The sequence below is a fragment of the Paraburkholderia bengalensis genome (genome assembly GCF_037126505.1).
Lineage (GTDB): Bacteria > Pseudomonadota > Gammaproteobacteria > Burkholderiales > Burkholderiaceae > Paraburkholderia > Paraburkholderia bengalensis.
Map to the genome: position 1 here is coordinate 57,672 of NZ_JACFYJ010000015.1, position 57,671 is coordinate 115,342.

A 57,671-nucleotide genomic window follows, 5' to 3' on the forward strand; every position below is an offset into this window, starting at 1 on the left:
TTCGGCTCACCGGCCACCGTCGTCATTGCGAACCCGAACGGCATTACGACGCGCGGCACGGGCTTCACGAACACGATCGGTGTGACGCTGTCGACGGGCACGCCGCAGTTTCTCAGCGACCTGAACGGCACGCCCACAGACTTCAGTCACGCGACAGCCGTCGGCTACAACGTCACGGGCGGGCACATCCAGATCGAAGGCAATGCGGGTGCGAACGGGCCGGGTGCGGGCATCGAAGGCACCGTCGGCACCATCGATCTGATTGCCGAGACGATCGGCGTCAATGCGCCGCTGTATGCGGGCAACCGTATCAACGCGATTGTCGGACGTCAGTTCGTTGCGCCGAATGCCGTGTCCGACGCGGGTACGACGTATGGCACGTCGTCGAATGACAGCGTGAATACGGCGGCAGCCATCAACGGCGCGAACGGTAACGCGAACAATGGCCTTGCCATCGACGCCACCGCTTTCGGCGCGATGACAGCGGGACAGATTCAGGTGATCAGCACGGCGGCGGGGATGGGCGTGCGCAGCGATGCGCAACTGGCCGCCAATGCGGGCGATCTGCTGCTGTCCGCGAACGGCGATGTGTCGGTTGCAGGCACGGCCGCGCAGAAGCAGGCGACGCTTCAGTCAGCCGGCAATGTATCGATGACGGGCGCGCATATCGGCGTCGGCGGTTACTCGATCAGTGCCAACGGCGACGTGACGTCGACGGGTACGTTGCAGTCCGGCGCGAAACTCGATGTGACAGCGGGCGGCAATATCAATCTTGCGAGCACGCAGGCGAATGGCGATATCGCGATGTCGGCAGGTGCGAACGTCACGCTGGGCGATGTGCAGGGTGGCGGCGCGGCGAGCGTATCGGCGGCTGGACACGACGGCGCGGGCGACGTCAATCTCAACGGCACGTCTGTCGTCAGCGGCGCGACGACGTTGCAGGCCGCGCGCGATATCAACGTCGCCGGGCAGACGAACAGCGCCACCTTGGAGGCGACGGCGCAGCGCAACGTCAATGTGGCGGCAGCGGTACAAACAGCCAGCGACGCGACGGTGACAGCCACGCAAGGCAACATCAACGCGACTGCGAACATCGCGAGTGGCGGCAATCTGGCGCTCTCGTCCGGCCAGGACTCGGTCGTTGCGGCTCAGGCGAGGGCACAGCAGGCGGTAACGGCAGCAGCCGGGCGCGATCTTTCCATCACTGGCTCACTCGCGAGCGGCACGACGTTCAATTCGACCTCGGGCCGCGATACTTCGGTCTCAGGTTCGCTGCTGGTCGGCACCGATGCGCAGGTGTCGGCAGGACGCAATCTCGATGTGTCGGGGGTATCGATTGTCCAGCACAATGGCGCGTTCGATGCGCAGAACGATATTACCGGCAGCGGATCGCTCGCGTTCGGCCAGAGCGGCACGCTGAACGCCGCACACGATGTCTCGCTGACGGGCAAACTGCTCGCGAACGATCTCACTGTCACCGGCGCGAACAACGTCAGTCTTGCAGCGGTGCAGGCGGGCGGCGCGTTTGCCGTCACCGCGAACGGCAACGCGGGCGGCGGCGACGTCACGTTCAACGGCAATGCAGCGAGCGTCGGCGCGACGAAGGTGCAGGCGGCGCGCGATGTCGCGATCAACGGCACGCTGGCGGGCGGCGCACAAACCACGCTCACTGCGCAGCGCGATGTGAACGTCGCGAACGCGGCGACAGTGCAGTCCGTCGGCGATCTGCTGATGACGGCGACGACAGGAAGCGTGACGTCTACGGGAACGATCAACGGCGCGTCCGCGCTGACGGTGAACGCGGCGCAGGACGTCTCGCTGACGGGCGACACGAGCGCGGTCAACGACGTCACCGTCAATGCGGGCCACGATCTGACGATCGGTGGGTCGCTTGCCGGACAGGCGAAAGCGGCCTTGACGGCAGGGCATGACATTGTCGCAGGCGGCAACAGCGGGTTTGCGAGCGATGTGACGGCCACGGCAGGCAACAACCTGTCGGTGATGGGCACGCTTCAGGGCAACGCAGTCAACTTCACGGCGGCGAACTCGATCTCGCTGAACAACGTCGTGTCGAACGCGGCGTTGCAGGTCACGACGAATGCGGGCGATATCGCGATCGGCGGCACGGTTACGTCGCTCTCGACGGCGACGCTCAATGCCGCACGCGATGTGAGCGTGAATGCGAACGGCACGCTGCAAAGCGCGAACGCGTTGACTGTGACGAGCGGCCGCGATACGACCAACGCGGGCACCGTGCAGTCGAATGGCGACGTCACGCTAACGAATGCATCGGGCAACCTGACGAGCACGGCCAACATCCAGTCGGGCGGCAATCTCAACATCCGTGCCGCGCAATCGGTCGATCTCGGGACGCAGGGCACGTCGTCGCTCGGCGATATCAACGTGACGGCAGGCCAGAACCTGACGATGAACGGTTCTGTCGTTGCACAGGGCAACGGGGCGTTCAACGCGGGCAATGCGATTGGCAGCAGCGCAGCCATCGCGCTTGGCCTGAACGCGAACGTGACATCGGGCGGCGATACGAACCTCACGGGTTCGCTGCGTGCAGGCACGGTGCAAACCAGCGCTGGCGGCTCCGCGTCGCTGCACGACGTGCAGGCGGCATCGACGCTCTCGCTCAATGCAACGAACGATCTGGACATCACGGGCGCCGTGGTCGGTGGTTCGACGGTCGTGCTCAATGCCGGCCAGAATATCGGCGTCAGCGGTTCGGTGCAGTCGTCCAGCGACATGCTGCTGAACGCGACGGCAGGGAGCATCGGATCGACGGGTGTCATCAACAGCAACGGCGCATTCACGGCGCTTGCAGGCACCGATATCAATCTGGGCGGCACGACGACGGCTGCCTCGGATGCGACGCTCAACGCCGCGCGCGATGTGAATGTCAGCGGGATGCTCGCCGGGCAGGGACAGGGCGTCGTCACGGCGGGGCGCGATATCGGCGGTGCCGGTACGTTGACCTTCACGCGGGCGGCGACGCTCGTGGCGGGCCGCGACATCGTGCAGGGCGGGCTCGTCCAGGGACAGTCGGTCGATATCACGGCGGCGGGCAATGCGACCGTCAACAATGCCGAATCCGCGAGCACGATCGCGGTACGCGCCAACGGCACGAACAGCGCCAATGGCGCGGGCAACGTCACGGTGACGGGCGCTGCGGCAGCAGCGGGCGCGGTGACGGTCAATGCGAACAACGACGTCTCGGTAACGTCGACCGGCAAGATCGCCAGCGGCACGACGACGTCTGTCACGGCGCAGCATGACATCCATGTCGATGGTGCAATCGAATCGGTCGGTGACGCGACGCTCAATGCGCAGACAGGTAGCCTGCTCGCGACGGGCGGCATCAACAGCGGCGGCAAGCTCGATATCACGACGGGGCTCGATCTGTCGCTCGGCACCAGCACGAGTGCCGTCAATGACATCACGCTGACGGCGGGCCGCGATGCGGTGCTGAACGGCACGATGGTCGGCGGATCGAACGCGACGGTCACGGCGGCGCGCGATATCACAGGCGGCGGCACGCAGAAAATCACGGAGACGGCGAGCTACACCGCACAGCACGATATCGCGCTGACGGGCGGCGTGCAGGCGAATGTCGTCACGGCAACGGGCGGTAACAACGCCGCGCTGCATGACGTGATATCGGCGACAACGCTCGATGTCACGGCCAATGGCAACGCAGGTGCAGGCGACGCCGCGATCACGGGCACGGCGACGGCGCCGGGCGCGATCCATCTGACGGGAGCCCGCGATGCGCTGGTGAGCGGCGCGCTCGCAAGCGGCGACGCGTTGACGCTGACAGGCCAACGCAACGTCACGGTGACGGGCAGCGTCGAATCGACGAATGACCTCAATGCGTCGGCGGTAACCGGCAGCGCATCGTTCACGGGAACGGCGGCGACAGCGGGCGCGTTCAATGTCGCATCGGCGCTCGATACGCAGCTTGGCGGGCAGATCGCGGCCGCGAAACAGATCAACGTGCAGGCGGGGCGCGATATTGCATTGACGGGCGCCGTCGCGGGACAGATGGACGGCGTGCTCAATGCGGGCCACGACATCAACGGTGCGGGTTCGGCGGCATTCGCGCAGGCCGCGACGCTGACGGCTTCGCATGATCTTGCGCTGACGGGCGCGCTGCAGGGCTCGACCGTGTCGGTGACGGGCGCCAACAATGCTGGCGTCGGCAGCGTGCAGGCGGTGACGGGCAACCTGAGCGTGACGGCCAACGGCAACGCGGGCGGCGGCGATGTCACGTTTGGTGGCAGCGCAACCGCTTTGGGCGCGATGCTTCTCGCCGCATCACGCGACGTCACGGCGGCCGGTGCGATCAATACGGGAGGCACGACAACCGTCAACGCGGCCCGCAACTTCGCGCTGGGTGAGGTGAATTCGGCGGGAGACCTCACGCTCACGGCGACGAACGGGAATGGCTCGGCGGCCAACGTCACGACGCAAGGCCAGTTCAACGCGAACACCGCGCAGGCGCTGAGCTTCTCCGGCACGACGACAGTTGGCGGAGACGCGCATCTGACGTCCGGCGGCGACATGACGTTAGCGGGCGGCATCGGCGCGCAGAACACGGGCACGCTGACAGCAGGCGGAAACATCAACGCAGGTTCGGTCGCTTTCGGCCAGCAGGCGATCGCGAACGCAGGCGGCAGCGTCAACGTGACAGGTGTGGTCGGCACGAATGGCAGCCTCGCTGTGACGGCTGGCAACGATATGTCGCTGGGCTCGGCGCAGGCGGGCGGTACGCTGCAGTTGCAGGCGCAAGGGCATAACGGTGCAGGCGATGTTTACGTCACGAATGACGTGGCGTCTGGCGCGACGGTCACCGTGAATGCCGCACGCGATGCTGTTATCGGCGGTTCCGTCTCCAGTACCGACAAGCTCACGATCAGCGGCGGCAGAGATGTGCTGATTGGCGGTTCGGCAGGTTCGAACGCCGACATCGGGTTGACTGCCACGAGTGGCAACCTTGGAGTTGGCGGTGGCCTGACCACGCAGGGCAACTTCACGGCGAGCGCAGCCGGCAATCTGGCGCTGCTGTCCGGCGGACTGGTCAACGGCGATACGAATGTCACGTCGGGCGGCGCGATGACGCTCGGCGGCAACCTGTTGGGACTCGGTGTTGCGAACATCAATGCCGGTGGCTCGATCAACGGCGGTGGCGCACTGACCTTCGGCAAGGACATCACGGTCAAAGCGGGCGGCGGTGTCGCGCTCGGCGAAGTCCAGGGCGCGGGCAAGTTCACGGCGACCTCGAACGGCGATATGTCGTTCGGCGCGGCGACGGCCGTAGGCGACATCGTCGCGACGTCGCATGCCGGCAGTGTCGCTTTTAATGGACAGGTGCAAACGGGCGGCAACGCAACGATCAACGCCGCCAATAGTGCATCGGCAACGGGCGGCATCTCGTCGATGGGTGCCGTCAATGTGACGGGCACGAATGGCAATGTCACGGTTGGCGGCGTGTCGTCGAATGGCGATGCGAACCTGCATGCCGGACAGACCTTGACGCTCTCCGGTAACAGCGTCGTCGCGGGCGAACTGGCGCTGTCTGGCGCAAACGTCACGATGAGCGGGACGGCGAGCGGATCGAAGGATATCTCGATCAATGCGTCGGGCACCGTCGACGCGGGACAGTCTTCGATCGTTTCTTCGAAGAACCTGCAGGTCGCGGGCGCGAACGTGACGCTTGGCAACGCGATCGTCGGCGGGACGCTCGATGCACGCGCGTCGAACCAGCTCTCGCTGGTGGGAAGCCAGCTCGATGTGGTCGGCGCGGCGACGATCGTGTCGCAGAACGCCTTCTATAACGCGAGCAACGTGCTGTCGGGTGGCACGCTGACCGTGACCGCGCCGAACCTGACGAACGCTGCGACGGGTTCGCTCGCATCGACGGGCACGACGAATATCACAGCGACGAACTTCACGAATGCCGGGCTGGCGAATGGCGCGACCACGAACATCAATGTGGCGGGCGCGCTGGACAACGTCGGCGGCTCGTTGATGGCCGTCAACAGCCTGAACATCAATACGGGGACCCTGAATAACCAGAACGGACTGATTTTTGCGGGCAATCCGAATACGCCGGGTGGGCCGGTGACGGGCGATGTGTCTCTGACGATTAATGGAGGCGGCGGCGCGTTTTATAACGTTGGCGGACAGCTGCTTGCGCAGCGGAATATGGGTGTGAGCGCCGTCAATGCGACGATCGATCCATCGCAGGGCACGATCAGTTATGGCGGGCAGCTTTCGCTGACGGCTGGGTTCATCAGTAATAGCGGCACGTGGAATTTTGGTGGCGAGGGCGCGACGGTTGTCGGAGTGAATGGAATCAACAACTACGGAACGATCACGGGCACGTCGCCGCTGTCGCTGACTACGTACGGGACGTTCAGCAACTTCGGTCAGCTGACGGGCAATGACGTAACCTTCAATGGCGCCCTGAGCAATGCGGCGGGCGCGGTCATGCATGCCGATGACGTGCTGACGCTAAACGGCAACACGACGAATCGTGGAACCGTGGAAGCTGGCCATGTCCTCAATGTCAGCGGTGGCAACTACGACAACCAGGGCGCAACGACGCAGTCGCGGGGCGACGCCAACTTCAACCTGGGTGGCACGCTGCTCAATACGGGCGGCTCCATCTTTGCGGGCAATAACGTCAACATCAATGCCGGCGCGGTAATCAACGACCAGACGGCACCCAGCGGCTCGGCAACATCGACGTCTGTCGTCACAGATCCTGCGTTGCTCTGGTCGGCTGTCGCGGGAACCCTGACGACGTGGTCAATCGAGACCTACGGAGCTGAGAATGGCTTCACGCAGACCGTGTCTGACACGTCTGCGGCTACCCTTGGCGACATTCTTTCACCGACGGGAGTTCAGGCAACGGGGGCCAACGCGTCGGCGCCCTACGCCTCGCAGCCTGTGACGGGTTCGGGAACTGTCACGTTCAACGAATACAGCGTTCAGGTCGGCTCGAGTTCTTCGGGGGACAGCAGCGTTCCGACCTATCAGAACCTCTGGTACGTCGGGACTGGCCCCGACCCAACGGCGCTTGCGTCGGTGACACTAGCACTCCCCACCATCTACCAGACGACGGTGACGCAGCAGGCGGGCACTTCCGGTGTCATCTCGGCAGGCAACTCGATTTCGCTGACTGCGGGCTCACTCTCGAACCGGGGTGGTCAGATTGCAGCGCAGGGCAATATCGCCCTGAACGTCCAGTCGCTGGGTAACGGAGCGGTTGCACCCGCGTCATTGGACCAGTCGACCCGGACGATTGACCAATCGCAGTACTCAGCACTGTTTGCGCAACTCGCCTCGCTCGGCACCATCGCGGTCTACGGCTCGGCAGACGCGTCGAATCTGCCGCCCAGCGAATTTAGCATTGCACCTGGTGCGGCGCCGACGGCTACGGGCTACACGACGACGGCGTTCCCGACGGGTATGATTGCGGCCGGCGTCAACATGACGGTAAGCGGTGGCGCGTTGACGAACGAAGGTTTGCTGTTCGCGGGCAATAACATCTTCGTGAATGCCGCCTCCCTGACCAACCAGGGCGGCAACCAGCAAAACTTTTCGACGCAGGTTGGCTGCGCATCGGGCGTGCCCAGTGCCGCATGCGGATCAGGCGGATGGACGCGCGGCTCGAATCCGACCACGACGACCTTTGGCTACAGTCAGAACGACGCAACGATCTATGCTGGCAATGATTTGGTGATTGCCGCTGGACAGATCAATAACACGTTCGGAAACCTGCTCGCTGGCCACGACATTGTGATTGGTGGCGTCGGCACGACTGCGACTTCGACGACACCCGCTCAAAGCCTGAACAACACCTCGGGCAACATCATTGCGGGCAATAACATCACGCTCAATGTATCGGGCGCAATTACCAACAATCTGCCCCCGCCAGTGCCGGTTCACGAGAACTACGGTTTCAAGGAACAGTATTCGGGCTGTATGACGGCTGGCGGATATAAGGAAAGTTATTGCGAAGGTTATGTTGACCAGCAGTCAGGCAGCTCCTCAGTCATCAGTGCAGGTAACAACCTGCAGGTCAATGCTGGCAGCCTGACTAACATCGGCAGCCTGATTGCGGCAGGCAACAGCGCGACGATTTCGGTTGCGGGTCCGGTTGTTAATGAAGCGCAGACGCTGAACGCCTACTGGCACTCGCACTGGGTGCAGGAAACCGGTATGTTCAGCTCGGACAAGCGCCACGATATCTGGGCGTGCGGTAGCCCAGAAGAGTGCACGGCGCTGTACGGCAGTGCCTACACGAAGACGGGGGGCACGATTGATCCGCCGACGCCGGTCGGCAATATCGCTGCGACGATCGAAGCACCCAACCTGTCCATCACGTCGAACGGCGTGATCCAGAACGTCGGCAATGTCATCGGCACGTCGGTGACGTTGACCGGCCAGAAGCTCATCAACGGCATCACGAGCGCGAACACCTATACACCGCGCGTGAATGCACCGTCGCAGGTGATTTCGCTGAGCCCGGTGAACCTGCCGGGTCTGAATCTGTCGACGCCGCGTCAGGTTGGTGCCGCTATTCCGACGCCGGTGGCCGGCCACGCGTCATACGTCGACCAGTCACTGGGCGCGTCGGCGGTGGGCAGTCTCAGTCCACAGGCGCTGCTCGACAATTTGCCTGCAAACCTGCAGCCCGGTTCGACGTTGTTCTATTACAACCCGCAGGAAGAAGACCTGATGTTGCAGCAGGCAGCGCTGCAGCAGACGGGCAAGGCCAGCTTCATCGATGGTCTGAGCTACGACAGCAAGACGGGCACATCGGTGACGGAACAGGAGAAGGCTTACCTGTATCAGAACGCGCTCGATTACGCGAAGGCGAACAACCTGCAACTGGGCGATGCACTGACGCAGACGCAGGTCAGCGAGCTCGACAAGCCGATGCTGTGGTACGTCGAACAGACCGTGCCTGATCCGTCTTGCACGGCTGTGGGCCACGTGACCTGCCCGACCATCACCGCGCTGATGCCGCAGGTGTATCTGCCGAGCGATACGAGCGCGATGTCGGCGGGCGGCAACATCCGGGGCACGAATGTCACGCTCACTTTCAACCAGGACGGTAACGGCAGCATCCTGAACACCGGAAGCATCACCGCTTCCGACACCCTGACGGTTAATACGAACACGCTGACCAACCAGGCGAACCAGGTCGACATTGGCCAGATCTGGAGCAAGGTCAAGGGCGGATACATCGACGAAACGGGGACGACGGTCCAGCCGGGCGGCTTCATGAGCGCGGCGAACATGGATCTGAACGTCCAGACGCTCAACCAGATCGGCGGCGCGCTGCAGCAGCTCAATGCAGACGGCACGGTAGACCAGGCCGGCACGCAGGCGCTGCTCGCGCAGTTGCAGGTGCAACTCGGCACGAATTTCACGCAGACCACGGTTAGCGACAACATCCATACCGACTTCGTGAAAGATGGTGGAGGGCTACCGACCTTTGTGGTCGCGGCGATTGCGATTGCTGCGTCGATTGTGACGGCCGGTGCCGCCGCTGCGGCAATGGGCGTCGCACTGGCTAGCATGACGCTTGGCGAATCAATGGTTGTCGGCGCCCTGTCTGCCATGGCGGGAAGTGCTGCAAGCCAATTGGCCTCGGGCCAAGGTTTGAATTTTGGTTCGATCCTGGAGGCGGGGGCCGTCGGCGCGCTCACTGCCGGTATCACGAATGGCATCACCTACAACAGCGCGACTGGTGAGTTCGGGCTCAATGACTTGGGCCAAAGCCTGAACTCGCTACCGGAGGGCGTGAGTACCCTGGGTCAACTGGCAGGCATCAGCAATATCGGTAATTCACTAGGCCAAGTCACGCAAGCGGGATCCGTCGCAGCTACCAATCTGCCTGGGCAACTTGCAGCACTGGGGGCGACGGCTACGATCAATGCGGGTGTCGAAACCGCGATTGAAGGTGGTAGCTTCCTCAGCAATTTGCAAAGCAGCGCAGTAAGTGACTTGTCCGCAGCAGGTGCATACGCGATTGGTGATCTGAATAACGCGAATTTCTTCGGGACTGGCACGTCCGGGGAGTTGGCTTACATTGCTGCGCACGCGGCATTGGGGTGTGCAAGCTCAGCGGCGCTTGGCACGGGCTGTGGTGGCGGTGCGCTTGGTGGGGCTGCTAGCGCTGCTCTGAGTCCCGACTTTATCAAAGCGATTGATCCGAACGGTGCCGCGCTCGATTCAGGGCAACTGGCGGTATTGGCTGCGTTCGGCACCTTGGCCGGGGGCGGACTCGCAGGACTGGCCGGTCAAAATGCGATGGGAGGGGCGATTGCTGGACAGAATGAGGCGCTCAATAACGACGGTGGTGACCCTTCGCACACGAAAGCGGCTGCGACCAACGGTGGATTAGGAAGCTCGCTTGCCGCTGGAATTTACTCACTCGCGCCTTGGCTGCCAGGCAACCCCTTGACGCAAAACGTTGGAAGTGGATTGCAGGTGACAATGGCCGGGGTGCTTGCGAAAATTCAGGCAAATTATGGTGGCCAAAACCCGCCGGCGCCTGCAGATAAGCTTGACCTCACAGATCGCAACGACAACAATACTCCAAACACTGGAATGTCGCCCGTGACACCGATAGTTGTTCCTTGTCCGGTTCCCGGGCCGGCGTGCGCGCCGACTATTATTCCGGGTGGCGGCGGAGCACCGTCTGGATATTCGCCAGGCAACGCGACATATTCGAGCGGGAATAGCGGAGACAATGGCGGCGACGGAGGTGCCGTCACTGGCAAGGGCAGCAATTCGACGGCAGACAGTGGAAGCATTGGTATCGACGATTCGAGGGCGGGACATATATTTCGTGATTCCGAAGGCCATATAAATGATACGCCGGCGAATCGCCAGCTCCTTGAGGCCGTTGCCAACGACCCTTCGGCAATCTTGGGGACGGACAAGTACGGTACAACGTGGGCTGCGAAGCTAAATTCGGACGGTAGCCAGACTTGGGTGGGGATTCGTAACGGTAAGGTTAGTTACGGTGGCATCAACTTGACACCGAAAGCGTTCAACCCGCAAACAGGGCTGGCATCACTCACAAAACCTGGTAAATGAAGATGAAGGGTATGCTGACTGTTGAAGAGGCATTTCGCGCGATGCTCATTTTCTTAGATCACTATTACGAGAGAGGTGGATCGCAAAGCGAGGATCTTGCGGCCTTGTTGAGCGGACTATCTCAGACCCTGTGGTCGGACGGAAGCACTAACGACCCAGCTCAATGGCATGATTGGCTCGAAGCTATCGATGCAGTAAGAGGAACGACGAAGTAATTCACGTCGTTCTTGATTCAAGCAACTTTTAGAAAATAGCGAGATCGAGGGTTTGCCAAATAAACGGTGGTACGTGACAACTTCACTGCTCGCAAGTGGTGATGAACTATGCCGCATTATCGAAGAGGTAACTGAACTTGAATGGAGAAAATTTCAGGCGAGAGAAGTTGAAGTTCTCTTAAAGTCTGGTGAAATTTATCGAGAAGATAATTCGCGGCTCCCGCCGTGTACGTCCTTCCGCTTCAAACGTGAAAGCGCTGAGCAGATCGCGCTAATCGAATCCGCTGTGGTCGGGTATGTAGGGAAGATCGCATGGCAGATGTCCTGTCATATTTGTTAGGGTTGGCGAAATACGTTCGCAAGGCTCTAGTGAAATAGAGACGAAGACGTACGGCTCGCTTGACAAAGTGTCTTCCACAGTAACCCGTTTCAACGGTCAACGATGCGTGGAGCACAGCGCAGCAGACTGGAATTCAAGCGATCACAAGCGGTGGCACCGATTTCTATGTTGTATATTGCATGGAAAGAATCGAGTCACCACAGCATTTCCAGGCAATGATGACCTGCCACCGGCGAACAAGGCGATCCGGAGCTTAGCAGAGCTCGTTTCTGAATGGCCCGGGCTTTTCAGCGCCAACGCCCTCTCTCGACTGCCGTTTAGGCGTAGGCGACCCTGTAGGTATTGCTCGGACTTTTCGTTGAGATTTTTATGCTGTTTTAGGCGCGGTGGGGATCACCCCGTGCGATGAATCGTGTGTCCACTATATGACGAGGAAGGAATTTATGACCAGCCAGCTCGAGCGGTCAGAGAAAATCTTAGACCGTGTTATGAACTTTGAAGTACTGGCACTGCATGCACGAGCATGAGCATGGCGAAGACCACGAAATGAAGCACTGCAAGAGTTTCAGGTAATCCCTCATAGTCCCGCGCGAGGCGGCGAAAGCGGTTAAGCCAGCCAAAGCTGCGCTCGACCACCCATCGTCGGGGGATTACCAAACTAAGCAAGCCAGAAACGCGGACAGACTTTCTCACAGCCGGCATCAAAAAAGACCGTCAATGAATCTTGCCTAGTTCAAAGTGTGTTTCTTCGCGTTATCCATCGGCGTCTGTTCGGTATCACCGACAACTTTGAGTGGGACTTGACCGATTGCCATGGCGCGTTCAATGAGAAGGTTGTTGCCTTGCTCGGCAACCAGCTGCTGGAGCTTCGAAAACTCTCCGCACCAGAGCGTCTCAACGTCCTTGTCGCGACTGCTATCACGGTCATTCGTGAGCGCAACGGCGCGAACCTGCAGCCGGCTTGATTCGGCCTGACCACCTACCTCGACTCCATATCCCGGTAACGACGGCTTACGAAGAACGACGCGCCCGTCCGTGGCCCATGCAGTGGCCATACCCTCGTGCACTTCGTAGCCGAGGCGTGCGAGCCCGTGAAGGATGACTTCCCGTCTCGATTGGGCGGCCTTCTTTTGCATATCCTGGTCGAGGAAAGATTGACAATCTCCCACGAGTGCCTCAATTGTCTCGCCGTCGGTTGCTTCGTTGCATGCTGCAACTCGTTGTTGAAAAGCTTTCGCGTCTTCGGAAACGATGGGCGGCATTTGTGCCGCCAGCTCGGCCAGATGATGCAATGCTGCTCGTCTTGTCCGCTCCGACTCGATGTTTCCCGCCAGATCGATGATCAAACTATCGAGAAGGAGCTTGCGACGCACGTCGCTAGATTCGACCTCTGCAGCGTGCAAGCGCGAAAGATACATGGCCGTTTGTACCTGACCAACAAGCGTTTGGGCTTCGGCAATCTTGGCGTCAACTCGCTCGAGCATGCCGTCGACGGGGGAGGTCGACTTTTGAGCGGCTTTCCAGGCATCGAAGGTTTGCGTTTCAACGGAACTCGACAGCTTGGCTGCGAGCTCACGTTGCGCGTCGGTCAAGCCGGGCCTGTCAGTCGGCGCAAGGAGTGCGAACCCTCGAGCAAGGATTGACTCAATCCGGTCAGAAGCTTCGCCTTTTGCGACAGACTCGAGTTGCATCTTGAGGTCGGTTGGAAGTTGCTTCCCGCGTGCTGCCAAAGCGCTCAGGAGCGTCGTCGCATTTTCGCGTCCCTGACGTGCACGCTTACGTGCCGACGCGGCCTTCTCAATGGCATGCTGTTCGCGGCGAAGCGCGTCAGCCCTTAAAAACGCGATCTCATCGGGGACCCTTTTCTGCAAATCCATGAACGCGTCCGCTTTAAGGAGTTCAACAAGCTGGCGTTGTCGTTCACGGGTCGCAGCTATTTCCTGATCAGACAGCTCATCATTCCTTTTTCCTTCGGCGATCCACTGATTGATTGCCTGTTCCAGTCGGCGGAGATACCCTTCGCAAATGGCGAGGATCTCTTCGCGCGTCACGATGCGAACGACTTTCGGACCACTCATGCCATCACCTCCGTTTGCAGCGCTGCTTCAATGGCAGACCTGAGGCGTGCGCGCTCTTCTTCGTTGTTGTGGTACCAGGCTTGAGAAGAGACGCGGTGCAGACGCGGAATCGCGCGTCGCAATACAGACGGGCGCCAGATTTCCCGTGCACGTGCGCGTTGCAAGAGCGGGTGCCGAGGAGCATCGCATTCGATACCAATCGCATACAGCCCAGTTTCGAGGTCGGCAACGGCGAAGTCCATCCCAAAGGCGTCACCTTCCTGTGCCGGCACCGGGTTGAAGCCGCACGAACGAATGAAGCTCAGAACATCGTCCGCGAAACCATCGGCGACCGGACGATCTTCGAATCGATTTTGTGCGCGCTCGCTGGTCATCCGGGCCAGTAGCGCCCGTCCACTTGGAAGTTCGCCGTTCGACATCGCACGCGCGTACTCCATATAACCCTGGAGGTAGTCCCGGGGAATCGCCGGCTTGCGATGCGTGTTGAGCATGTCCGAGATATCGCGTATTGGCATTGAAGTGACGAGCACTACCTTTTGTCGAGCACGGGTAACCGCGACGTTCAAACGTCGCTCGCCACCTTTCTGTCCCAGCACTCCAAAATTACGCCGGAAGGTGCCTTGGCCATTTCGTCCGAAGGTGGTCGAAAAGACGATGACATCACGTTCATCGCCCTGAACGTTCTCGACGTTCTTGACGAAGACTGCCATGTCTTCACCGCTTTCGACGCGGTCGCTTTCCTCACGATAGGCATTGCGGAATTCCTCGTCGTCTTCCGCGCGCAACTCCAGCTTCTCCTCGATCAGATCTGCCTGTTTGCGATTGAAGGTGACAACACCGACGGAAGGCCGTTCGGCGAACGGCTGACGCCAGAGTTCGGAGAGATACGCGACAACGCGGTCTGCTTCAGCCTCATTGGTTTGTTGCTCGTACAGGCCGTTCACCTGAATGAGTTCGACTGGCTTCACCTGTCGAACGGTCTCATCCGGATGCCGGACTGGGATGCTCAGGTTATTCTCGTAAAACGCAGCGTTCGAGTACCCAATCAGTTCTCGATACGCAGAGCGATAGTGAATCTGGAGCGTAGACGTCGGTAGGGCCGTTCGAGCCAGTTGCAGCAGATCGGGGCAATCCTTGATTTCACGCCGATTCCAGGTGTCCTCGAAAGTCTCCCGCTCCTCTTCCGTGGCATCCTCGTCAGGTTGCTCTCCGTCGTAGAGTTCCGCTTCGTCGCTTTCTGTCCGGCTAGAGAAGAAGGTCGTAGGGGGCATCTGCTTCTCGTCGCCGCTGACAACTGAGACACCGCCGCGAAAGAGGGTGGGCAACGCGAATTCGACTGGCATCTGGGACGCCTCGTCGTAGACGACTGTGTCGAACAGGTTTGACTTCAACGGCAATACGCGACTCGCGACGTCCGGATTCATGAGCCAGACGGGGCGAAGGGTCATTAGTCCGAGGCCGGTCCCGAGCTCAATGAACTCGCGCAATCGGCGCGAGCGGCGGCCTGTCAGGCGGGTGACATCCTCCCAGTCCCGGGCTGACCGCAGTTTGCTCCGGTCAATGCCTTCGCGAAGCACGTCCCGGTTCAGGCGGCGCATCTGCCCGTCAGCCGTTGCAAGGGCCTCAACCTTCGCTGCTGTTTCGCTCTGGTCGAGGAGAAGCTCCGGATTTTCCTGTTCCATCCTGCGCTTCCAGCCCAGACGGGCTTCGCGGTTGATCAATCGGCGAACCTCCCGATCCAGATCTTCGGGGCGCAATTGCGCCAGAGACGCCTCGTGCGTGCGCATTACCGCAAAAATCTCGAGAGCGGGTTCGCCCAGATGTCTCGCACGGGTTCGAAATTGCTGGTACGCACCCAACGTAGGCAGACTGTCATGGAGCCGGTTAAGCGGAGCCTGGTAGCTGATGTTCTGCGTAATCGCCTTGTTGCAGGCTTCGAACAGTTCGGCGGAAAACCAGTCCGCCAGCAGCGAGAGAGACTGTATGCTGTGCTCGCGTGCGTTGTGACGTACAAACGCCGTCTCAAAGCCATCCAGGAGTTGTTCGACGGGTGCACGGTCGCCTGTCATGACAGCTGAATCGAACTCGTCGCCGCGCGGGGCGATCGCAAGGTGCTGGGCAAGCTCGCGGATTTCCTCAAGCTGTCGCAGCCGGGTCAGACATTCATCGGATAGCGTTGGACCACACTCAGGAGCAACTACCTCGAGATGCAATGATTGGCTGGTCGCGTTCAGGCCGTCTCGCAGCGGTCGCCATGCCAGCTCAAGTCTGGCAGCTCCGAGCAGACGATCCAACGTCTCGCTCGACGCGGGGGCGCCGTGCGCCGCCGCAAACTTCAAGAGCCCTCGGCGTCGAGCATAGGACGCGGGGTTGAGTCGGCTGAAAAAGGTCGGCGGACGCGTTGCCAAGGCGGCACGGGCTTCGATGTATGCGAGTTCCGAGGCGGGCAGACGCGCAAGAGCAGGAGAGAGCGCTGTATCAAAAGCAGCGCTGTCTGTCCGGACGAGCTCACCGTGCAATCGCTTAAGCGTTGCGTAGTGGGTATGCCCCTGCGAGTCGAACTTGTCCGAAGGGCGAAACAGCGGCAGCCATTGAGCGAGTCGTTTGCGTTGCACGTCGTCCAGATCGAAAAGGCGGCGTGCATTGGCGTCGAGCCATGCACGATACGGCGCCGGGTCGTCGATATCGAAGCGTGCGGGATATGCTGCAAGCGTATCAATTCGAAGCTGTTCCGCCTCGCAGAAGGCGGCGAAGATCGACTTGAATTCGTTGATCGTTGCCGGGTCTGTGGCGAACGGCTTCAGTTGCGCCAGTGCGCTGCCCTCGAACCGGGCGGGCAACCAGTATCTCGCGAGCGGTGCGATCTGTTCTTCCAGCGTTGTCAGCGTCGAGATGTCCATCGTGGATAACCTCGATCGCAACTGCGGCGCGTCGATCGGTGCATCACCGGATTCAAGCCGTATCAGCTCGCCAAGAAGAATGCGGTAACTAAGTCCCGTAGATTCATCAACTGCGTGGATGGCTTGGTGATGGCGATCCAGTTCGCCCTCGAGCGCTTCTATGCGTGCGGCCATGCGCTCTCGCTGCCGGATCCAGCCATTGTCGAAGGCCGAACCCTTGTGAATCGCCTCGAGCTGTTCGCGTACTGCTCGGATCGTTGGCTCCCGGTCCTTGTTGACATCGTTGACCATAATGATCCGATCTCCGAGGCCTTCGGCCACCAGGCGCTTATGTACAACCTCGAGCGCGGCGTGTTTCTGGCAGACGATCAGGAGGCTTTTGCCGCGCCCGATGGCGTCCGCGACCATGTTGACGATAGTCTGGCTCTTGCCGGTTCCCGGTGGGCCTTCGACCAGTAGGCCGGGATTTTGCCGCGCCTGCATTACGGCGGATTCCTGCGACGGATCGCTGGCGACGGTCAGGAATCGGTCGATCTCTGTATCGCCCCCTGACACCGGCTCTGTGGCGCTCTTTTCCTTCAGCCGCAACATGTTTTCCAGCGCGGTACCAGACGGAGATAGCGACTTCAGCTGTCGTAGATCCTCCCCGATCGCCTGACCCATGAACGTGACATGAAAGAGGACAGCCGAACAGGCCAACTGAGGCTCGCCAGCGCGGACAGCAACGCTCGACAAGGGGAGGCCAGTAATCTGCCGGCGCTCAGCTGTCGCGAGCATGCCAAACGCGTCCATGACGTCGGCGACCTTCAGGGCAGAACGGCCGAGCACTTCATCGGCGGCTGCTCTCCAGGCCTTGGTGGCCTCACGGCCAAGCAGTCCTTCCAGTGCCGGGTTGAGTCGAACTTCTTCACGCTCGCTGTCGAAGGCGAGCGCTACCTGACCTCGTGCGCCCAACTCCATGAGCAGCTTGACTGGCCACAGGAGGACCGGGGCGATGCGTGGCTTTGTGTTGCTACGCGTGTCTTTGTTAAGAAGGAATGGGAAGCCCAGGTAGAGGCCGTCGATGCCAGTGTCGCGCTTATACAAGGACGTTTGTCGATACAACGTGGCGAGGCGGTTTTCCAGCGTGGTCGTTGCACCAAAAATAGCCGGATCAATCGCGACGGTCTGTGCGTTTCGCTGAATCAGATGTTCGAGAACAGCTGAGCTGGCGTGTCTGTCGCTATTCAGTTCGTGAATGTCGACCCGGCCGGTGGTCTTGCCAATGGTCATCCGTACAAGAGGGCCACGCATGACGGCTGTTGAGACCTTTTTCTCGAAGAAGTCGAGAATTTGCGAGACGTACTGCTGCTTTTGGGGCTCAAGCCATTGTTCGGCCGGTACGGCCAACAGCACGATTGCTTCGTGAAGCGCTAGCCGGCGCTCCAGGCGGAACTGTTCGGCCCAGTCATCGACCGTCCTCTTTCCCGTCCTCGCAAAACCGGCGATGCGATCATTCACCTTCCGGAAGAGTTCTTGTCGCGGCAACGCCAGGTCGACGCGCGCTGTCTCAGCGTCGAACGCCAGAATCTCTTCCTTTGCTGCGATCTGGGTGGCCTGCTCGAGGATCGCGTCAACTGAACGGAATTGGCTGATTGACGCCCCAAGAAGGACAATGAGGTCCTCCTCACTAATGACACGTCGCTCAGACAGGGACAGCAATCCCGGATGATCCGAATCCGGCAGGAGAAGGCGACGCTCCTCCCAGATGGCTGCGAGCCGCGCCCGCGACGTCGAAAGGAGGTGAATGCGTACGGTGTCTTCGTCGAGTTCAATGTTATGGCCGTGCGCGCGATTGCGGACTTGCTCGGCGCGAAGCCTCAGGCGTGAAAGCCATGTCTCAGTCTCAAGACGTTCGAGAAAAGCCGGAATGGGCCCGGTGATCAGGTCATACCCTTCGAGCGGATTTTTCAGCAGCCAACCCGGGGTAACGATGTCGCCACGCAGGATCAGCGGCATCTCGGGATTTAGAAGCTTGAGCGCGATCATGAGTCGTGAGTCGTCGTCGATTCCGTCTAACTGCATGACCTGCCGCAGGCCCGCCAGAACCTTCGGCGAAAGTCCAGCGGTTTCTGCCCATGTAACGAGCACGCCGCGCTGCAGACGATCGAGCGCTTCGGGCCAGTTGTCGCATTCGGCGGCAGCCAGCGCAAACACCGTTGGTCGGTGGTAGCGCTTCGTTCCGAGCGTGATACTTGCACCTTCCTCGCTGTCGGCTTCTGCTGTGTTTGCCGCAGGAGCATCGACTTCTTTCCCCTCAAGCCAGGCCTTGACCTGAGGCCATTGCCATCTTTGATGCCGGTCGCGGGCAAGCAGTCCGCGTAGCAGGAGGTGCAGAGACGGATCAAGGTCATCCGGCAAGGTGACGCCATTCGCCAGCACATGAATCAGGAACGCGTGTGGGTTGACTCCCTCAAAGCATGCTCCTTGGGTCAATTGCTCGAGCAGGATCATCCCGAGACTCCACCAGTCAGACGCGGCCGCTACACCACCGGCGATGGCTTCGGGAGCCATGTAGCGTGTTGTTTCAAGTGGCGAAACGATGTCGAGGTCGAAGTCGGAAAGTCGTGCCGACCCGAAACCGCTAATGACAAGGTCGATCGGATCCCTGCTCCGTACGAGCAGAGTACCCGGCCGGAGATCCCGATGACGCAGACCCGCCTCTGAAAATGAGTGAAGTGCCTGGCCCAGCTCATCGACGACATGACGGATGGCTGGCATATCGAGCAGGGCAATGCCAATATCGGCAAGCGTTCCGCCGCTAAGCTCCTCGGCTACCTCATATGCGCGGCCATTCCAGCGACCTGTCGTGATAATTTCCGGGACATGCTCCCGAGGAAGTCGTCGTACGACTTCGTAAACAGACGGATCGGGTTCGGCACCGTCGCGATACAAGGTCAGCACCGCTTGCCAGTTGTCGTCCCGGTGTTGTGCGATGTAGCGCTCACGCGTGCTGTCGCTACTTGAAATCTGTCGCAGGAGGCGCCAGCCGTCGATCTGCGTTTCTTCGGGAGGACGGGGTTCTGCCTCTAGGTCACGGACTTCACGGTTGGGTGCGGACGTACCGGCAGGGTCGGCGCCACAGGTCAGGCACATCAGGTCTCCCTCATTCATTGGGTGACCATTCGTGCAAAGCAGTGATGTGCCCGAGGCAGGGGGCTCAGTGTCGCCCGCCAGGCGTTGCGTCGCTTCTGAGGTGACGACCTCCGCCGGTCTCCAGCCAGTCTCGCGTATCGGCAGTGCGGACAAATCCCACTGGCAGGGTGCTTCGGAAACGGTTCCTTCGCAATACCACTCCTGCACAGACCGTTCAGTCTTGCAATTCGGGCAAAAACGCATCATCGCTGACATTTCCTGTCTTATCGGCTTCGCGCCTTGTCGGCGCTGATCTGGACCACATGGCCCTCGTCGTTCAATAGGTCTCTCAGGCGCTGAAAATCGCCGCGACTGGGGATTCCGGCAAACCAGACGCTGCCATCTTCGTCAAACATAACGTCCAGTGACTTGTCCCGCGCGGTCAATGGCCGTTCAAACTGGGTAAATCGCTCACGGCCCAATTCCGTGAGCAGATGCATTCGCTGATTATCGCTCCCTCGGAGCGGCTTCGAATGAGCGGAATGCAGTTCAAATGGGTCGGTGATCAACGCATCGATCAATCCGTCGGATTTCACAAGCGTTTTTGGAAGGGATTCGATGGGGTATCCGCTGTACACGAGAATATCGACCTGTGTCAGGGTACGCAGCACACCCAGCAACGCAAGAAGCGCGTCTGGTTGCTCAAGCGGCTCGCCGCCAGAGATTGTCACTCCGTCTGCTTCCGGCAGATACCGCGAAATCTGCAAAATCAGCTGTTCGATCGTCGTCTCTCCGCGATCGGTGGACCAGGTGTCGGCTGAGATACAGCCAGGGCACCGAATGCTGCAGCCCTGGAACCAGATGCCAATACGTTTTCCCGGTCCCAGGCTTGTGACCGGAAAATGCACGCGGGAAAGGCGGAGATTCATGGGGCCTACAATTTTTGCAACTGGAGCTTGCCCGTCGCCAACCCATTCAGCATAAATCGGTCACCAGCTTTCGCATCTTGATCGAAGAGTTCACGCGCCAACGGATTAATCAGATGCGCTTCAATCTGGTTGCGGATACCCCGGCCCCCATTGGACAAATCCTGCAGGCAGCGTAGTTTGAGCGCTGACCACGATTCGTCTTCCACATCGATATCGATCCCTTGCGCGGCAATATCGTCGAGCACCGTGCGGACCATTTGCTCAGAGATTTCGTTAGCAACGTCGTTGCGGATAAAGTCAAATACGATGACATTCTCGCCGATTCGATTGAGAATTTCCGGCCGATTCAGCACGAGCTTGAAGTGGCGCTGGATTTCCTCAAGAACCTTCACCTGGATAGTCTCAAAGGCGTCGCCGGGTGCGACGTTGGCAACACGACCTCCCGTCTCGTCCTGCCGGTAAATCCCGAGGTTCGACGTGAAGACTATTAACGCTTCCGAGAAGTAGACGCGATCACCGCGCCCGGACGTAAGCACACCATCGTCGAGGATTTGCAGGAATTTATCGAGGATACGGGGATGTGCCTTTTCGATTTCGTCGAAGAGCACAACGCTGAATGGCCGCTCCCGAATTGCATTCGTGAGTTCACCACCTACGTCATAACCGACGTATCCGGGCGGCGCGCCGATGAGCCGCTGATCTGCGTGCTCTGCGCTGAACTCGGACATATCGAAGCGGATGTAGGCGCTTTCGTCGCCAAAGAGCAGGCTTGTGATGGTCTTGGCGAGTTCAGTCTTGCCGACGCCTGTTGGTCCCGCGAGGAAAGCAACCCCACGCGGGCGATTTCCCTTGCGCTGGGAGCCGACTCCTGTCATCGCGCGCTTGACCAGATCAAGTATGTGAGTGACGGCATGCGCTTGACCCTTCACTCTGTTGCGAACGAATGCTTCCGCGTTCCGGATCTTCTCTCTGTCGATCTGAAGCCAGGGATCCTCCGTTACGCCGACCTTGTAGCGTCGGACCGCGTCTGCGATCTTCTCGATGGGCACATTTTCCACCCGGGCGAGCGTCGCAATCGCGTTCATGTCGGTAAGCAGAAGTCCCTCGCAACCATCAACGAACGAGTCACTGGCCTGATCCAGAGCGTCGGGAGCTGCTTGCTGCGCGCCGGGCACGCCACGAAGTAGGGCGCCGGACAAAGCCCGCCGAGCGGCGCTGTCCGGTCTGGAAACGGGAATGTGTCTGATTCGCGGGTTGTCGATAAGTAACCAGTCCGGGAGGTCACCCTCCTTATCGACGATCCATAGAACGGTATTGAAGAAAGGGCGCCGCTGCTCGCCCGCCGGCCGTGGCTTTGCGGTATGCGCAAGAACCAGCGCGCGCGTGAACAGATTGTGTTCGGCCGCGTTAAGGGTTTCCGCTCGCACAGCGAGTCGGGACGCGAAATCAATGACGAGCGCGATTGGTTCTCCGGCCAGATTCGCCACGCGTTCAAGCGTCGTCGTAAGGATATCGATGCCGCCCGACGCTGCTCCGTCAACCGGAGTCAAGCCAATGCGCCGAAGCGTTTCCTCTCCCTGACCGACCTGGGCAGATCGACCTTGAGCAACCGTGAATCCTGAAATCGGGTCCCAGGCCACCGTTTGAACGTATCCCGCTTCCTGGAGGCAGTCACAAAGCGAGGCCATCAACGGTTGCGCTGTAACGACACCAGGCGCCACCTCGCACGCCTGAAGATCTCGGATATTGCCGGACAGAACGAATTGGCTTTTCAGAGGCAGGAAGCGCAGCAGATCGCGCATCCAGCGAGGTTTCACATACGCAGACATGGCTGAAAATTGCGGGCGGAGGAGAAACGTTACCACAATCGCCGCTTAGTCTAGCTAGCGAATTGATAGGCGTATCGAACATTGATTATTAGCGCATCAAGCAAATTCAATTAAACGTTTGCGCAAGGATTTACACGACATTCTTGTGCCGGCAGCCGAGCTAAAGGTTTGTGCACTTTCTCCGTAAACATCAGAGAAAGTAGACAACATTGAGAGGGCAGAATGGCGGCGGCAACACGCAACACAATGCGCCCATTAAACCGATGCGCGAATTGCGGTAAGACCTGGTATCCGCGTGGGACCAATTTGTCCACTCGATGTCCGAAATGCGGAAGCAGCAAAACGAAGATTGCAGGACTTGGAATAATCGGCGCGCTGGGCTCATTGTTTCTTATGTTCGCCATGGGTGGCCATCCAGGCACTCACAACGGCTCATCTGCCATGACGCATTCACCCGACGTATCGACCCAGTCGACGGACGACGCGTCAACGCCTCAACTTTCACACAGTCCTGCACTGAGCGATATTTCCCCTTCCGCTCCGCGAGTCGTTGGAGGTGGGGCAGACGCGGCGTCAGGGGGAACGGTGGCCGCTACCGGTGCTGTCGACCAGGTCGCTGTTGCGAAGCCGACAGCAGCGAACGCACCGGGCGATAAATCTGCCAGTCCAGACGACATCGTTAGGCCTTCCAACTCCGAGGGCAGCGACGCAACGTTTTCCCATCATTGAGTTCTCTTAGAGATCAAAAGAATAACGTCCGATCATGAGTTTGCGCCCACAAAATCAATGTAATGCCTGTGCTTACACGTGGTATCCGCGTGGAAAGCACCTCTCCATTCGCTGTCCGCGATGCGGCAGCCAAAATATTGAAGTTGTGCGACCGCCTGAGCGCTCTTCATCCGGATGCGGCCCGGTCGTGCTGGTAGCCATCCTGGTCGTGGGCGCAATAGTCTGGGCAACATCCCGGTCCGGTGGCGGTTCCTCTAGCCCGTCCTCATCGGCGGAACCCGTTGTTGCGAGTGCCGCTGACGCGATCAGCGCCGTAATCTCACAACCAGCATCCGAAATCAACAGCGCCTCGATCCCGCAGAGCGGTCCAGCCGCCTCGGAGACGGTGATGCAAACGGTGCCTGCGAGTGAAGTCTCAACTGTAGAGGGGGCGGCTTCCGAGACGAGCGGCGCTTCATCGACGGGTCCTGCGTCACCCTCGAAACCTACTTACGCAACGAGCTTCGATTGCACGAAAGCCACACACGACGACGAGATTGCCATCTGTGGAGATCCCGGGCTCGCAGCAATGGACGTAGAGCTCGCGGAGTTGTATCAGTCGGCTCTCAAGACGATTTCGGATCCCAAAGCCCTAGCGCGGTCCGAATCAGGTTGGGTCATGGCACGCAATATGTGCGATGGAGACCTTGATTGCCTTCGCCGTGCCTATGGCGCACGGATTGGCCAGTTCAAGGGCTCGCTCGGGTCCCCGCCGTTGCTTCCAGCGGAAGCGTCGCCAGAAAAGCCGTGAAGGGGGCCGCCTGAGAATGCCGTGAACGATGCCGTAAGCGGCGGAGTATCACGCATTCGTGCAAACGGTGAATGGCAAACGGAACGAAAGCCGTTCGGTTAAGTGGGTCGCTGCCCACGCAGGAACGCCGTGCTTTACAGGTCGTTGGAGTAGCCGAGCAGACGGCCAGTCGATAGCAACATCGGTGCGCTTTCGTATGGCAGAATTGAATCCGCTTGTCTCTAGTCGCCACGGCAGAGCTAAAACGCATTCTCGGCTAGCGCTGGGGTAATCGTCGCACCATCGAGATAGGAGGAGGGGACATGGTTGAGCAAGCGAGCCGAGCTGGGGACGTCTCAACGGAAGAGGCTGCGAAGCTTCTACACGTTTCGCTCAAATTCGTCGATGAACTGATCGAAGCTGGCGAGCTGGTTGGCGCCTACCGAGCACGGGATGGCCAACGCATGATACCGCGAGCGATCGTATCGGCTTACAAAGAAAAGTCAAAAGCCGCACAGAAAAAAGGGCTCGACCAAATGGTCGAAGCGTCCGAGCGCATGGGCCTCTACGCCGCCGAGGTTGAGGACTTGCCCATTCAACCCAAGGGATGGAACGGCCAAGTGAAAAACTGAGCGAAGCCAAAACTTGCAGAAGCAAATGCAGTGGCGGAATGTGCCGAATTGCCTCAGCGGAGCAAGACAAATAAGGCGCTCGAGGATCGAACCTCACTTTCTTATCTGATGGCCAAACATGTTGACGCTACGTTGCTCGGAGAACGAGTTCCTCGCTGAAGACGAGGAGCCTTCACGGTTCGTAATCGGATACGACGGGAAATTGCTGCTGCCGCATGATGATTGCGAGGACATCGAAATAGGCTATTTCAGCGTTAAATTCGTCGATGTTGTGGGTGCTGTAACCGAGGGGGAGTCCGTCTTCGATGTCTTTGACTGCGACAGCACATGCATTCAGTACTATGAGGCGCTGTATAACGGAGACGATGATATTAAGACCCGAGTGGCTCGCATTGCCCATGGCGATGGCTATTTGTGGAATCCGAGCTTACTAATCCTGGATCGATTGGTCGTGTATCGTGAATACCGGGGGCGCAGCCTTGGGCTGGTTGCACTGCGTGCGCTAATACACAGGTTTCGCGCCGGGGTCGGCCTGATCGCCCTCAAAGCGTTTCCGCTGCAATACGAGGCAGATCGTTCAGTAAAGCACGAGGGACAGGACGAAACAAAATTTGGCTACGACCAGTTCGATGTACCGATGTCCAAAGCGACCTCAAAATTGCGAAGCTATTACCGTCAGGTAGGCTTTCTTCCCGTGCCACGCACGCAGTTCATGGTGCGGTCGCCTGATATCCCAGTGAGAAAAGCGGTGTCGTACGAAATTGAGACGCTCCCTTGAACCGAGTCGCAGCAGATTTATTTGACCGGCTGGCGCTGCGTCCGTGCGACGTCAATAGGTGTGGTATGCAAACGCTGGTTCGCTAGACGGCGGGTCTACCACGCTGCAGTGTGGCAGGAGCACCTATGGCGCGCCGCTCGCGCCGCACCTCAGCACAGACGATCGCTAGCCCTGCGAAGACAAATTGCATGAGCAGTTTTTCAGATACCAGAGTTGACGGCAACGTGTAGTGCCCGAGTTTTCGAAGAAGTAGCAAATGAAGGAGGGTTATCTGCCCAAATAGCCGTCGACTCCAGGCGACGCGTATGGGCAATCCAGACGATAGCTGCGGCTATCGAGCTTAGGTTCCTTCCCAATGCTCGGCAATATCGTCGAGTCCTCGAAGATGCTCCTCGATTCGTCGATGGGAAGTGACGACCTGTTCAAGTACGGAGGCGTTGACCTCGACTCCTGGAATCACTTCGGCTTGTAACCCCGCGTGGCGGGCGAATGCGAGGTCGACGACTTCACGCGACCTGTCACCGACACCAATGATTCCCCTTATCCAACGGCAACGTTGGAGGAATGCCGCACCGAGGTGAATATCGCTTGTAATGATAATTTCTCTCTCAGCGACCAGCGTATAGAGATCGTCAGAGGCGACGTCGACTTCAATAACGTCAATGTTTGCTGGCGGTGCAAGTGAGAGTGTCCATGCAGCGGGTCGAATAAGCCAAGCCGTTGACATTGCCCCTCCTAAATCGGAATCTGTGCGCGTGCATATGAACCACGGCCCGTCGACTACTTTAGCGCCAAACCAGTTGGCTAGCGGCAATGCTAGTGCACACTGCGCCGCCCATAAATCAAAAATAGGATATCGCTAAGCCGAAGTGGAAGGCGAGAAAATACGGTCGTGATCCGCGTCAAACCATACAGTTGAGACATTCGCAGTTCCCTCGGCGGATGCTACCGCTCAAACTTCTGATTGCCCGCCAGAAGCGCCGAGGACGCCATGCCTCTCTGAAAATGGCCGGTCCATCGACCAGACATGGCAACTGTTTCGCTGCGACCAAAGTTCCGAGATTCTCACCCGACGCACGGCCCTTTATACAGGCGCTCGCAGCGGCTGAAAGGACGCCCATAGGACACGAAACCGGCGTGTAGCAGCCTAGCTTACTGACAGGGACGTCGATCGCGGTTCCGCGCGCCCCAGCTTCACGCATTTTCTTTGTCATTCCAGTTCATGCGGTGACGGTCAACCGTTTCGCGGTGGCGTTCATCTTCTTCGGTGTGGAGATACAAGCTCGTCGTGTTCAGTGAAACGTGCCCAAGATTGTCACGGATCGTCCGCAAGTCGACGCCGCCGTCCGCCTGATGGGAGCCTGCGGTATGGCGCAGCCAGTGCGCGGAAGCGCGCTCAAGTTCGTCTGCGCGATCAGCGAACTCTGGACCTTTCGATCTTAGCCACATCGCTGCGCCACTGAACACGCCTTTAATGGCGTCGTGTACCGCCGATCGCGACAGGCAACGCTTCTTGCCTTTAAATGGAATGATGAGCGGCGTATCTTCAGAGCGAACGGGCAGGGCGCTGAGACCATGCAGCGTGCGGTAGCTGCGTAGTTCCTGAATGAGCTCGATGGAAACGGGAACAATCCGCTCTTTGTCGCCCTTGCCCAGCGTCTCCAGCCACCACTGATCCCGTCCGTCCGGACCGAGCCGGCGGAAAAAGCTGCCCATCTGGCCGCCTGCAACCTCGGAAATCCGCATGCCTTGTAGATAGAACAGCGTCGTCAGCCAGCGGCATCGGGCGTAATAGGCCCGTTGCGCCTCTGTTTCCTGTGGTAGTTGCTGGACGAATTCCTTCACTTCGTCCCAGAGCGAGACCGACAGATAGCGCGTGACTCGTGGCGCCGAGCGCTTGGCGCGCTGCCGAAGGAGCGCCATCGGATTGCCACGCAGATAGCCGGCGCTCACCAGCCACGTGAACATCGCGTTGAGGATGATCAGCGCCTGTCGCTGGCTGGCCGGTGACAGGGGACCATTGAACGGACGCCAGCGTTCATCGCCGCGCGGATATTTGCCGCCATTGGCTGACACCCAGCGGCTGGCAGGCTGCGGGTCCACCAAGAATGATTTGAACAGCAACAGATCCTCGTGCGTCAGTGATGACAGCGGCTTGCCAAGCTGCACGACGGCCCACAGCAACAAACGCTCGGCTTCCTTGCGGTAGTTGTCGAAGGTCGTCTTCGTATCTGCGTAGTTCGATAGCCAGGCGCGCACGGCATCCAGGTCGTTGCGGGCGGATAGCTGCGAATTCTCGATCGAGCCGCGATTTGTGCCGTCGCGGCCGTCGAGCATTTCCGGGACGACCAGCGATTCGACGGGCTGGATGGTGGCGAGATGAGTGTCGGACACGGTCTGAGGCTCCGAAAACGCGGGATTTTCTGGTGAAACGTCAAGTCAACGTGATACACGACATTATAGTACTAATGTCGTGTATGAGGCCAATTTGTTGTAAACCTTCGGTAATACGTTGTATTATTAACACGCCAGCCACCCATCGCGAGAACACACTTATGAACCTTGAATCCGACATCGCCGCCATCCGTGAACGTGTCTCTGATACGCAGGCGCTGTATCGGGAGGTTTGCGGGCTGATCTTCTTCCGTTATGGCGAGACGCCCACGGCCAACAGGCTGTATCAGCTTGTGCGCAAAGGCAGCATGAGCGCTCCGGCGAAGGCTTTACGTGATTTTTGGGCCAGCGTGCGCGAACAGACACGCGTCGATATCGGACATCCAGATCTCCCGCCTGACGTGGCCAAGGCCGCCGGTGAATTGGTGGCGACGTTATGGCGCCTCTCCGGGGATGCCGCCAGCAATGCATGGGATGCGTTTAGATTGGACGCGCAACGCGAAATTGACGCGGCCCGGGAACAAGCGAGGCTATCGGCGTCCGAACGGGATGCTGCAGTTGCAGCCACCGAGCGGGCCCTAAACCACGCCGCCGACGTCGAGCAGCAGGCAGCAAGACTGCAATCCCGTGTGGTGGAGCTGGAAACCGCGAAATCGATGTTAAGTGATCAACTCATGCAGGCGAGACATGAAGCGACAGTGTCCGCTGCAGCTCTGTCCGACGCGCGGCGGGAATTTGGCGAGGAACTGGAAAAGTTGCGTCAGGCTCACAACCAGAGCGAGCAGCGCATGGTTGCGGCAGAAAAGCGGGCGCTTCTTGAGATTGATACCGAGCGCACGGCAGCACGTGAGGCACGAAACGAACTCCGGATCGCTGTCGAACGGGCCGCAGCAGCCCAGAATGCCCACCTTGCCGAGCGCGACGAGTTGCGCGACGCAATCTCTGCCTTGAGGGCGCTGCTAGCCACATCAGATTCGCGGCGCGCGAGCGTGGAGGAAGAGCTCGCGTCGACCTGGGAACAGCTCGCGCAGCAACTGGATGAGACCGGCATCCTTCGTGCACGTCTGACAGCGGTTTCTGATTACCTTGCAAAAGGGGGACGCCGCCCTGCTCTATCGCCTCGCCCTGCTCGTCGGCCGCTTTTACCAACAAAGAAGTTTAGCCGACGTGGAATGAAAACCAAAGACATTGGCGTTTGAGAGTTATGTAGCGAACGGCTTGATCGAAACGGGCATTGAACTGTCGGTCGGCACCCGCGCGGCAGCTACTCCAACGCCTTACCTCCGTCTTGATGCTTTAAATACCGTTCAGACCAGTGAGATGCGCGGTATGAGGTCGCGTTTGCAAGTCGAGAACAGCACTGACACCATCGGCCATCAGATGACATTTCACGATTTCCCAATGGGGAAGATAAACTAATTGCGCACGGCAGCTATTCAATTCGTCGCAGCGATGCGTGCGCCCGCGCAGTAATTCTCACGAATGACTCTGTCCTTCGAGAATGCGCTCGTTTCTTTTTCGAATGAGAGTGCGCGTTTTCTCTCTGGCACCAGGCCCTTCTTCGAACCGGACGTCGCGAAACGAAAGCGCTCTTCCAGATTTGCTGCGCACCGCTATTTGTTCGACGGCCTTTCCCGTAGCGTGCTCTACCAATAAGGTTGGCACCATATCCTTCCTGACGAGCCAACGATCCCCCCCATTGCATCAAAGCAATCAAAACGGGATAAAGATCTTCTCCTTTTTCGGTCAACCTATAGCCGTCAGTATTGGTCCTGTTATTAATGGAAAATCTCTCCAGTATACCAAGCTGAACCAGACGCTCGAGACGATTCGTAAGAATATTGCGAGCGATGCCTAGCTCGCTTTGGATTTCGTCGAAACGCGCCGCTCCCTGCGAGCATTCTCGAATAATTAGGAGGGACCACCATTCTCCGACCTGATCGAGAGCCTTGGCGATCGAACAGTTCATACCACTGAAGGACTTCCTCTGCACGATACGTCTCCACTACGCTGAGCCTTGATCTACGTTACAACAATACGTTGCTTTATGCAACTATCCCGATCAATTGTTACCTTCGTTTCCTGACGCTGCGCATGATTTATGCGCTATGTGACAGGACCGCTCGGAGCGTCATCGAGCTGGGATGAACGGCGATCACTACGCAACCCGTACAGCGTTTGTACTCCGATCGTGTTGCAATTTGTAGAGCCACAGTTTGATCCTAGGCTTTTACTTTACGAATAAAAAGTTGCACATAGAAGCTAAACGGACTACAGTTGCATAATGAAACTTGCAGAAACCTGTCGAGCAGATCGTACAGACAAGGAGAAGGTGAATGAAAGCATGGCTATGGAATGGTGAGGCAGGAATTGAGCATTTGAATCTAGGTGATGTCGAAAGCCCCAAAGCCAGTTCGGGCGAAGTGGTGATGGACGTGCAATTCGCTGCACTCAACCCTGCAGATCTCTATCTGGCTGAGAAGCGCTATCCTTACCCAGTCAATCCACCGCTTCCACACGTACTCGGTCGCGATGGTGTAGGCACGGTTGTGTCAGTTGGAGCAGGCGTGAAGGGAGTCAATGTCGGCGATCGTCGTGTTATCTTGCGCAGTCATGCGGGCGTGTTTCGTTGGGGCAGTTTCGCCGAGCAAATTGCGATTCCAGCCGAGAGTCTGGTAGAAATTCCCGATGGTTGGACCGATGAAGAGGCGTCGTGCGCCACTCTGGTCTACATGGCGGCCTACCGCGCATTGACCATGTGGGAGCCCCTAAAACCTAACTCCAACATACTTGTCACCGGGGCCTCTGGAGGAGTAGGTGTCGCGACAGTCCAGCTTGCAGCAGCGATGGGACACACCGTGGTGGCGCTGTCGCGCAGCAAAGACAAGCAGGAACGACTGAAAAACCTAGGCGCGGCTTACGCATTTAGTCCCGAAGACGCGGAGTGGCGAGCCAAAACAAGGGAAGTACTCGGCGATCAAGGCGTCAATCTGGCGGTTGATAATGTAGGCGGCGCACTGTTCACCGAAGTGATTGAAGCGATGGGGGAACTCGGTCGAATCAGCCTGGTGGGAGAGCTTGCTGGCCCGGTGCCGAACTTCGACACAGGATCACTCTTCTCGCGGCGGCTCCGTATAGGCGCAATGGCACTGGGGTACTACACGCCGGAAGAAACTCGTGTAACCTGGAACGATCTACTGCAAGTGATGAACAAAGTCGGCGCTCGACCTCACATTGACCGCATTTACGAGTTTAAGCAACTTCGCGAAGCTTTTGATCGGCTACGAAGTGGCCCGATGGGGAAAATCTTGATCAAAATTAAGAACTAATCGGGTATGCGCGGCGATCGTACTCCAGATAAATCTAATACCCTGCGATGGTTACACGGAGTGGAGGATGCGTTCCGAAGCCACACTCTTCGTAACCATCGGTGCGGTAACTAACAGTCCCAGGAGATAGATATGAAACTTACTCGTCTGCGGGCAATCGCAGCACCGCTCTCCGCAACAAGTACTGCAGTACTTGCCCAAGTTGATCAAACACCCGTCGCTCCCGACAACGTGGCTGTGGACGCACCTGACTTGTCGCGAAGCAGCGACGATAGAGCATTATCGCGTTCTCTGGCTTCTCACGTAAAGTCCACCTATGCACGCGTCATACTAACGACAGCAGAGGCGGAACCGCTAGTTGAGAGATACACGAAAGATTTGGACGGGCGTGTGAACTATGACTTTGAAATGCCGGCAATCAAGGCGCGAATGATTGGAATCACTTCACCTCATGGGAACATCTCGGCTCAGATAACTGACAGTGCGGAGACATACGATCAGTGGCGCCTTGACACGAAATTGCTCTATGAGGTCGACGATGTGCCTGCAACTTTGAGAGACGCGCAAGCGGCGGGCTTCAAGATTGTTCAACCTCTATCGCGCACCCCGATGGTCTGGCAAGGGCGTTACGAGGTGGTGCCGGGCTTCGTAGTCGAAGTGGTAAAGTGGTTGCCTGGCAAGGAGCCACAGAACGGTTAATTTGATGAGCCGTCATCTATCGGTCGCCGAAATTGCGCCGCACCAATAACTTGGATATGAAGTGGCCAGCCTCGCTGATACCGTGAGCTATGGGTCTCCCTTTACCTTCAACCTCAGGTTAAAGCGAAAACCGCCAGCCAATGCTAGTTTGGAGCTTTGACTATGCGTCCGGCCGAGAAGCTTCGCAATGCTCAGAAACCTGTGCGAATCGAGCCATCCCCTTGGCAAGTTATTGAGCGGTACTTGGCATATCGGGTTTTATTTCCGCCCGCTGAGTCATAATGACCTGCCCCCTTCAGTAGCGCCAATGGATCTCTAGCAAATCTATGGCGTTGAGGCTGACTCAGGATCAGGGCCGTTCTGAGAAATTTCCGGCTCTGTTGGCTGGGCCGAATTCACTCGACACGCTTGCTGACGAGCGAATTCGGCCGTCGTCATCCACGCCAGTGCAGAATAGGGATGCGCCTCGTTATAGTACTCACGCCGCACCTCGATTTTGCGCCTGGCATCTTGCAGCGACAAGAACCAGTGTGAGTTCAGGCACTCCTCGCGGAAGCGTCCATTGAACGACTCGTTCTTTGCGTTATCGGTTGGCTTACCGGGACGTGAGAAGTCGATTCCCACGCCGTTCTCGTATGCCCATCGATCCAGCGCTTTCGAGATGAACTCCTACCTGTTATCTGCCTTGATAAAGCGCGGCAATGGCCGATTCGCCGTGGTGCGATTCAGGGCGGCAACCACGTCTTCGCCTCTGAGCGACGCCCCGACATCGATAGCCAGACACTCACGCGTGTAGTTGTCGACAATCGTGAGCGTGCGCAAACGCCAACCGTCAAACAGTGCGTCCGCGACGAAGTCCATACTCCAGATTTCGTTGACGGTAGTGACTGTCTGCTTCGGCTGTCGCAGTCTCGCCGACTTGTTTTTCGCCTGGGCCGCCTGTGCCGCAACGACAGGCCCTGCTCGCGATACAGCCGGTAGACCCTTTTGGGGTTATCGCGCCGGCCTTCCCAGCGCAGCATCACGCGCACGCGGCGATAGTCATCGTGCACCGGCGTCTGCGTAATCTCCCGGATGCGCACGACGAGCGCGCTTGGGTCGCGTGCCACGGACTGATACCTGTACACCGAACGGGACAGCTTCAATACCGCAAAGGTCTGCCGCTGGCTCCCGCCAAAGCGATGCATCAAGTCTGTTGCGAGTGCACGCAGCCGGGGCGGACCATACATTTTTTGCCAGCACATCCTGCAACATCGCCTTGTCCAGTGACAGGTCAGCCACCAGCCTTTTGGACTTCGCGTTTTCTTGCTCGAGCCGCTTCATGCGCCACGCTTTGGAGGGCGACAGCCCGCCGAACTTCGTACGCCAATTATAAAGCGTCGGATCGCGGATGCCCATCTTGCGACACATCTCGGCTATGGGTGTACCCAGCTCCGTCTGCTTCAGCGCGTAGGCAATCTGCTCGTGGGTGTACCTGCTCTTCTTCCGGCATCACCTCCTGGTCGCAGTTCCTGAATCATGCCGGATTTTTCGATCTCTGACTGGTCCGGAGTTCCGGATCAGCCTCAATAATGCGCCACGTAAAATCGGAATTCTCACTCCTTCCCCTGCAGATCACAGTCGTTGATTCGGCTTTTTCTCGACGAAGCGCAAGCGATGGTAATCTCACACCAAAATTTGTGCAATCGTTGAACAGCTCACGTGCTCTTAATTAACCAACAGCTCCCGTCTACGACGCGCTCTAGCGCGTGAACTGAGCTCACTGGGAGACAAACCTCGGCCGCTAGGCGCTCCACCGCGTTTTAACGACATCTCTCTGGTAAACCTCTCTAACCAGCGATGGCTCATGTCGGCCATGATTGCTGGCGCGTTATCAGGTTTGCAAGGGAGCATCTGTTTTCCGTCGTACGCCTGCTCCATGACATCGCATCGACTCGGTCCAAATTAGCAGACTCTCACGCAACCGTCGATAGGTTTGCGCCGCATTGTTCACGAAACGCAAAGAATCATTTAAGTGTTATCGATTTTACTCTTGATCGTAGCTGAGTAGACTTTGGCTCAAGGATCAACGATGCAACAGGCGATCCGACCACCATCTCGAAAAGATGATTGTTCTCGACCCACTGCCTTGCAGGATTGCGTCAGGCGAAAAGCAATCTGATAGTGAACCGAGATGGCGCGCACACTTCTTAGGATTATTACGTTATGAATACTGCTCGTGAAATTTTCGCTATTTACGCTCAGGCGTTGGCTAGAGGTGATAACGCTGCAGCTGCAGCTTGCTTTACCGAAGACGGAGCGTTGGATTTTCCGTACTGGCCCCTACTCGGCCTTAATAATCGATACCAAGGCCACGAAGCACTGGAAACCTATCTTGGCAAGCTGCTGCAACTTGTGCCTGGTTTTGAATTCATCAACATCAACGTGCACATTGATGAACCGAACGCGATGTTTGCGGAATTTTACGTCGACAAGAAGACAAGCAGCGGTCGCCATTTCGACTTCCATTACGGTGGTCTGGTCCTCGCCGAGAATGGAAAGATCAAGCTGCTGCGCGAATTCATCGACCAAGTGCCAGCTGCAGTGGCACTGCTCCCGAATGGTGTCGCTGACATCCCGCAAGTGAAGTCACTGCTGAGGTCGTAACGCATCGCATCTCGATGCAGGGCGTTGTATGCCGGGATCGGCATTGACGCCCTGTAGACACCATCAGGTGGTGATCACCCTCACTTCCAATCGTTCAAGCTATCGATGGCGAATTACCGACTGCACAGCCAACTTCAGGTCCGGGGTCGACGCTACCTTGGCCCTGTTCAGGGACAACGTCGAGTCCGAAGACATGGAAATCAAAAAAATTGATCCACTTGTGGTCGAAATGAAAGACGAAGGAGTGTTGCCCCGTGCGATCGGCGTCACAACGCCACGCACTTCATCACATCCGCTCGGCAAGGCGGACCATTTCACCACCGCGATTTGGGAGTGCTCGCCTGGGCGGTTCCCATGGACGTATCCCGATGCGGAGCTGATGCACATATTGGCTGGTGCAGCGACCTTTACCCCCGACGTGGGGGAACCAATTTCGTTCCGTGCTGGTGACACTTTATTTTTCCCGAGTGGCGTGAGCGGTCAGTGGGATGTGATCGAAACGATTCGCAAGGTCTATGCGATATTCATAGCAGCATCGTCTGGAGGTCCACCAATCTTGCTGGGAAAAAACGACCAATTCGGGTGAAAGACGTTCGCAGCGTAGTTCATCGCGTAGCGGGTGAAACGACCCGCTAGATGCGCTACGCTTCCCTTTAATCGTGCTAGAACGAGGCGATCTGATATTCCAACGATGCGTCCATCTTCGTCGTCACATCTCTTGCGCTGGGTGTCAATTCATTCAGGCGGCTCAGCATTGGACTCCGACCGAACAAGCTCGCCGCCCAATCGATGAACATGTGCAGCTTTCTTGAAGGGTGTCTGTTCTGGGGGAAAACTGCTGATATGTCTTTCGCTGGTGGCCTGATATCTTGAAGAATTTCAACCAGCGCGCCTTTTTCAAGATAAGCATGCACGATATGGCACGGAGCTTGAATGATCCCCGCTCCGCCAGCCCCAGCGAGAACATAAGCTTCCATGTCATTGAAGGCGAGATTTCCCTTCATTTTTATTTCGCTTACCGCGCCAGCGCCGGCAAAATTCAGATCAAGAGTGCGACCGGCGCGGCTTGAAAAATAATGCACTGCCGAGTGTTCCGCCAGATCAGCGACAGTTCGAGGTGTGCCATGTTGCTCGAGGTAATCAGGGCTCGCCGCTGTCACAACATTCAGCGAGCCCAATTTTTTTTGCCACGAGCGTTGAGTCACGTAGCGGTCCCACGCGTATAGCGCAATCAACACCGTCTTCAACCAGATCCACATCCCGATCGCTAAAACCTATCATTATATCGATCTCAGGGTATAGGGTGCGAAAGCTCGGTATCTGCGGGACGAGAACGATCTTTCCCAGCGAGCCAGGCATATCGATCCGCAATTTTCCGCGTGGCCTATGGCCCATTCCCACCAAGGCATGCTCACTCTCTTCGACCGCTGCCAGCACCTGGACGCACGACCTGTAGTACTCTGCTCCCTCTGGCGTCAGATTCAACTTTCGTGTCGTGCGATTTAGCAGTCGAACATTCAGCCATTCCTCCAGCTTCTGGATGATTGTCGACGCCGAGGCCGGGGTTATTTCCAGTGCTTCGGCGGCTTTGGAGAAGCTGTTAAGCTCCACGACTTTAGTGAAAACTTCCATCGCCTGCAGACGATCCATCCCTACCACCTCCGATCAGATAAATCATCACGAAATCCGAAGCTTCCCAAACTTACGCAACGCGGGCTTCCCTTGGGCCGGATTCGATTGTGGATTATACGAAGAATATGCAATATTGACAGCGGATGGTCGCATCGGGTGCGCCCGTCGCATATGCGCGAGCTATGTCTGTGATTGCGATTTCGGATTGCACACGTCGGAGAGGCGAGGATTTGCGAGGGTAGGCTTCCCCTTATGGCCGGGATTTGCACTTTTATCGCAACAGTGAATTTAATAGAAGATCGCTCGTGGCGACTGGTCGTTGTAACAAAGTGACCGGTCTGACCGCTGACAGAAAAAAACTGTCAGCCGAAGCATGAGCTGCTCACGCGCTGTAACCTCATCGACGCCGAGACTGGTACCTATTGGCCCTCTCTTACCAGTGGCATCTCTTCGGTCAGCCGGCCAATGCTCCATATCACGGCTCGCTTCGATGACGAATACCTCTTGCGGGCCACGCGGCCATAGCGAGGCCGACTATGCCTTCGAGCTCCGAATAGGACGCGCCGTCGTGTGCCTGAATGCCGATGCTTTGCACAATTGCTGCGTAAAAATGGCTCAGCCTGTCCGCTTCAGCCGAGCCTGCAAGCTCGCCTTCGTGGACAGCGATTTCCAATCGGTCGCGGATCACTTTTAGCCAGGCGCGTCGCGCATTCCGGATCGCCGCAACGACAGCATCTGGCATGTCCTCGTCAATCGTCGCGAATGTGACCATGCATCCAACGGGGTGCGCCGTTTGGTTCGTGAGTTCGCGGGCTGTCGCCAACAAAAGCTCTCGAATCGCTTCACGAGCCCACGCGATTTCCAGCAAATGTCGCCAGAGCAATGCTTGAGTTAGTTGCATGTAGAGGTCGACGGCCTCGACAAAAAGTGCCTCCTTGCTGCCAAAAGCGGCGTAAAGACTTGGCATGCGAATACCAAGCGCGTCACCCAGATCGCGCAGCGATGTCGCGTGAAAGCCCTTGCGCCAAAACAGCAGCATAGCATCCGTTAAAGCCTTTTCCCGGTCGAATTCTCTTGGGCGTCCTCGCCGCATGATCGGCTCCTCATGGCAATATTTGTAGTGTACGTTAAAAAATTCTTGACGACGACATTGGGGTTACTTATATTTGGAGCGTTCGTTACAGAAATAATTTTCCGCAACGGATACGCGATGCGTTCAACCCAGCGGGGACGCTCACACCAACGGGCTTTTACTGACCTGCACGACTGAAAGGAAACAGCATGTCCAAAACAATTCTCATCACCGGCACCTCGAACGGTTTCGGCAACGACGTGGCCAAAACTCTGGCCGCTGCCGGCCATCGCGTTTTCGCAACCATGCGCGACATCAATGATCGCCACCGTGAAGCCGCCCAGGAACTGCAGGCCAAAGGCATCGAGACGCTTGAACTCGACGTCACCAGCGACGCCAGCGTTGATGCCGCGTTCAAGGCACTGTTTGCGAAAACCGGTGGCAAGCTTGATGTCCTGATCAATAACGCCGGTATCGCTGCCGGTGGCATCCAGGAGACGTTCACGCCGGAGCAGACGCGCGCCATGTTCGATGTGAACGTGTTCGGCATCCAGCGTGTGACCCGCGCCGCCCTGCCCAGCATGCATCAGGCAAAGGCCGGTCTCATCATCAACATCGGCTCCATCCTTGGCCGCGTGACGCTGCCCTTCTTCGCACTTTACGGCGCGTCCAAGCACGCAGTCGAGGCCGTGACGGAAGGCTACCGCTACGAACTGTCACAGCAAGGCATCGATGTGGTTCTGGTTCAACCTGGCCCGTATCCGACGAAGCTGTACACGGCAATCCAGAAGCCGGCTGACATTGGCCGCGCCGACGCCTACGGCGAAGTGGCCAAAATGCCCGCCGCCTTCGAGGAATTCCTGGGCGGCCTGTTCAGCTCGGAGAATGCGCCTAATCCCCACGACATCGCGACCACCCTCGTCGATCTCATCGCCAAACCCAACGGCCAGCGGCCCAACCGTGTCATCGTCGGGCTCGACTTCGGCGCCGCCGCTGTCAATACGGCAATTCAACCCATCCAGGCTAAGCTCGTCGCAGACATCGGCATGGATCACCTCAATACGCTGAAAACCCAGTAACTGTATGAATGCGTAAGACACCGGGCTGTCGTGAAACACAGCTTGGTGGATGATTTCCCTTACGACGTGTGTTGCTAACGATTCGAGCAGCCGGAACACATCTGTGCGTCAGGCTCAGGGCAGTCTCGTTACGACTGGGCTCCGTTTCAAATGTGAAGCTGACGCGGATGGACAGATTTTATTGTTTGTGGGGGGGGGATTTCATATCTGGCCCCGTGCGCGATGCTTTGACCAGGTTTTATTGCCATGGGCAATTTCGAGAAATGAGTCTGCGGCATCGCAACTGGCAAGGCGATATACTCTTTTTTCAGGAGCGTCTGTGACGTCGCTACGTATAACTTTGAGTTGTTCTGTTTACTCATGCCAAGCAAGTCGATAAGGAACATCCGTCGGGCTGACCTAATGGAAGCCGCCTACCTGACCATGTAGGAGCACGGTTTATCCGGGATTACGACGGCGCGGGTAGCCGAGCGAGCGGGTCTGTCGAATGGTCTCGTCCACCACGATTTCAAAGACAAAAACGAGCTCATCGAGAGCACCATCCGGTTTTCGCTTGCAGAACAACGTAACGATGTTCTTGTCTGTGTCGGCAAAGCGGCAACACCGATCGAAAGGATTTGGGCGATCATCGAAGGAAATTTCTCGGAGCGCGGATTTACCAGGTCGATCGCTCAAGGGTGGGTGTCGTTTTGTGGCGACGCTTGCTTCAACCCCAGGTTTTTGCGTATCCAGAAGGTTGTTTATCGCCGGATGGACGACAACCTCGTTTTCAGCTTGCGCTCGTTACTGCCGATCACGGAGGCGCGACAGGTAGCAATAGATATCTCCGTCCTGATCGATGGCTTCTGGATGCGAATGGCGCTGCAGGGGTTTCCTGGTCGCGAAGAAGCGCTTGGCCGGATGCGCGCCTATCTTGAACGCGTTTTCGTCGACTTCGATCGCGGGCGCGTTTCAGCTCAGCCCCGGCGAAAACACAGGGCAAACGATTTGACGCGCGTCGTGTCAGATTAGAAAATCACACCGTCAGGCGCGCACGACGCACGGTCATTCGGCGCAGCGTTGCAGACGCCGGCATCGCGTCAGTTGGGGATCCATCGTGACACGCGAGACGGCGTGCGATCGTCGTGTTCGACCAGGCTCCTGCCGACCGCGTGGCGCCTGAACGCCCAGTTTGACGTAATCGAAGTGGGTTTCAATATGGATCATCTCGCGGTCGCGAAAAGCGATCCGTGCTGTAACCTGCTGAAAATGCAGCGGTATAGGCAGGTCTGCGTGGTCGTCTGCATCAGACTGCCAGCGCCCGCAGGTTCTTTCAGCTGCGTGAACCGTACAGGCCCGATGAAAACACCGTCAGGATCTCGACGAGGTCTTCCGTGTGCTGCCGCTCGCGGCTTACGTCCGGGACCCGGTCCAGTATGACGACTTCGACGTGAAAGAATTCGCGGATACGGAACAGTAGCTCGCTACCGAAACGCAACAACCGGTCTTTGGTGACCGGCACCAGTCGTGCAACGTGACCACGGAGAGCGCCACCCAGCAGCCGTTGCAGTCCCTTCCTGCGATAGTTCAGCCCGCTTCCGGGGTCAGTGATCACCTCGATATCCGCGATGCCGGCGTCAGCGCAGTGCTTTTCAATTCTCGCGGCCTGCGTTTTGAGTTCTTCAGCCTGGTCGTGTGAGGAAACACGAGCGTAGCAGATGTATTTGCCGGTTGCGGCAGGCTCGTTGTCGGGCAGGATCTGCACAGTATCGTGCTGGTACCGCCGATGCCCGCCGATAGTCCGGCAAGACGGCATCAGTAGTCCCTGCCGATGCCAGCGCCGCAGTACCTAACGCTACCCCAGTTCGATAACAGTCGCCAGCTACTGCTGCCAACCCCCGATTGGCGAGACTGCGGCTGCCCATTTCACTAGACAAAAATGCCCGGTCAGTTCCATCCTTCGAGCCGAAGAGTCGCCCGCACGAGCCGCTGCTCGTCCTGTTCAATTTCGCTTAGGCACTGACGTACACCTTTCACATGGGCGATCGCGGCCCGTTTGGCCTGCTCTGGAAGGCGTCCGGTTACGGATTTGTATAACTTTGAGTGCTGACGATCGATCTCTCGCTTTTGGGGCTCGCGGTGGTAGAGATTATTCACCGAGGCGAAGACCGCGCTGAGCATCAGTTCGTTCAGCATTGCGAGCGTATGCACAAGCACGGGGTTATGTGACGCCTCGCATATAGCCGAATGAAACGCATGGTCTAGCCGTGCATGCGTCGACGCATCGGTTTCCTTGGTGCTGGCCGTCATCATGTCTTCGTATCTACGTTTGATCAGGATGAGATCAGCGGACGTGGCGCGTAGTGCAGCAAGACGGGCAGATTCGGCCTCCAACATCTCGCGCACCTCAAGAAGATCATAGAGCGTTCGAGGCTGAGTTGTGAGCAATTGCATCATCGGTGTTTGGGCCGGCTCCGCTGTCAAGTTTGCGACGACCGATCCTTTTCCCTGGGCGGTTTCTATAAGCCCGCGCGCACGCAGAGTCTTCAGCCCCTCGCGTAATGCTGTACGAGACACTCCTATTTTCTCTGTTAGACGTCGCTCAGACGGTAATGTCTGCCCTTGCTTGAGCACTCCGTCGACAATCAAACGTTCAATGCGCTTGACGACTACATCCGCGAGACTTCCTTCTCCATCCTTCGATAGGCTTTTCATCTCATCCGCCGCTGGTATTACCTGAGAGCGATGCTAGCACGCGTACTCAAGAGTTGCGTACTGGCTGAAGCCAGTGCCATCCCTTGGTGGCGTGCTGTGTTGACATACGTCTCAGTCAAAAACTGGTATTACCAGTTTGAAATCGGTCGACACTCTTTTCGGTAAATGGAAGAATATACGCAAAATCGCGGTTTATTGGAGACATCGATGACGTACGCGTACGACGAGCAAATCGACGGCCCTCTCGTCACTCACGACAAAGTCACTATCGTGCACGAGCTACAGGCTTTGCTCCCCCGTCTGCAACTTCTGCATGAAGCAGAAGATTTAAGACCCTTTGAATGCGATGGACTATCGGCCTATCGCATAACGCCGATGCTTGTGGCGCTCCCCAGCTCAGTTGACGAAGTTCAGGCGCTCCTCAAATACGCAAATACTCGCGGTGTCGCAGTCGTTGCTCGGGGAGCCGGCACCGGCCTCTCAGGTGGTGCGTTGCCCTTGGAGAAAGGAATTCTCTTGGTCATGTCGCGTTTTAATCGCATTTTGGAGATCGATCCTGAGGCGAGCATCGGTCGCGTGCAACCGGGCGTCAGAAACCTCGCAATCTCTCAAGCTGCTGCACCACACGGCCTTTATTACGCACCGGATCCGTCTTCACAGATTGCTTGCTCCATAGGCGGCAATGTCGCAGAGAATGCCGGCGGAGTGCACTGCCTCAAGTACGGTTTAACCGTCCATAATATTTTGCGAGTAGAGATCATCACAATTGAGGGCGAAAGGATAACGCTCGGCTCGGAAGCGCCTGACTCGCCAGGGTTTGACTTGCTCGCACTGTTCACTGGGTCGGAGGGTTTGCTCGGAGTCGTGACCGAGGTAACAGTCAAGTTACTGACGAAGCCACAGAGCACTAAGGTCTTGCTTGCAAGTTTCGATAATGTTGAGGAAGCAGGCAACGCCGTCGCTCGCATCATCGCAGAAGGAGTCATACCGGGTGGTCTAGAGATGATGGATAACCTCGCAATCCGGGCAGCGGAAGATTTTATCCACGCAGGGTATCCGATTGACGCGGAAGCCCTCCTTCTGTGCGAAGTCGATGGCGCAGAGTCTGACGTCAACGAGGATTGCGAACGTGTCGAGATTCTTCTGCGCGCTGCAGGCGCCACGGATATTCGTCTGGCCGCAAATGAGGCCGAACGTCAGCGCTTTTGGGCAGGACGCAAGAACGCGTTTCCCGCTGTCGGCAGAATCTCTCCAGACTATTACTGCATGGATGGCTCCATCCCTCGACGCGAGTTGGCGAAGGTGCTACGCGGAATTGCTGATTTGTCGTCGCAATATCAACTGCGTGTCGCGAATGTCTTTCATGCCGGCGACGGGAACATGCATCCTTTAATCCTTTTTGACGCAAATACGCCCGGTGAAACCGAGCGTGCTGAGGCAATTGGTGCGCGGATTCTCGAACTGTGTGTAGAGGTGGGAGGCAGCATTACTGGGGAGCACGGCGTTGGGCGTGAAAAGATCAATCAAATGTGCGCCCAGTTCAGTAGCGGTGAATTGATGTTCTTTCATTCGGTAAAGGCAGCGTTCGACCCTTCTGGCTTGCTTAACCCCGGCAAGAACGTCCCCACCCTGCATCGCTGCGCTGAGTTTGGTTCAATGCACATACATCATGGCGTCCTGTCTCATCCCGAACTGGAACGATTCTAATGCAAGGCGCTCACCGTGACCGTGACGATACAAACCGCCTGATTGATCGCGTTCGACAAGCAATTGCCAATCAAGAGCCGCTACGCATTCGTGGCAGCAATAGTAAGCACACGCTCGGCCGGCGCGTAGACGGCGTGGATATCGATACCCGCTCGAATTGCGGGATCGTCAGCTACGATCCAAGCGAACTCGTCATCACCGCGCGTTCAGGAACTCCTTTGTCGGAGGTTAACGCAGTCCTCGACGCCGCAAACCAGATGTTGCCTGCGGAGCCACCGACATTTGGCGGGATGGCGACAATAGGTGGCGCTGTGGCAAGCGGCTTGTCCGGGCCCCGTCGTCCATGGGCGGGGTCGCTGCGGGACTTTGTACTGGGCTGCCGGGTCGTGACAGGCGAAGGACGACATCTGCGTTTTGGCGGCCAGGTCATGAAAAATGTCGCAGGCTATGATGTATCACGCTTGATTGCTGGAAGCTTCGGATGTCTTGGCTTATTGACCGAAGTGTCACTTAAAGTGCTTCCTAAACCACGTGCTTCCGCATTCTTGAGCATTGCGACCGATGCAGAGGAAGCATTGCGTGAACTTGCGGCTTGGAGAAAATCTGCGCTGCCAGTAAGCGGCGCATGCCATTTTGACGGTCGGTTGCATGTGCGGCTTGAAGGTGGCGAAGGGTCGGTTCGCGCGGCTACGGATCGAATTGGCGCTGAAGCGGCAGAATCGTCTTTCTGGGAAGCGTTGCTAGAGCATCGTCTCTCATTCTTCAATAATACGGAGGACACACGCGCACTTTGGCGCTTGTCGCTGCCGAACAACACTTCTCTGATCCCGCTCCCCGGCGACACGCTCATCGATTGGGGAGGCGCACAGCGTTGGCTTAGAAGCGATGCAAGTGCAGGCGAAATTCGAAGCATCGTTAGTGCACATGGTGGTCATGCAACCTGTTTTAGAAGTGTTGAAAGCGTCGAGCCGTTTCATCCACTAGCAGAGCCATTAGTTCGCTATCACCAGCGGTTGAAAGCGCGCCTGGATCCTCACAGAATACTAAACCCTGGTCGCATGTACGCAGATTTGTGACCCACCGACTATGCAAACAAACCTGAGCGAAGACGCTCGCGCGCTCACGCGAGGCGAAGAAGCCGAAGAAATCTTGCGGACATGCGTGCATTGCGGGTTCTGCAACGCAACCTGTCCAACCTATCAGCTTCTCGGTAATGAGCTTGACGGACCCCGTGGCCGCATATATCTGATCAAGCAGATGATGGAGGGCCAACCCGTCACTGAAAAAACACAATTGCATCTGGATCGTTGTCTGACGTGCCGCAACTGCGAAACAACATGCCCGTCGGGCGTGAAGTATCACACTTTGCTCGACATCGGCCGAGAAATGCTTGACCAGCAGGTGAAACGCCCTCTCGCTCAACGGGCCTTACGCGCCGGCCTCCGTCAAATCATTCCGAGCCCCCGCACATTTGGTATGCTGCTCAAAGCGGGCCGACTGGTCCGCTTTGCACTACCGAAATCCATCAACGACAAAATCCCACCGGGAATCACTGGCCCGGGCGAGCGGCCCAAAGTTCAACATGAGCGACGAATGTTGATGCTTGAGGGCTGTGTGCAAAGATCGCTCTCTCCCAATACCAATGCGGCGGCTGCCAGGGTGCTCGACCGTCTCGGTGTCAGCATAGACCACGTGGCTGAGGCGGGTTGCTGTGGCGCAACCGATTACCACCTTGACGCACAAGAAAGCGCACTGAATAGGGCAAGGCGCAATATCGATGCCTGGTGGCCGAAAGTCCAGGCGGGTGTCGAAGCCATTGTACAGACCGCAAGTGGCTGCGGTGCCTTCGTCAAAGAGTATGGCGATCTTCTCCGCAACGACCCTCTGTACTCAGCGCGGGCTCGCCACATCAGTTCAATCACGAAGGATTTAGTCGAGGTGCTCGCCGCAGAGGCCATCGAAAAATTGCGGATCGAGGCCAATCAACGAATCGCATTCCATTGCCCCTGCACCTTACAGCACGCCCAAAAGCTTGGGGGCGCGGTTGAGGGTGTTTTGAGCCGACTCGGGTTCGGTCTCACAAGTGTGCCGAACGCACATTTGTGCTGCGGTTCTGCCGGCACTTATTCGCTCACCCAGCCGGTGCTGGCGCGTCAACTGCGCGACGACAGACTTGAGGCGTTAGAGAGTGGAAATCCGGACGTAATAGCAACAGCGAACGTAGGATGCCAAGCTCATCTTGACAGTGGTGGTCGAACATCCGTGCGGCATTGGATTGAAATCGTCGACGCATCGTTAAAAGGCAAGTAGTCTAGGCTATGAGAACCATGCAATGAAAGTAACCAAGGAAAAGTTCGCAGCGAGCTGAAAGGCGCTAGTCGAGGCCGCAGGCCGCTTCTTCCGCGAGCAGGGCATTGATCGTGTTGTCGTCGTTCAGATGGCCAATTCTGCAGGCCTTTATTCATGGCGCACCGCATACGCAGTTCGACTTCAGCCAGGATGTGCGCTCCGTGGTTCTTTATCAAACTCTGCGTGCTAGCGGCGCGCAAATCTTCACACGCGGCGCGCACTGTGTTGAGTCGCTTTCAGATTACTTCGACTATTACCTGCCTATGCGCTATCGCGGTGACGTGGGCGGAGGCTGTCCGATGGCCCCATTGACATGCAACGTGGGCCGACAGGGTGCAACCGTGCAACCGTCAAGGCCAGTTTTCTGGGCAGCTTTGCGAATAATCTGAGCGCTGTAGCTTCCAGCCTGCATCTGGTTGCGCAGGGCCAGCGTGAAGCCCGAGCAGCCGCTCTCCTGTCGCTACTGAGCGGGGCTGCGGCCGACTCGTTGCGTCTCGGGCGACCGTCAAAGCGGATACTGCATTAGCGAATCGTATCTTCGCAGGACGCGCATAAAGCTGTCATTCAGCTTCCACACATAGCCGAAGATGGCAGAGTTCAATGTGCAAGTCGCTACCAGCGAGGCTTGCTTGCGAGCTTATCGTGGAGTTCGCTCGCTCGAGCCCATGCATCGTTATCAGAACTGGCTCTAGTCTTCCCTGGCACCGCCAGCGCACGGCGCGGCAGCCCGTGGCTGCTGCGGCATATGATCACCGTCATACGATCCGGAAGATATGTCTCCCGCGCAATGCGTCCCTTTATTCCTTCTTGATTTACAACTCGACGTGAGGTAGTCTTGAAATTATAGATTACGAACACAATCTACAGAGACGGAGCATTGTCTGACAGCAAAAGTTCGATGTAAGACGCGTTAGATACCGCTCGTTTTCGGGTTGTATTACATAGCGCGCCCTACGTGCTGACGTTATCGTCGGCAAGAGTCATGAGGAGATGCAAAATGACTTCAAGTTCACTAATTGAAAAATTTCTGACCGGTTGGTCGAATGATCTTCCCGCCCTGATGACTCTCTTCACAGAGGATGTCGCTTATCACGATAAGCCGCTACAAGCAGAGCTAAGTGGCAAGGAAGAGTTGAAAAACTTTGCACAGGCTTTTTTTGACGCTTTTCCTGATATCAGATTTTCTCTGGCAGCACCAGCTGTGCTGGCAGAGAATCGAGCGGCCTTTGAATGGAACGTGACCGGAACGCACAAAGGGCGATTGCTTGACATCCCCGCTTCAAATCGAGCTATAGATTTCATGGGTGTGTCGGTGATGGAATTCAGAGACGGGCTGATTTCTCGCACTATCGACTATTGGGATCTGGCTACGTTGTTGCGTCAAATAGGGCATACGCTGGCCTAATGGTCCGCTTTCGCTGCGCAAGACGGGGGAAGCAGCAGTCTCGCTTGAAAGCTGCCCCCTCGGTTATGGAAGTTCGGTGAGAATTTGTGCCCAATTAGAACGGAGACGCAACTGCTTCCTTTGGGCGGCTAGTCAGACACATTCGCATTTTCATAGCGTTGGATGATCAGCGTATCTCGTGCACGGGGGTCCGCTATCCTTCTCGCGTTGCAGTCCGAAACCACGTCAAAGTGCAATCTATTATCATCGGCAACACCCAGTGCAGACGGCTCACGCGGGGACGAACTTGCGCTGGAACGCGTTTAGCTGCCTGGCCCATAACGCCATAGCGACTCAGCTGACAGCAGCATAGCAAACGAAAACGAACCGTTTTTTCGCGCTCGCATCCTGAAATGGAGAATGTAATGAGTGAATCAAATTCTTATGTGCCACCAAAGGTTTGGGTTTGGGATAAGCCCAACGGAGGCACCTTCGAAAACATCAACAAGCCAACGGCGGGCGCAACGCACGATAAACCGCTTCCACGCGGAGAGCATCCTCTGCAGGTCTATTCCATGGGCACAGGGAATGGGCGGAAGGTCACAATCTTGCTGGAGGAACTGCTCGCGCTTGGTATCACGGATGCAGAATACGACGCCTGGATGATCGACATCAATGCGGGTGATCAGTTTGGCTCTGGATTCGTCGAACTGAATCCGAACTCAAAGATTGCAGCAATGATCGACTACAGCGGCGAGCATCCCATAAAACTGTTTGAGACTGGGGCAATTCTGCTGCATCTTGCCGAAAAATTCGGCTGCTTTATTCCTGAAGACCCTGTGGGTCGCGCCGATTGCCTCTCCTGGCTCTTCTGGCAGACTGGAAGCGCGCCATTCCTTCCGGGTGGCCTTGGTCACTTCTACAAATTTGCACCAGTCAAGCTCGAGTATCCGATCAACCGTTATGCGATGGAAGTGAAACGGCAGCTTGATGTCTTGAACCAACGGCTTGCGCGTCGAACCTTCGTGCTTGGGGAAGACTATTCTATCGCCGATATCGCTATCTTCCCCTGGTATGGAGGCGTCTTTCTTGATTGGGGCTATGGACTCGCCGAATTCTTGAACGTACAGGAATACCCTCACGTCCAGCGCTGGGCCAAAATGATCGAACAGCGCCCCGCTGTCCAACGTGGGATTCGCGTCAACCGGACAGGCGACAACCCACCGGGGCTTATCCGAGAACGTCACGCCGCATCCGATTTAGACTAGTGCGTCGCCCTCGGACCTAAACAGATGAGTCAGAAGACGGCCAAAGAGGTAATGAACTCGCAGTTTCGCTCAAGCCAGGGCGACGCGGCCGACAGTTGGATAGTTTGCGGCGGCGCGGACCTGCGCGAGGCTCGCGACGTTAGCGTTACCCAGACAGACAAAACTGCCTGCAAAGTTTCTTGACAAACAGCCTAACTGGGTGCGTGTTCGCGTGATTGTAAGCATTATGTAATAAACGATCTTGAGTGTCATACCGTCCAGCTGCCGGGTGAGGGCAATCAAACTGATGAGCATCACCTGGTTTGACCAGTGAGCGGCAGGCAGTGTCCGATCGCGAGATTGCTCCAGCCAGAGAACACGCGGTTGCAGGCGATTTTCTGCGACAATTACTAGGTGCGATAGCTTGTAAGTCTGCCTCGGCTCAATATTCGACAGCCAGGCGTCGCGGATTTGCTAGCGCGGGTGCTCGGGGTGTTCAAATGGGAGAGTTTTTGATGTTGGATCGGCGCGAAGCCATCTTGGCAGCTGCTAGGGCAACAGCACAAGCCCACGGCTACCATGGCCTGAATTTCCGGGAACTGGCTGACGAGATCGGGGTCACGAATGCGGGCATCCACTACTACTTTCCAAGCAAAGCGGACCTTGGCGTGGAACTCGCAAAACGGTACTGGATGGACTCGAGCGCGCGACTGGAGGCGATCTGGGATAACGCTTCCGATTCACTTGCCTGCCTCAGAGAATATCCCAAAATTTTCCGCGACTCGCTGGAAGACGATAATCGGATGTGCCTGTGCGGGTTTATGGCTGCTGAATATGATGACTTGCCCGAAAGCATACGGAATGAGATTAGGGTTTTTGCGAGCGTGCACACGTCATGGCTGACTAAGGTTCTTCTGAGGCTGGACCCTTCGATAAGCCATGACCTGGCGTTCGCACGTGCTCAAGCCATCTTCTCCGCCATCAGTGGAGCGCAGCTGATGGCTCGCGGGCAATCGAATGTGCAAGCCTTCGATGCAGCTGTCGACAGCTGCCGGGCCGCTGGGCTCATCCCCACTTAGAAGCGCAAGATAAGCAGATTTCCCAGAAGGATGAGATCGCGCTCAGCTAACAGGAAGCGACGACAGGCGCAGATTTTCCCAGCCATGTAGCCCAGAGTTTCCCTGAAAGCGTCACCGTTCAACGAAGTCATGATAGCTCGGGCTATCGCGCCAGAGGTCCAGTTAGACTAACGACAGCGGATTGATTATGCGATGCAGGATTCATTGCCTTTGATCTTTGATCATATTGTTTTTTGGGCAAAAAACGTCCACCAGTCGCAACTGCAAACAAGAAGCCTTTTATGGGACTTCATCGGTCAGCTTGCGCAAAGATTGTTTTGTTGACGAAACTCATAGCGATGCTGGCTTCTATGCTATAGCCGACGCATCCAAACCTTTCAACATCTTATGGTTTCCTCTAGTTCAGTCAGTTTTTTGTGGTGCCCTCTCCGCCCTCAGCCTCCGATTGCCGCACTCCTCCAGACCGAGATCGATATTAAACTTTGCATTTGCAAGCCCACGACAAACACTGACACAATCCGCCTCCCCAAGTATTTGCGTTACCAGGGAGGCAACTGAAAATTCACAGAACTTTTCTTCTGAGTCTCAGCTTAAGCACACGCATGCCCTTCTAACATCCCCAACGCATTGCTGTAGTGTGAACTGGTGCGTCCCAACGCTCAATCATTTGATCGTCGAGCGTAACAAGCGTAAAAGAAGCTCCAGCCATATCCAGGCTAGTAACGTAATTACCTACCAGATTTCGCTCGATACTAATCTTCCTTCGGTCCATCTCTTCGACCAGATCGTTGAAGAGAATGTACAGTTCCATGAGCGGAGTTGCGCCGAAGCCGTTTACCATCGTTCCGATCCGGCTACCTGGCTTGAGACCCATGCTGGTTACCAGAATCTCGGTTGCCTCTGCAACGAGATCCGCAGACGGGCGCAGATGATCGCTTCGCCGCCCGCGTTCGCCATGAATTCCGACACCGATCTCAATCTCATCCGGCCCAAGGGCGAGAATTGGCCCAGATCCCGGGGGCGAACTCGAAGTCAGTGCAATACCGAAGCTGGCACTGCGCGCTACGACATCTGCGGCCGCCGCGCGCACCTCCTCCAATGACCCGCCTGCAGCCGCAACAGCGCCGGCAATTTTGTGAACAAACACGGTGGCACCGGTGCCGCGCCGGCCAATCGTGTGGTCCGAATCTTTGACCGACACGTCGTCGTCAACGAGCACGCTCGCCACTTCGATTCCCAGTGCTCGAGCTTCTTCCGCTGCCAGGCGGAAATTCAGGACGTCACCTGTGTAGTTTTTCACTATGTGCAGTACGCCGCTCCCAACTGATGCGTACTTCGTGGCAGCGAGTATCTGATCAGTGCTCGGCGATGCAAACACTGCTCCCGGGGCTGCGGCCGTTAACATCCCGGTTCCGACGAAGCCAGCATGGAGCGGCTCGTGCCCCGATCCTCCACCGGATACCAATCCGACGCGCCCGAGGGGAAGTGGCGTCGCTCGTCGAATGATTTGTGCATCAGGATCCCATGAAACAACGTCGGGGGCGGACCGCGATAGTCCTGAAAGGCTATCCAACGCAGCTCGAGCTGGGTCATTCAAGAATTTCTTCGTACTTCCAGAAACGGCGCCCGGCGTACCGGATACCGGTGAGGCAGTTGCTACAAGATCGCTGAGATCCATAGTGTCAACGCCGGCACGTTGAGCAACTAGCGCAACGATCTCAGCCACCGCGACTGCGCCCGGGTCGGGTGCCCCGACATTTCTCTCGGCAGAGTACACGGCTCGACCGCGCTGCGCGATATATTCGCGAGTCGCTCTTGCCCCATCTACGGCCGCCCTAGCAGCCCGCCTGTATGCCGTGACGCCATCACAGCCTTGTTTCGCGGCAAGAGTCACTGCTTCACCGGTCGGCGATAGCGCATCGAGGAGCGTCTTGTCCCCAACCTTGCTGCGTCCATACTCAGCAATGCCTGCGGCTGCTGCCTCGATCATTGCGCCTGCCATCTCAACGTCGATCATGCTGGCGTTGCCCACGACAGCGCCGGCACGTTCACAGGCGATGGCAAGCAATGGTCCGGAGCTGCCTCCCATTTCGCGATGTAGCAACGCCCCCACTGCGCGAAGAAATCCCTCCGGCGACGAACGATCAAGTTCCGCCCAGTGCGCTTCAAGCGCTTGCGTCCCACGGGACAATGTGCTGCCAAAGTCTCCGTCACCGACTGCTGCGTCAAGCTGATCCCAAGCTACGCGGCGGGATCGCGATGCTGTGATGCAGGTCTGGATCAAAGATTCCAAAGCATTTAAACTCATTTAGCTTACCTCTGTTCTCACTATATCGATCACCAACCGCTTAGACCATCGTTCAGCGGACCGAAACTCAATCAACAGCAGCTAGCCGACAAATACCGCTTACGCGTTCTGGCCATACAGATGCCGAGATCATTCCTCTGCCTAGCCACATCGCTCATTTTTCCATTCGGAAACAGACATCTCAATAAGGTCAGTGCATGGTTTCGCACTTTTATACAATCAGCACGATCTTGCCAACCGCGTGCGGGGAGTAAGCCTGCTGCGATTGAAGCTGGTATCCTGTCGAGTGCTGATTGCTCAAGTGTTTGAACCCGGAGAGTGCCTCATCGAAACTGAAGGTCTCAGATACCGTCACTCTCAGCGTGCCGCTCTCGAACAGTTCACGCATTTCATCCAGACGCCCGTAGTCAGGGTCGACGAGGTATCCTTTGGCCACAACATCATACTCACGGGCAGCTTCCTCTAGCCTAGATGCCAACACGAGACCATGAGCCGCAACCAGTGTCCCGCCCTTTCGCAAGACCGGGAAAAGGCTGATGCATGTATCGCCGCCCACAAATTCGATAACGGCGTCGACGTCCGAAACGGATTCACACACCTTTGTGGCTGTATAATCGATGACCTGATCTGCGCCGAGTTCTTTGACGAACGAAGCCTTAGAGGCACCCGCAACCGCGATCACGTACGCCCCCATCGCCTTGGCGATCTGCACTGCAAGGTGGCCACACCCTCCTGATGCTCCGTTAATCAGAACTCTGTCCCCTTTCTTCACCTGGGCATAGTCCGCCAGCATCTGCCATGCGGTCAGCCCTGCCAGGGGCACCGCTGCCGCATCTTCAAAGCTCAAATTCTTTGGTTTCAGCGCCAAGTGACGTGCTGGCGCCACAACGTACTCTGCGCATGTGTTTCCTGCGCGAGGGAACCATGGCATGCCATACACTTCGTCTCCAACCTGGAATCGACCGCCATACCCGGCCTCCTCAATCACGCCCGCAACATCCCAGCCTGGTACAAACGGAAGTGATACGGCATCCATATAGCCACCACCTTCCATGGTCAGCACATCTACCGGGTTCAGGCCGATCGCCTTCACACGAACTACCACTTCCGTTGGTAGCGGCTTTGGATAAGGCACATTCGCGAATTGCAGAGACTGAAGGTCTCCCCACTTTTCGAGTTGCAGTGCACGCATAGTTCTCGTCGTAGACAACATTATGCTCGCTCCGGTTGGTAATTTTTCATTCATTCCTCCCTTCGTATTCTAAAGAGGAATACTAATAAACAAGGTAAATACATTAAAAAGCAAAGACCTATTGGAAGTCGGAACTCTGGTTTAATGAAGAGCACAAACAGTCTCATCGCCCTCGTTCGCCACTCTGACGAAATGCTGCGTGGAGGCGGCCGGACAGCCTGCAAACCATCTGCGAATTGCCGTCCGTCACCGATCGCTTGCGAATCAAGCGTGCTTATATTCGCTCCAACGTGCCTCTTTCTTGATAGCAGCTACAGCGGACTCGAGCGGCACGCCAGAGGCTCGGCAGATCGTGCCGAAATCGATATGAAACAGCTCGTAGCTGATTTTTTCGTCGCGAAATCCGAACAACATGAACGCGGGTACGGTGACTCGTTTGCCATTCGGCGCATGCCCTTCGAACTCGCCAGTCAAGGTAACGGAAATTTTGCCTTGAACAGCGATCCCGCCGTCCGGAGCATCCCACACCGAATCAAGGCTCACCGCATAATCGGGAAAAAGCACGAAGAAATGACGCCAGAGCGCTCCCACTTCCTCCTTGCCTCGACCGGAGGCGTCGTAGGAGGGAATCTCAATGACAACATCCTCATGTGCAACGGTTAGGGCTTCATCGACGTCTTGCTTATTCTTCGCTTTAGCCAGCAGATCAAGTACTTCTGCATTCGTGAGTCGGCTGATCGTATTGGTTGTCATCAACAAATCCTCAATAAGTTGCCTCCGAGCGCGGAGGCGGTACGCTGTTTGTGTCGCATTGCAGGCGACAACCTAAGTTACCATCTGGTAGGTAACTTAACAAGAAGATCGTTGCCACGTAAACCCTATAAGCGATGCATCAGGTCAGGCGGAGCGACAGATGCTCGTACTGGTGAGGCTTTGAAGATGAAAAGAGGAGACAATCTGCAGGCGTGTTGGTGTCGCAGCTAACGGGTATCGCGACAAGGTATCTCTGACTTTGCAAACGAAGTATCGACGGCTGAGGCGTCAAGCACGCTTTCATGGCGGTATCAACACCGCAGTATTCAGCAGACTCAGCTACCCCGCTCCGCTGCGAAAAATATGGATTCAGCTTACGTGCCGCAATCTGGATGCGCCGCCATGTGGCGCATCCAAGCTCGCTTTTCAAGAACAACGAGCAACTTAGCTAACTTTCAGCACAGTCTTCCCGACTAGATGTCCTTGAGGGATTTTCTCCAATGCCTCGATAGCGTTCTCCAACGGGATCACGTCGGAAACCTCGATGTTCAGCGAGCCGGCCTGGATCAGCGTTGCCAGCTTCTCGAGACCTGCATAGTCAGGCTCACAAACAAACGAAGATCCTCTCACGCTCAGTTTTGCCGCTGCTTCTTTGATCTCAGCGATATCTGGCAATTTGCGCGCGCTGATAAGCAATCCATCTTTACGCAGCGCCCTGAGCATCGGGATTGTTGTCGCCCCCCCCTGCAAGTTCAATCACCACGTCAGCATCTCTGACTTCGTCTGTAACGACCGATGTTGTGTAGTCAATTACCTGATCTGCACCTAGGCGTTTGACAAATTCATGCTTCTCCTTGCGCGCCACCGCGATCACATACGCACCGAGTGATTTTGCGATCTGAACAGCTAAATGCCCGACTCCGCCTGCAGCGCCATTAACCAGTACCTTTGCCCCTGGCCCGACCTGTGCGACGTCCGCAAGCATCTGCAGCGCTGTCAGGCCGCTGACAGGAAGCGCTGCGGCCTGCTCGAAGCTGATGTTTGCAGGCTTCAATGCCAGTTGGCGCGACGGTACGGCGATATATTCCGCATAACCACCTGCCGCTCGCGGGAAACGAGGGAAACCGAACACCTGATCACCCACCTTGAAGCGATTCGTGCCAAAACCCACTTCCTCAACAACACCTGAAATATCCCAACCAGGAATGTGGGGTAGCGTCAGCGCATTCATGTAACCTCGCCCGAACGCCGTGTGATAGTCGATCGGATTGACACCAACAGCCTTGACCCGAACCAGCACTTCCGTCGGCAAAGGTTCCGGCCTAGGTACCTGTGTCAGTTTGACGTTATCAAGTGAGCCCCACTCGTTTTGCAAAATTGCGAGCATGGTTGCCTTTTGAGTAGACAAAAATCTTCTCCGAAAAAAAACGAAAACACTACATGCCGGCTTTTTCGTTACGATCGGGCTTCGCACCCATCGAATCTTCAAATCCGGACGTTAAGAAACCTGCTTATGGCTCGTTGGGCCTTCATGACGCTGTGCCGTTTCCGGTACTTCCGTGCTCAGAACCTTATTCACCCATTTGGCCTCAGGCAGGCGAGCACGGCGGACTCAAGGGGAATGAATCAATGATTTACAGCTTTGGCTGCCATGAGACCCGTCTCAGATTTGAACACCTGAAGCGTAAAAGCCTCACGCTCTTTTTGCGCCCGCGCACTTCGGTCGAGCACCGAGAATACCCAGATTCCAGAAAATGCGAGGGGCACCGAGATAAGCGCCGCGTTGTCAAGCGGCACCAGCGCATGGCTTTGGTGTAGCACATCGACCCACACTGCTTTCGAAAGCAATGTGAGCAACACAGACGAAACCAATCCGAGCGCTCCTCCTAGGACGGCCCCGCGCGTTGTCATTCCACGCCAGAAGATCGACGCGACCAGCACCGGGAAGTTTGCACTCGCAGCAACTGAAGCGACGAGACCGGTTAAAAAAGCCACATTGATGTTTTCGAATAAGATACCGAGCGCGATCGCGGTAAAGCTGAGCACTAACGTCGCAATTCGCGAAATACCTATTTCCCGACTTTCGTTCGTCTTGCCGCGCGCCAACCAACACGCATAAAGATCGTGCGAAATCGTGGCCGCCCCGGACAAAGTAAGCCCCGCAACCACCGCCAGGATCGTGGCGAACGTCACAGCGGCAATGAAGCCGTAAAAAAGGTTACCACCCAGCGCTTGCGCCAGTTTCACAGCAGCCATATTCGATCCGCCCAGCAGATCCCGGGTAAGGTTAAAGTGGCCGTCTGCCGCTGTCTTAAAGAACTCCGGGTGCTGTGCAAGAAGCGCAATAGCCGAGAAGCCGATAACGAAGGTCAGCAGATAGAAATATCCGATAAATCCCGTGGCGATGAATACGGATTTGCGCGCCTCTTTCGCGTCCGGCACTGTAAAAAACCGCATAAGGATATGAGGATACCCCGCAGTTCCAAACATCAAAGCGATACCGAGTGAAAGTGCATTCAATGGGTCCTTCAACAGTTTGCCGGGCCCCATGATACTGAGCGATGAAGGATGCACATCAATAGCGCGGCGAAACATTTCCTCAGGGCTAAAACCGAACTGGGCAAGTGCTGTGATTGTCATGAAAGTAGCGCCACACAAGAGCAGTACAGCTTTGATGATCTGGACCCAGCTCGTGGCGGTCATACCACCAAAAAATACATAGATGACCATTAAGGCGTCAACGATGACAACGGCCATCCAGTACGGCAGCCCAAACAGCAACTGGATTAGCTTCCCTGCCCCCACCATTTGGCCTACCTGATAGAAGACGACGACGATGAGTGATGTGCTCGCCGTAACCAATCGGATTGGCACCTGCTGGAATCGATAAGCAACTACGTCGATGAACGTAAACTTTCCAAGATTACGTAGCGGCTCTGCCAGAAGAAACATCACGAACGGCCAACCCACGAGAAACCCTATCGAGTAAATTAATCCATCAAAGCCGAACACAAAGACCATTCCAGAGATGCCCAGAAACGAAGCCGCTGACATAAAATCTCCAGCGATTGCAAGCCCATTCTGAAATCCGGAAAGCCCGCCGCCAGCGCTGTAAAAGTCCTTTGTGGTGCGAGTTCTACGCGAAGCCCAACGTGTAATTGCGAGCGTAACCAGAACAAAAAGCACAAAAGTGACAATTGCTACAAGATTAAGCTCAACGTGCTTCGGCGCAACAACCTCAGTGCTAGCGGCATGAGCCATCACCGCCACGAAACCGACGCCAGCCGCACAGAGAATGGAAAAGACTTTCATCGCTATGCTCCCCGTTCAGCATTGAGAAGCAACGCGGACATCGCTGGATCGAACTCGCGGTTTGAGCGCAACACGTAGTAACCGGTCATGCCGATTGATAGCAAGACGACGCAGACTCCTGCAACAATACCCGTGCTCGTAGACGCACCCGAATAAAACGGGCGTGCGAGCGCCTTTGGCGCAAGCGCGACGAAAAGAATGAAGCCGTAGTAAATCAGAATCATGATAGCCGTCATTGTGAGTCTGAAACGGCGGCGCGACGCAACCAGTTGCCGGTAAGCAAAAGTCGTCTCTATTTGATCGCTCTGCATTTTCTGCATGATTATCTCCTTCACCGATTTGATAATTTCGTCCGACCTTTGAATGCAATGATGCAGACCGTTGGCTGCGACTCTCTTTATAGTCGATTTGTGTAATGCGAATACGAGGTACCGGCGTGACCATGCCGCAACGACAAGCGCAGCGAAAATTGGCGATGCAGCATTGATCACATTGACGTGATTTTCCAACGGGATTTCACGTAACTGCAGCGATGGCCTTCCTCTGCTGATTGAATACCACTTCAGTCTGGTATAAGCTTTTTGAAGAAATCTTCCGCGCGCGATTCGTCGTTACGTTGCGGCTGAGGAGACGGCGACGCAGAAGATTAACCAGCGGCACTATCTATCCAGATTCGCGAGATAAGCACCGCCAGGTGCGACAAAGTTAAACGAATAACGAATTACGCGGTTCGCCATCAGGCCATGCGTTAAAGGTAGCTTCCCAATAAACGCACTGCTTTTCCTGGATCTGGATGAACTCGATACCTCTGCCCTTCATGGATTTGTTCGTTTTGCTGTCCGTCCATTCTGCGGTCCAGGAGCAGATAATCGTCGATCCTACAACGCCTCGCAGTGTTTTCTTAAGTTGATATCCTTTCTGCCGGGCAAGCCTCGCCAGAATGAAATCCTTTACTGCGGCTTTTCCTTCAATCCGGGGCAGGTCTGCAAATTCGACAACAACATCATCAGAAAATCCCTTCATGTAGTTGTCGATATCGCCGGTATTCCATTGTTTCTGATAACCGGCGAGCAACGCTTCCGCGTCCGACCACGACATCGGCTCCGTAGACTCTGCGTTCTGTGATGCAATTGAGTTCATAATATCTATCCTTGCAGTCTTTCCAAATTATCAAAAAAATCAGTTACACATCTGCGTTGAAATGCGCCTTGAGATAACGATCAATAGCGTCCTTTGCGTCGGTGCCTTGATCGATTTTCTGCACGTTGCGAACCCAATGATCCCGCTCAAATGCGATGAGCGGAATTTCCCATGTGCATGCAACCACGGCGTTCGGATCCTTTGTAAAAACCGGATCC

At 56.9% G+C, this 57,671-nt stretch carries 36 protein-coding genes and 3 pseudogenes (2 of these 39 cut by a window edge); 16 read left to right on the plus strand and 23 right to left on the minus strand.

The window, feature by feature from the left end; translation table 11 throughout:
- Nucleotides 1-11,124 carry the 3' portion of a two-partner secretion domain-containing protein gene (locus H3V53_RS12070; protein ID WP_336598096.1) on the plus strand. Its footprint begins 645 nt before the window's first position, so 11,124 of the gene's 11,769 nt are visible here — the last part of the coding sequence; its start codon lies beyond the left edge, outside the window; it ends in the stop codon at nucleotides 11,122-11,124.
- A gap of 1,041 nt (nucleotides 11,125-12,165) precedes the next feature.
- Here H3V53_RS12070 and H3V53_RS12075 read toward each other — a convergent pair.
- From H3V53_RS12075 to H3V53_RS12095, 5 genes and pseudogenes are all read right to left on the minus strand, one after another.
- Nucleotides 12,166-12,333 (minus strand): annotated as a pseudogene (locus H3V53_RS12075) (transposase); the annotation flags it as partial.
- Nucleotides 12,334-12,407: 74 nt separating this feature from the next.
- Nucleotides 12,408-13,757, minus strand: a complete 1,350-nt coding sequence (locus tag H3V53_RS12080; protein ID WP_336598097.1) for a hypothetical protein — start codon at nucleotides 13,755-13,757, stop codon at nucleotides 12,408-12,410.
- A complete protein-coding gene (locus H3V53_RS12085) occupies nucleotides 13,754-20,038 on the minus strand; it encodes an AAA domain-containing protein (RefSeq protein ID WP_419539478.1) in 6,285 nt (2,094 codons plus the stop codon). Before H3V53_RS12085 ends, H3V53_RS12080 begins: the two co-directional genes overlap by 4 nt.
- A 17-nt stretch (nucleotides 20,039-20,055) precedes the next feature.
- Nucleotides 20,056-20,700, minus strand: a complete 645-nt coding sequence (locus H3V53_RS12090) for a 4Fe-4S single cluster domain-containing protein (protein WP_336598099.1) — start codon at nucleotides 20,698-20,700, stop codon at nucleotides 20,056-20,058.
- 5 nt (nucleotides 20,701-20,705) lie between these two features.
- Nucleotides 20,706-22,529 carry an AAA family ATPase gene (locus tag H3V53_RS12095; protein ID WP_336598100.1) on the minus strand — a complete coding sequence of 608 codons (1,824 nt, stop codon included), beginning with the start codon at nucleotides 22,527-22,529 and terminating at the stop codon, nucleotides 20,706-20,708.
- 1,821 nt (nucleotides 22,530-24,350) lie between these two features.
- On the opposite strand from H3V53_RS12095, the gene H3V53_RS12100 reads away from it, so the two are divergent.
- Nucleotides 24,351-24,659, plus strand: a complete 309-nt coding sequence (locus tag H3V53_RS12100; protein ID WP_336598101.1) for a helix-turn-helix domain-containing protein — start codon at nucleotides 24,351-24,353, stop codon at nucleotides 24,657-24,659.
- A gap of 118 nt (nucleotides 24,660-24,777) precedes the next feature.
- On the plus strand, nucleotides 24,778-25,437 hold the full coding sequence (locus tag H3V53_RS12105) for a hypothetical protein (RefSeq protein ID WP_336598102.1): 660 nt from the start codon (nucleotides 24,778-24,780) through the stop codon (nucleotides 25,435-25,437).
- 340 nt (nucleotides 25,438-25,777) lie between these two features.
- Here H3V53_RS12105 and H3V53_RS12110 read toward each other — a convergent pair whose 3' ends face one another.
- Both H3V53_RS12110 and H3V53_RS12115 read right to left on the minus strand, forming a co-directional pair.
- On the minus strand, nucleotides 25,778-26,164 hold the full coding sequence (locus H3V53_RS12110; RefSeq protein WP_336598103.1) for a hypothetical protein: 387 nt from the start codon (nucleotides 26,162-26,164) through the stop codon (nucleotides 25,778-25,780).
- A gap of 467 nt (nucleotides 26,165-26,631) precedes the next feature.
- Nucleotides 26,632-27,774, minus strand: a complete 1,143-nt coding sequence (locus H3V53_RS12115) for a tyrosine-type recombinase/integrase (RefSeq protein WP_336598136.1) — start codon at nucleotides 27,772-27,774, stop codon at nucleotides 26,632-26,634.
- A 218-nt stretch (nucleotides 27,775-27,992) separates the two neighbouring features.
- Between H3V53_RS12115 and H3V53_RS12120 the strand changes: the two genes are divergently transcribed.
- Nucleotides 27,993-29,030: a DNA-binding protein gene (locus H3V53_RS12120; RefSeq protein ID WP_336598104.1), complete on the plus strand. Its 1,038-nt coding sequence runs from the start codon at nucleotides 27,993-27,995 to the stop codon at nucleotides 29,028-29,030.
- Nucleotides 29,031-29,263: 233 nt separating this feature from the next.
- Here the strand turns inward: H3V53_RS12120 and H3V53_RS12125 are convergent, their stop codons facing one another.
- Nucleotides 29,264-29,800 carry a winged helix-turn-helix transcriptional regulator gene (locus tag H3V53_RS12125; RefSeq protein ID WP_336598137.1) on the minus strand — a complete coding sequence of 179 codons (537 nt, stop codon included), beginning with the start codon at nucleotides 29,798-29,800 and terminating at the stop codon, nucleotides 29,264-29,266.
- A gap of 367 nt (nucleotides 29,801-30,167) precedes the next feature.
- On the opposite strand from H3V53_RS12125, the gene H3V53_RS12130 reads away from it, so the two are divergent.
- Complete coding sequence (locus tag H3V53_RS12130) at nucleotides 30,168-31,160, plus strand: quinone oxidoreductase family protein (RefSeq protein ID WP_336598105.1); 993 nt, start codon at nucleotides 30,168-30,170, stop codon at nucleotides 31,158-31,160.
- A gap of 132 nt (nucleotides 31,161-31,292) precedes the next feature.
- Entirely contained in the window at nucleotides 31,293-31,859 is a 567-nt protein-coding gene (locus H3V53_RS12135) for a hypothetical protein (protein WP_336598106.1), read from the plus strand.
- A gap of 324 nt (nucleotides 31,860-32,183) precedes the next feature.
- Here the strand turns inward: H3V53_RS12135 and H3V53_RS12140 are convergent.
- A pseudogene (locus tag H3V53_RS12140) lies at nucleotides 32,184-33,344 on the minus strand (IS3 family transposase); the annotation flags it as partial.
- Between the two features lie 720 nt (nucleotides 33,345-34,064).
- Between H3V53_RS12140 and H3V53_RS12145 the strand changes: the two are divergent.
- Complete coding sequence (locus H3V53_RS12145; protein ID WP_336598107.1) at nucleotides 34,065-34,505, plus strand: nuclear transport factor 2 family protein; 441 nt, start codon at nucleotides 34,065-34,067, stop codon at nucleotides 34,503-34,505.
- A gap of 193 nt (nucleotides 34,506-34,698) precedes the next feature.
- Nucleotides 34,699-35,091 (plus strand): cupin domain-containing protein, encoded by a 393-nt coding sequence (locus H3V53_RS12150; protein ID WP_336598108.1) that lies wholly within the window; start codon nucleotides 34,699-34,701, stop codon nucleotides 35,089-35,091.
- Nucleotides 35,092-35,167: 76 nt separating this feature from the next.
- On the opposite strand, the gene H3V53_RS12155 is transcribed toward H3V53_RS12150, so the two are convergent.
- From H3V53_RS12155 to H3V53_RS12165, 3 genes are all read right to left on the minus strand, one after another.
- Nucleotides 35,168-35,710, minus strand: a complete 543-nt coding sequence (locus H3V53_RS12155; RefSeq protein ID WP_336598109.1) for a LysR substrate-binding domain-containing protein — start codon at nucleotides 35,708-35,710, stop codon at nucleotides 35,168-35,170.
- A complete protein-coding gene (locus H3V53_RS12160) occupies nucleotides 35,646-36,155 on the minus strand; it encodes a LysR family transcriptional regulator (protein ID WP_336598110.1) in 510 nt (169 codons plus the stop codon). Before H3V53_RS12160 ends, H3V53_RS12155 begins: the two co-directional genes overlap by 65 nt.
- 457 nt (nucleotides 36,156-36,612) lie before the next feature.
- Nucleotides 36,613-37,230 (minus strand): TetR/AcrR family transcriptional regulator, encoded by a 618-nt coding sequence (locus H3V53_RS12165; RefSeq protein ID WP_336598111.1) that lies wholly within the window; start codon nucleotides 37,228-37,230, stop codon nucleotides 36,613-36,615.
- A gap of 188 nt (nucleotides 37,231-37,418) precedes the next feature.
- Between H3V53_RS12165 and H3V53_RS12170 the strand changes: the two genes are divergently transcribed.
- Together H3V53_RS12170 and betI are read left to right on the plus strand one after the other, a co-directional pair.
- Complete coding sequence (locus tag H3V53_RS12170) at nucleotides 37,419-38,288, plus strand: SDR family oxidoreductase (protein ID WP_336598112.1); 870 nt, start codon at nucleotides 37,419-37,421, stop codon at nucleotides 38,286-38,288.
- A gap of 447 nt (nucleotides 38,289-38,735) precedes the next feature.
- Nucleotides 38,736-39,299 carry a transcriptional regulator BetI gene (gene betI, locus H3V53_RS12175; protein ID WP_419539479.1) on the plus strand — a complete coding sequence of 188 codons (564 nt, stop codon included), beginning with the start codon at nucleotides 38,736-38,738 and terminating at the stop codon, nucleotides 39,297-39,299.
- A 301-nt stretch (nucleotides 39,300-39,600) separates the two neighbouring features.
- Here betI and H3V53_RS12180 read toward each other — a convergent pair.
- Nucleotides 39,601-40,192 (minus strand): annotated as a pseudogene (locus tag H3V53_RS12180) (IS607 family transposase).
- Nucleotides 40,193-40,214: 22 nt separating this feature from the next.
- Nucleotides 40,215-40,982 (minus strand): transcriptional regulator GlcC, encoded by a 768-nt coding sequence (gene glcC / locus H3V53_RS12185; protein WP_336598114.1) that lies wholly within the window; start codon nucleotides 40,980-40,982, stop codon nucleotides 40,215-40,217.
- A 207-nt stretch (nucleotides 40,983-41,189) separates the two neighbouring features.
- Here glcC and glcD point away from each other — a divergent pair, with 207 nt between their 5' ends.
- The 6 genes from glcD (at nucleotide 41,190) to H3V53_RS12215 (ending at nucleotide 48,748) form a co-directional block, all read left to right on the plus strand.
- Nucleotides 41,190-42,689, plus strand: a complete 1,500-nt coding sequence (glcD, locus tag H3V53_RS12190) for a glycolate oxidase subunit GlcD (protein WP_336598115.1) — start codon at nucleotides 41,190-41,192, stop codon at nucleotides 42,687-42,689.
- Complete coding sequence (gene glcE, locus H3V53_RS12195) at nucleotides 42,689-43,765, plus strand: glycolate oxidase subunit GlcE (protein WP_336598116.1); 1,077 nt, start codon at nucleotides 42,689-42,691, stop codon at nucleotides 43,763-43,765. Before glcD ends, glcE begins: the two co-directional genes overlap by 1 nt.
- 10 nt (nucleotides 43,766-43,775) lie before the next feature.
- A complete protein-coding gene (gene glcF, locus H3V53_RS12200) occupies nucleotides 43,776-44,999 on the plus strand; it encodes a glycolate oxidase subunit GlcF (protein WP_336598117.1) in 1,224 nt (407 codons plus the stop codon).
- Nucleotides 45,000-46,035: 1,036 nt separating this feature from the next.
- Nucleotides 46,036-46,443 (plus strand): ester cyclase, encoded by a 408-nt coding sequence (locus H3V53_RS12205; RefSeq protein ID WP_336598118.1) that lies wholly within the window; start codon nucleotides 46,036-46,038, stop codon nucleotides 46,441-46,443.
- Nucleotides 46,444-46,847: 404 nt separating this feature from the next.
- Nucleotides 46,848-47,690 carry a glutathione-dependent disulfide-bond oxidoreductase gene (gene yghU, locus H3V53_RS12210; RefSeq protein WP_336598119.1) on the plus strand — a complete coding sequence of 281 codons (843 nt, stop codon included), beginning with the start codon at nucleotides 46,848-46,850 and terminating at the stop codon, nucleotides 47,688-47,690.
- A 479-nt stretch (nucleotides 47,691-48,169) separates the two neighbouring features.
- Nucleotides 48,170-48,748: a TetR/AcrR family transcriptional regulator gene (locus H3V53_RS12215; RefSeq protein ID WP_336598120.1), complete on the plus strand. Its 579-nt coding sequence runs from the start codon at nucleotides 48,170-48,172 to the stop codon at nucleotides 48,746-48,748.
- Between the two features lie 610 nt (nucleotides 48,749-49,358).
- On the opposite strand, the gene H3V53_RS12220 is transcribed toward H3V53_RS12215, so the two are convergent.
- The 9 genes from H3V53_RS12220 to H3V53_RS12260 all read right to left on the minus strand — a co-directional run.
- Nucleotides 49,359-51,056, minus strand: coding sequence for a dihydroxyacetone kinase subunit DhaK (locus H3V53_RS12220; protein WP_336598121.1), 1,698 nt, complete (start codon nucleotides 51,054-51,056; stop codon nucleotides 49,359-49,361).
- Nucleotides 51,057-51,267: 211 nt separating this feature from the next.
- Nucleotides 51,268-52,248: an NADP-dependent oxidoreductase gene (locus tag H3V53_RS12225; RefSeq protein ID WP_336598122.1), complete on the minus strand. Its 981-nt coding sequence runs from the start codon at nucleotides 52,246-52,248 to the stop codon at nucleotides 51,268-51,270.
- Nucleotides 52,249-52,512: 264 nt separating this feature from the next.
- Nucleotides 52,513-53,001, minus strand: coding sequence for a nuclear transport factor 2 family protein (locus H3V53_RS12230; protein ID WP_336598123.1), 489 nt, complete (start codon nucleotides 52,999-53,001; stop codon nucleotides 52,513-52,515).
- 444 nt (nucleotides 53,002-53,445) lie between these two features.
- Nucleotides 53,446-53,724 (minus strand): zinc-binding dehydrogenase, encoded by a 279-nt coding sequence (locus H3V53_RS12235; RefSeq protein WP_336598124.1) that lies wholly within the window; start codon nucleotides 53,722-53,724, stop codon nucleotides 53,446-53,448.
- Nucleotides 53,705-54,409 (minus strand): NADP-dependent oxidoreductase, encoded by a 705-nt coding sequence (locus H3V53_RS12240; protein ID WP_336598125.1) that lies wholly within the window; start codon nucleotides 54,407-54,409, stop codon nucleotides 53,705-53,707. The genes H3V53_RS12235 and H3V53_RS12240 overlap by 20 nt, the downstream gene beginning before the upstream one ends.
- A 218-nt stretch (nucleotides 54,410-54,627) precedes the next feature.
- Nucleotides 54,628-56,313 (minus strand): cation acetate symporter, encoded by a 1,686-nt coding sequence (locus H3V53_RS12245; protein WP_336598126.1) that lies wholly within the window; start codon nucleotides 56,311-56,313, stop codon nucleotides 54,628-54,630.
- A 2-nt stretch (nucleotides 56,314-56,315) separates the two neighbouring features.
- The gene (locus H3V53_RS12250; RefSeq protein ID WP_336598139.1) at nucleotides 56,316-56,624 is read right to left on the minus strand and encodes a DUF485 domain-containing protein; all 309 of its coding nucleotides are present in this window, start codon (nucleotides 56,622-56,624) and stop codon (nucleotides 56,316-56,318) included.
- Between the two features lie 394 nt (nucleotides 56,625-57,018).
- Nucleotides 57,019-57,453, minus strand: a complete 435-nt coding sequence (locus H3V53_RS12255) for a nuclear transport factor 2 family protein (RefSeq protein WP_336598127.1) — start codon at nucleotides 57,451-57,453, stop codon at nucleotides 57,019-57,021.
- Between the two features lie 43 nt (nucleotides 57,454-57,496).
- A protein-coding gene (locus tag H3V53_RS12260) for a hypothetical protein (RefSeq protein WP_336598128.1) crosses the window boundary here: on the minus strand, nucleotides 57,497-57,671 show its 3' end. It continues 362 nt past the right edge of the window; the window shows 175 of its 537 coding nt (coding positions 363-537); the start codon falls outside the window, past its right edge — the gene reads right to left on this strand; the stop codon is at nucleotides 57,497-57,499.

Bases quoted from the DNA above. Each gene is read 5' to 3' on its own strand.
- glcC (WP_336598114.1), bottom strand. From the start codon at position 40,982: ATGAAAAGCCTATCGAAGGATGGAGAAGGAAGTCTCGCGGATGTAGTC.
- glcD (WP_336598115.1), top strand. From the start codon at position 41,190: ATGACGTACGCGTACGACGAGCAAATCGACGGCCCTCTCGTCACTCAC.
- H3V53_RS12105 (WP_336598102.1), top strand. From the start codon at position 24,778: ATGTTGACGCTACGTTGCTCGGAGAACGAGTTCCTCGCTGAAGACGAG.
- H3V53_RS12255 (WP_336598127.1), bottom strand. From the start codon at position 57,453: ATGAACTCAATTGCATCACAGAACGCAGAGTCTACGGAGCCGATGTCG.
- H3V53_RS12220 (WP_336598121.1), bottom strand. From the start codon at position 51,056: ATGAGTTTAAATGCTTTGGAATCTTTGATCCAGACCTGCATCACAGCA.
- yghU (WP_336598119.1), top strand. From the start codon at position 46,848: ATGAGTGAATCAAATTCTTATGTGCCACCAAAGGTTTGGGTTTGGGAT.
- H3V53_RS12235 (WP_336598124.1), bottom strand. From the start codon at position 53,724: ATGCTCAGGGCGCTGCGTAAAGATGGATTGCTTATCAGCGCGCGCAAA.
- H3V53_RS12135 (WP_336598106.1), top strand. From the start codon at position 31,293: ATGAAACTTACTCGTCTGCGGGCAATCGCAGCACCGCTCTCCGCAACA.
- H3V53_RS12215 (WP_336598120.1), top strand. From the start codon at position 48,170: ATGGGAGAGTTTTTGATGTTGGATCGGCGCGAAGCCATCTTGGCAGCT.
- glcE (WP_336598116.1), top strand. From the start codon at position 42,689: ATGCAAGGCGCTCACCGTGACCGTGACGATACAAACCGCCTGATTGAT.
- H3V53_RS12085 (WP_419539478.1), bottom strand. From the start codon at position 20,038: ATGATGCGTTTTTGCCCGAATTGCAAGACTGAACGGTCTGTGCAGGAG.
- H3V53_RS12110 (WP_336598103.1), bottom strand. From the start codon at position 26,164: ATGTCAACGGCTTGGCTTATTCGACCCGCTGCATGGACACTCTCACTT.
- H3V53_RS12080 (WP_336598097.1), bottom strand. From the start codon at position 13,757: ATGAGTGGTCCGAAAGTCGTTCGCATCGTGACGCGCGAAGAGATCCTC.
- H3V53_RS12120 (WP_336598104.1), top strand. From the start codon at position 27,993: ATGAACCTTGAATCCGACATCGCCGCCATCCGTGAACGTGTCTCTGAT.
- H3V53_RS12115 (WP_336598136.1), bottom strand. From the start codon at position 27,774: ATGCTCGACGGCCGCGACGGCACAAATCGCGGCTCGATCGAGAATTCG.
- H3V53_RS12230 (WP_336598123.1), bottom strand. From the start codon at position 53,001: ATGACAACCAATACGATCAGCCGACTCACGAATGCAGAAGTACTTGAT.
- H3V53_RS12145 (WP_336598107.1), top strand. From the start codon at position 34,065: ATGAATACTGCTCGTGAAATTTTCGCTATTTACGCTCAGGCGTTGGCT.
- H3V53_RS12130 (WP_336598105.1), top strand. From the start codon at position 30,168: ATGAAAGCATGGCTATGGAATGGTGAGGCAGGAATTGAGCATTTGAAT.
- H3V53_RS12225 (WP_336598122.1), bottom strand. From the start codon at position 52,248: ATGCGTGCACTGCAACTCGAAAAGTGGGGAGACCTTCAGTCTCTGCAA.
- H3V53_RS12150 (WP_336598108.1), top strand. From the start codon at position 34,699: ATGGAAATCAAAAAAATTGATCCACTTGTGGTCGAAATGAAAGACGAA.
- H3V53_RS12095 (WP_336598100.1), bottom strand. From the start codon at position 22,529: ATGTCTGCGTATGTGAAACCTCGCTGGATGCGCGATCTGCTGCGCTTC.
- H3V53_RS12090 (WP_336598099.1), bottom strand. From the start codon at position 20,700: ATGAATCTCCGCCTTTCCCGCGTGCATTTTCCGGTCACAAGCCTGGGA.
- H3V53_RS12250 (WP_336598139.1), bottom strand. From the start codon at position 56,624: ATGCAGAGCGATCAAATAGAGACGACTTTTGCTTACCGGCAACTGGTT.
- H3V53_RS12160 (WP_336598110.1), bottom strand. From the start codon at position 36,155: ATGGATCGTCTGCAGGCGATGGAAGTTTTCACTAAAGTCGTGGAGCTT.
- H3V53_RS12205 (WP_336598118.1), top strand. From the start codon at position 46,036: ATGACTTCAAGTTCACTAATTGAAAAATTTCTGACCGGTTGGTCGAAT.
- H3V53_RS12125 (WP_336598137.1), bottom strand. From the start codon at position 29,800: ATGAACTGTTCGATCGCCAAGGCTCTCGATCAGGTCGGAGAATGGTGG.
- H3V53_RS12100 (WP_336598101.1), top strand. From the start codon at position 24,351: ATGGTTGAGCAAGCGAGCCGAGCTGGGGACGTCTCAACGGAAGAGGCT.
- glcF (WP_336598117.1), top strand. From the start codon at position 43,776: ATGCAAACAAACCTGAGCGAAGACGCTCGCGCGCTCACGCGAGGCGAA.
- H3V53_RS12245 (WP_336598126.1), bottom strand. From the start codon at position 56,313: ATGAAAGTCTTTTCCATTCTCTGTGCGGCTGGCGTCGGTTTCGTGGCG.
- H3V53_RS12170 (WP_336598112.1), top strand. From the start codon at position 37,419: ATGTCCAAAACAATTCTCATCACCGGCACCTCGAACGGTTTCGGCAAC.
- H3V53_RS12165 (WP_336598111.1), bottom strand. From the start codon at position 37,230: ATGCGGCGAGGACGCCCAAGAGAATTCGACCGGGAAAAGGCTTTAACG.